This window comes from Pseudomonas syringae pv. tagetis (assembly GCF_022557255.1).
In the GTDB taxonomy this organism is placed as follows: Bacteria; Pseudomonadota; Gammaproteobacteria; order Pseudomonadales; family Pseudomonadaceae; genus Aquipseudomonas; species Aquipseudomonas caricapapayae.
Genome location: NZ_CP092923.1, coordinates 3,789,423 through 3,846,565, shown reverse-complemented (window position 1 = coordinate 3,846,565; position 57,143 = coordinate 3,789,423). Strand labels below are relative to the sequence as shown.

Below are 57,143 nucleotides of genomic sequence, written 5' to 3'. Positions count from 1 at the left end.
GCGGCTTGCTCTGACGCGCGTCAGTTGCCGGATTTGTCTTTCTGCGGGTCTGGTGAGGTTTCAGGTCTCGGCTGCTCGCCCTGTTGATTGAGCTGCTTGTTCTTCTCGCCCACTTTGCCGGCGTTTTCCGCTTTGTGATCGAGGTCTTCACGTTTGGATTCATCTGCCATGATCGTATTCCAGATTATTGGGTTATCTGATGGTTGGTCAGTGGCGGATTTGCAAGATTCGATTTGAATGACGTGCGGTAGGGTGCGATGTTTTCGGGCACCGAACCGCACACATGGGTCAGTTCAGCAGGGTAAGCACGTCCTTGGCCGCCTGGGCGGAACTGGCCGGGTTCTGCCCCGTCACCAGCTTGCCATCGGTCAGCACATAGACGCTCCAGTCATCCCCCTTGGAGTAATCCCCGCCCAGCGCCTTGAGCTCGTCCTCTACCAGAAAGGGAACGACGTCGGTCAGGCCAACGGCTTCCTCTTCACTGTTGGTGAAACCGGTGACACGGCGACCCTTGACCAGCGGCTGACCGTCTGGCGCTTTTACGTGGCGCAGCACGCCAGGCGCATGGCACACCAGACCGTGCGGTTTGTCGGCCTTGGCAAAGGCTTCGATCAGCTTGATCGACAGCGGGTCTTCGGCCAGATCCCACAGCGGACCGTGACCGCCAGGGTAGAACACCGCATCGAAATCGGCAGCGTTGATATCGGCCAGGCGGCCGGTAGTGGCCAGCACTTTCTGGGCATCGGTATCTTTGGCGAAACGCTCGGTTTCCGGGGTTTGGGCGTCGGGCTCGTCGCTTTTCGGGTCAAGTGGCGGCTGACCGCCAGCAGGCGATACCAGCGTAACCTCGGCACCGGCATCCTTGAATACGTAGTAAGGCGCTGCAAACTCTTCGAGCCAGAAACCGGTTTTCTTGCCGGTGTCGCCCAGTTGGTCATGGGAGGTCAAAACCATCAGGATTTTCATATTCGTGCTCTTCGTTGAAGGGTTGAGAGTGTGTAGACACGCGAAACCTTCAGGTGTTGTCAGAATATTTTACGACCGTCACGTTTCAAGGCCGGATTTCAGCGCAGTGGCCTGCGTCGAAACCCGGCGTTGCTCAGACGAGGATCACTGCTCCTTTGTCAGGTCTACCAGCGGCTCTTTACGCACTTCGGTTTCGCGTCCGTCCTGAATGCTCTTGACCTGGCCAAGCGCTTTGTCGACAGCCCCCTTGTCAGCCAGCAGGCTGTAGCTGATCTGGAACTGACGTTGCTCTTTGGGCGCAATGGTCGGCACCAGATTCAGCGGGCGCTGAAAGCGACGGTTGTAGGAGAAGCTGGTCCCCGGTTCCAGTCCGGTCACGTAGCCCTGACCTTTGGTGTCCGTGTTTTTCCACAGTGAGAACACCGGCAGCTGTCTGGTATTGAAACCAACGGACACACCCAGGCTGCCAGCCTTGTTGTGCAGTACAGTGAGCGTGTCGCCCTTGGCGTCGCCATAGGGGACGACGTTGTAGACCGTCTCGTCATAATCCGGCGTCGGTGCTTGGTAGGTCTGCCAGTCACCCAGATCACCCTTGGCTTTCTCGTTGAACGGAGAGACCTGCTTGACCGGTGCCTCAAAGCGCGCCCCTTGCTCCAGGAACGGCGTGCTGAAATTGCTGTGGTACAGCGCTTGGTATTCCTTCGGGTAATCGCCATTGTTGGTCAGCGTATCGTTGAGCGAGAAGCTCGTGCTGCCGGGCTCGGTGACCAGTTCGGTATGTACCGAGAAGTCCACTTTCTTGAATGCCTGCTCCTTCAGTTCGCCCTTGAGGCGTATTGCATAAGGCGGCTTTTCGTCGATCTGCAGTGTCACCTTGCTGGCCGGAATGTTCGCAGCACGGCCGTGCAGCGTCAGCAGCTCGCCGTTGTCCATGCCCGGATGGCCCACCCATTCGTATCCGCAGCGGGTCACCAGTTCGTTGAACCCTTCCAGCCAGCCCAGTCCGCCGCGGCCATTGAGTTCGATGAATGCCGGGTTGACCACGTCCTTGACAGGCGAATCCCAGCCCATACGCACATCGCCCACCGATGCCTGCAGCACGTTCATGCCACGGGTCGGGACGACTGAAAGCTTCATTGTGCCGTTGTCGATATCGATGATGCTCACGCCTTCCTGACGACCGCCGTGCAGGGTGCGCATCGTGATCGTGAAGGGCTTGTCGGTCTTGACGCCCAGTTGCTGACTGGTGATCTGTTGATTCTGCGCAGCCTTGTCGGTGTCCAGGAGCACGTAATCCCAGGCAAACGCACTGGAAGCGGCAGCAAGGGCGCCGAGGCCCACGAGCAGAGGAAAGGATTTCATGGCGATGGTCCTTCTGTAATTATTGGAATTATAGTTTTGCCTATTGTCTGAACGCCTGTTTAACGCTCAGTTAAACGATTCAGCAATCGATTGAGTCTAGCCAAATCGGAAGCTACTGTGGAGCTGTATTTCAGTAAGGTGCTCAGCGGCGACGCTGAGGTCTTCGTGAGGTGGCTCACGTACGCAGGTGCCGGGCACATGTCGCGCCTGTGAGCGGGGCGGCGATTCGCCTGGATCGCGCTATCGTACTGACAGATCACCAAGAGAACAGACAACCGCACTGTCCTCTTGGTGAGCGAGCCTATTCCTGCGGTGCGGGATAGTCACTGTGCATCTGGCTGGCTTCTGCCTCACCCAGCAAACGCTCGATCTGCGCATGCTCCCAGCCACTGAGCAGGCTGACCGGATCGGTGCGCAACCAGCTTTCGAATGAGCCTTCCCGTCCTTGCGGGCAGCGGCACGCACGACAGCGGGTCGGGCTGCCTTCGGTTATTTCCAGGGTCAGCAACCAGTTGTCGATTTCGACGTGCTGCAGCCCTGAGGCAGTGGGGGTGCCGATACGCTTGAGTATCCGGGTGCCCATCGCAGCATCTCGCAGTTGCTGGTATACCTCACGAGTCGTCAGCGCTTTCATAGGCTTTCCGCAGTTCCATTTTGCCGAGTAAAGCACAATTCCGAATCGTGCCATGTGAGATAACCGCTCACGCCTACTGTGGTTCAGGGCTTCAGTGCCGCACCGAACAGGCTTTCGATCTCGGGCCGGGTCTGGTTGATCGCGCCCAGTTGACGGATAAGCTCTGCCTGTCTGCTGCCGCGTATGCCTGCGGTAGTCATGATTGCGTCACGCACGTAGGTATAGACCCCGCTGACACCAAACGGAGTGATATAACGAACGTGCCTGCTGATGCCTTGAGTGAGGGCCTTGAACTGTTCGCTGGCGTAATAGGTCCGACGGGCCCAGGCCGATTCGAATACCAGCTCCATCATGACAATGTTCAGGCGTGATTCCTCGACCGCGTGATTGACATCGGGCGCGGGTGGGGCGGGCTGGGCGTTGTCGTAGGGCTGTGCGAGGTGCAGACGCAGTTTGAGCACGGCACCGGCACCGGCCATTTCTCGGGCAAGCTTTTCAATGGCTGTGCGGGCGGCTGGCAGGTCATCGCCGGCGAGGTGAAAATGCAGGTGCAGTTTGTCCAGTGTGGCGGTTTCGTTGGGTATCGGATCTGGCAGACGATCCACCAGTGTGCTGGAGCCATCCGGCACGTCATAGGCGATGGTTTCTTCGAACATGTTCTGTTCATCGGAGAACAGCAAGGCGCTGGCCTCCTTGAATTGCCGCTGATCCTCGGCAGACAGAAAACCGATCTCCACGCCGCCATCCAGCACGTAGTCAGGCAATGGCTTGATGTCTTCGATCACCGGCCACAAATGACCGTCCTTTTCACGCGTCAGGTGATGCTGAACATACCAGCCCAGGCCTTGAAGCCTTGCACACAGCGGGCCGTGAACATCACGCCAGTAGGTGGCGAACACGTCGTGGGGAACTCCCGTCCTGCGCAGGACTGTGGTGTAGGAATTAATGACGATGTTCTCATCGCGAGCGCCGTAGTTACCGGAAAACCCTGAGGTGTGCATGAGTGCTCTCTGTTCTGAAGATGTCTATCTCAGGCGCTTCGTCCCCGGCGTAAGTTCAAGGAAATTTACCGGCGGATACATTTGGCCGAAGCGATACAGGGCGAGACGAACAGATGCCCGCGGTAGGCACCTGCCAGCGTACGTGTCGACACCATCAACCATATCAGCGTCAGCAGCGCGACGAGTCCTGCGCCGAAGGCATCGAAAAAGCCCAGGTGCAGTGCAGCGCCGAGTTTAAGCGTTGCCAGTGCATAAACGCCGAGCGGAAAGGTAAATGCCCACCAGCCCAGATTGAACTCGATGCCCTGCTTGAAGTAGCGCGCCGTGATCAATACGGCCAGCGCCATCCACCACAAACCCAGACCCCAGAACAACGTGCCGACCACCACGCCGATGCCCGCCGCCACCGTGCCGACCGACGCCAGACCGTGAGCGGCAAAGATGGCCGGGGCTTCGCTGCCCATCACCAGCATGCCCAGTGCACCGGTGCCGATGGGGCCGAGCGCAAGCCAGCTCGACGCCGCCATGCTTTCATGAGGCAGTTTGTGCAATGCCAGGCGCAGCAACAGAATCACCAGAATGCTCAATGCCACCGGCACCGAGTAGGCCCACAACACGTAGCTGGTGACCAGCACAGCGAACTGCGAGTCTGCGGCGGCAAGATGCGGCGTGAGCAACCCGCCGCAGGCTGCTGCAACTTCTGCCGCGACCACGGGCAACAGCCAGACAGCGGTCATCTTTTCGATGCTGTGGTCCTGACGGGTGAACATCATGAACGGGATCAGCACGCCACACACCATTGCCATCGCCACGTCCAGCCACCACAACGCTTCTGCGAGTGGAACGATGGCAGTGCCCCAGCGCGCAGGTCCGTACACCAGCAGGCCGCTGATGATCGTCGCCAGTCCCATGGGAATGGTGCCGAAGAACATCGATACGGTGGAATGGCCGAACACCTGGCGCGCCTCGTCGAAAAACAGCAGCCAGCGGCAGGCGTACATTACGCTGAAAAGCATGAACAGACCGATGTTCAGGAACCACAACCCTTCACCCGCTTCGCGCACTGCTGCCATGTCCCCTGGCAGTTGCGCCAGCGCCAGCGACAGAACGCCGGTGCCCATGGTCACTGCGAACCAGTTGGGGGTGAATTGCCGGATCGCCTCACGCGGGCTTGCCAGCGCTGTAAGGGGCGTGTGGTCCTGGATGAGAACGACAAACCTGTTCATGACCGGTCTCCTGTTGATGGTTGCGGAACAGGCCATCAGTCTACGAAGCCACGGTAAATCTTCTAAACGGGTAATCTATCTTCTTGTTACCTGATTTTCAGGTAGATATTTCCGGCAACGGAGTTCGCCCTTGAGACTTAACCTGCGTCAATTACAGATTTTTTGCGCAATTGCCCGTTGTGGCAGCACGACCAGCGCTGGCCATGCGTTGTCGTTGTCCCAGTCAGCCGCCAGTGCAGCATTGAACGAGCTGGAAGGCGCGCTGGGCACACGGCTTTTTGATCGGGTGGGCAAGCGGCTGGTCCTCAACGATAACGGTCAGACCCTGATGCCCCGTGCCATGAAGCTGCTGGAAAGCGCCCAGCAAATCGAAGACAGCTTTCTATTGCCCGGTGCGGCCTTGAATGCTCGTCTGCGCATCGGCAGTAGCAGCACCATCGGCAATTACGCAGTGCCGCAGATCGTCGGCGCTTTGCGCAGGTCGACGCCTCTGCTGCGGGTCGATGTGGACATCGGCAACAGCGCGTTGATCGCCCGAAAGGTTGCGCAGTTTGAAATCGATATGGGCCTGATCGAGGCTCCGTGTCATCTGCCCGAGCTGATTGCCGAGCCGTGGCTGATCGACGAAATGGTCATCGTTGCCGGCTGTGATCATCCGCTGGCCCGGCAGAAACACGTTTCGCTGGAAGAACTGCAGAGCGCGGAATGGCTGTTGCGTGAACCGGGCTCGGGTACTCGGGAGGAGGTCGAACACCTTTTGCTCAGGCATTTGCACGATCTGCAGGACATGCGCCAGGTCGGCAGCTCGGAAGCGATAAAGCGCACCCTTGCTCAAGGCATCGGCATCAGTTGCCTGTCCCGTCGGGTCGTCGCCGACCTGCTGGCAAGCGGGCAACTGCGCACACTCGCCAGTCCGCTGCCTGCGCTGAATCGCCGGTTTTTCATGATCAGGCACCGCGACAAGTTCATTTCACCGAGCCTGGAGCGCTTCAGGGAGGCCTGCCGAGAAGCTGCCGATCAAGCGTTCACGCTGCGCCACGGTTTGAGCCACAACGCCAGTCCGACCAGCAGTGACGCGCCGTAAAGACAGCTCAGGCCCAGTTGCAGCCAGATGTCATGCAGTGGATGCAGCAACAGGGCGGCGAAGATCAGCAGCAGGCTGGCCAGCAGCCAATGACTGCGCCACGGCAGAACGCCCAGCAACGACTGGCGACGCATCAGCAGCAGGCCTGTAACCAGTGCGCCACCCAGCGCGGCGATGGCGATCCCGGTGAGGCCCAAGACAAAGGGCAACGCCGCCAGCAGCAGCGCGTTGCACAGGCTGCCGATCAACTCGCAGTTGAGCGGCAGGCGTGTGTCGCCAGCCGCGTAGGCATAGCGCGCCAGCAGGGCATTCCAGGCACCGAACATCAGCGGTACGGTAAACCAGGCCAGCAGCCCCGGCAACGGACCCTCATGGCTCTGGCTGGGCAGTAACAGTGTCACCAGCGCGCCAGCTGCACCGATCAACCCGGCCACCGCTGGCAGGGTCAGCAAGGTGGCGCTGCCCAGCCCGCGTCGGAGCAGCGACAGGCGCTGATCGCCGGCGCTGCCGCTCATCAGTCCGAGCAGTACCTGGTTCAGGCTCATTAGCGCAATCAGCGGCAGGTTGATCAGTTTGCGCGCCAGGTTGACCCAGGTCACCGCGCCTTCACCCAGCAACGAAGCCACCATTCGCTCAAGCAGGGCAAGCCCTTGGCTGGCCAGGTTGCTGCTCAGCAGCGGGCCGATGCGTTGCAGCAGTTCACCCATTGCGCCAGCTTCCGACCGCCACTGCCAGGGTCGCCAGCCCGAGCGATACAGCGCAGGCACCAGTACGCCCGGCATCAGCACGCTGCCCAGCACACAGGCACCGGCCAGCCCGTCTGACGTCGAGGTGTGGCTGAAGGTGGCGAGGTAGATGACCGGCGGCAGATTGAAAAGCAGCGAGCCAAGCCCGGCCAGCACGAAGCGCGACCGGGCCTGCAACGGTATGCAAAACAGCGCATGCAGCATGAAGCCCGGCGCGCACCATGCCAGCCAGCGCAGGCCGCCGGCCGCCTGCGCATAACCGCCGGCGTCCAGCCCCGGACCGATAAGGCGCACCAGCCCCCCGGCACCGATCGCCAGCACTGCGCTCAATACCACGCCGGTCAATAACAGGCGCGGTGCCATACCGCCCAGCCAGCGTTGTTGCCGGTCTGCGGGGCGCTGTTGATAAAGAGGCAATGCGGCAGCGCTGAGCAAGCCTGCGGCGAGCGACATGCGCAACGCCTCGGGCAAGAACATCGAGACCAGAAATGCATCGCTCTGCCCCCCGGCTCCCCACGCTGCCACCAGTAGCCATTCACGGGCGAAACCGGCTGCCAGGCCGGTGAGGGTGGCCAGTGTCAGCCAGAGCGTCGAACCCAGCATCGCGTGCGGCGCTGATCAGTGAAACAAGGTGAACAGGCCTTTGCCGCCCACCTTGTAGTTGAGGTTTCGAGCGCGCTCGCCTTTGATTTCGGCATTCGGCCCACTGACGATGGCGTATGGAGGAACCGGTTTGGAGACCACACTATTGCCGCCCACTACCGCACCTTCGCCGATGTCTGCACCGAACGAGAGCAGCGCACGGCTGCAGATCCATGCGTAGTCGGCGATGAATACCGGTCCGCCCACTGCCCAGAACTCCGGCTCGTTGAGGTCATGTCCACCCGCGATGATCAGCACATGTGAAGCGATGGTGACGTGATCGCCAATCACCAGCCCGCCCCGTGCATCAAGCTGACAATGCCATCCCACGGTGGTGTCGTTGCCGATGCGCAGACTGTCGACACCGAGCACCTCGGTATTGCGCCAGACGGTCGAGCCCTTGCCGATCTTTGCTCCGCCGATGCGCAACCACAACAGGCGCAGGGTATGGCTGGGAATCTTGCAGATCAGAATGTTGTAAGCATGCTCCCAGGTTCGCAGCATGCGATCGCGCAGGGTTGGCCAGTTGATTCCGTACAGTGGAATGAGGGCACCCTTGGTCTCACTGGCCAGCAGCTTATAGAAGCGTCGTGCCAGCGGGTGCTCGATGCGAGGCTCGATGTCGAGGTAGCAAATGAACGACAGGGTGCGTTCCTTGATTCGCGTTTCGAAGCACACTTCGTTGTCCAGCATCCACTGGTAGGCGGCTTCCAGCTCTTCGAGCGGTACCGCCATCTTGCGCGCATAGTCGGGCAGTGCCTCTCTGAGATTATGAGAATGCATCATGCGGTGTTTCATGAGGAGGCTCCCGGCTCGGGTGAGGCGTCAAGGTGTTTAAGAGGGGTTGCGGTTTTGCCGCGCAGGCGTGTGGCTTCATGCAGGCTGATGCCGACAAATAGCCAGAACAAGGCAACCAGCACGCTGGTGAAACTGAAGTAGTGGTCAAACAGGCCGCTGAACAACGCAGCCAGCACGCCCGTGGTGCAGCCAAGCGCAATCGCGTTCTCCGGAGTCAGTACGACCCGGTCGCTGCCTGGGCGAACTTCCTTCCACCAGCTGACGGTAATGGCTATGAACAGCAGCATGCCCGGCAGGCCGATCTTGTAGATGAAATTCAGCCACAGATTGGAAATGCCGAATTTTGTATAACCCAGTACCGGCGGGTCGGTCTTGAAGCCGATGCCGAAAGGGAAGGTGGCCACCGCGTCGGGAAAATTGCTGTATTCGAGGAAACGGATCGCGGTACTGACGTCGTCACTGGTAAACAGCCCCATCAGCCGGTCCTGCAGCGGCGGGTAGAACATCAGCAGGAAAATGCCGGCCACCATCCCGCCCATCAGCAGCCGTCCCAGATGTGGAATGCGTCGCCGGGCCATCAGCAGCATCACGGCGATCAGACTCAATAGTGCTCCGCGTGAGCCGGTCAGCAACAGGCCGATGGCGCCCAGTACCGCTACCGCCAGGCCCAGCCTGCGAGCCGAACCTGTGCGCGTCATGCCGAAGCAGAACGCCAGCGGCAGCAGCATCGCCAGTGCACCGCCTGCCACGTTGGGGTGCATCCACGGCGAGCCCATGCGGCTGGCGAGCGACAGCAGGCTCTCGCTCAGGATGTCCGCGCCGCTGTAGCCCAGACTGCCGAGAATCGGAATGATGGCAGTTGCCGAGCCTTTGGTTATATAGACCGTGATCGACAACAGCAACAGCAGCAGAGTCCCGCCAAGCAGCGCCATGACTGCGCTTTCCAGAGTCTTGGGGTCCCTCAGCAGGCGCGGTACCAGAAACAGGACCGACAGGTTGAACAGCCAGCGGACCCAGTTGATCGGGCCGTTGCCCTCTGCGACGACGGTCAACTGACCGACCAGAAACGGGAACGCACTGAACAGCATCAATGCCACCAGCAGTTTTTCGGTGCGCAGCATTTTGGGCACGGTGTTGCGTTCCTGAAAGACTGCGTGCAGCAGGTAGCTGGCCCAGGTCAACATGATCAACGCTTCGGAAACCGTGGTACGAACGCCGATCTGAATCGTAGAGTAGGGCAGGAAGGTCCCGATCAGGCAAAACAGCAGAAGCCCGCGTATGGGACGACGAATGATCGTCGCAGCCGCCGCCAGACCGATTTCTGCCGCTACAACGAGCGGTGCAGGCAGCATGCAGATCATCACGCCGAATATCAGGCTGAACATCAGCCCCAGGGGCAAGGCCAGTGGCATCAGCGTAATTCCTCCAGCGTCGCGTGCACGCGTTCGCAAAAGGCTTTCAACTGGTAGCGCTCGGTCCATTGTCTGGCAATTGCAGGGTCGTCTTCAGGCGCATGCGACAAAGTACCCATCAGTCTGATGAGGTTGCCGCTGTCGACAGGCGAAAAGCGCGGGCTGTCGGGCGGGGCGATTTCGTCCAGCGAAGAGCCTGTGGCCACAGCAACCGGTGTGCCGGTACTCAAGGCTTCGATGACCGGCAGCCCGAAACCTTCGCTTCTGGACGGCTGCCAGAGTCGATCGGCACTTTTGTATACCGCGTGCAGTTCTGCATCGCTCAGACCGCTCAGGACGTGCAACCCCGGTAACTGACGCTGCGCTTCGGTCAGCGGGTCATCGCCGCCGACCAGCACCAGCTCCGGGGTATCGACGAACTGCATGCGTGCGGTTTGCCAGGCATCGACGAACCACTTGATGTTCTTGCGCGGTTCGCGCGTGCCCACGCACAGCCAGTAACGCAGGGGCAGCCGCAGCGCACTGATATCGGCGGGCTCACCCTTGAAGCCTTCTATCAGCAGCGGCACTACGCGCAGCTTGCCCTTGGCTTTGGGGAACAGGCGCGCGACTTCGTTGGCGGTGAATTGCGAAGGCACCCAGACCTGGTCGGCCACTCTCAGTGACCAGGCAATCGACAGGTAATCGGTCAGCCGGTAGATCCTGGCCTTCAGCCGCGAACCGTGGCTGTTGTGCTGAGTGATCTGAAACAGATCGTGCAACTGTAATACATAGCGCATGTCAGCCGGCTTGCGCCCCAGTGGCAGGCCCATGTTGATATTGGCGAAGTAGATCTGCACACCTGCATCGCGCAGCGCCTCGGGCAGGAACGAGCCTTCGAAGCGCAAACGGTCCGGCAGGCGATGTACCGAGTCCAGCGGTGTCGCCCAGCGCGGGGTGTGCATCAAGCGGCGTACCGGATGATCGTAGGGGGCCACACCGAACAGCTGCAGTTGCACATCCGGATGTTCACGAAACGCCTGTTCCAGGGCGAGGTTCTGGCGACCGATGCCGCTGGTGGGATAACCGGCTGCCGCGCGGTAGTCGAGTCCTATACGCATGAGCGCGATCCTTGCTTGAGGTGCGAAAAACGGGTGTAGATCACTTCCAGTTGGGCGGCCGAAACGGACCAGTCGTGGCGGGAGCGAACATAAACGCGGCCGGCCTCGCCGATCTGGTCGAGCCGTAGCGGTTTGTCGGTGTATTCGACAATCAGTGTTGCCAGCCCTGACGCCTCTTCGCTGCCCAGATAATGTTCGCCATTGGTGACCGCCAGCCCGGAGACGCCTTGCCCGGTAGTGACCACCGGCAGGCCGGCGGCCATGGCTTCCAGGGTCTTGAGCTTGGAACCCCCGCCCTGACGCAGTGGCGCAAAGAACATAGAGGCACTGGCCTGCAACACGCGCAGGTCGGGTACGAAACCCAGCCATTCGATACGCGGGTCAGGCCAACGCTCACGCCAGGCCTCAGGCAGACCGAAGCCACCAATGGCGAAGCGCACATGGGGGGCCTGAGCCCATACCAGTGGCATGATCTCGTCCAGCGCCCACTCGACGGCATCGATATTGGGGCCGTATTCGTAGTTGCCGATGAACAGCAGCCGATGGCTGTTACGGTCTGCATGAACGCTGGCGTAGTGCGCGCAGTCGACACTGTTGACGACATAGGAAGTGGCCCTGCCACTCAGGCGCGAAAGTACCTTGGCGTCGTCTTCGGTGACCGCGATCAATTCGCCGGTCTGGCGGAACACGCGGGTTTCCCAGCGGCGGTAGCGCCAGCGGTCGTAGACGGCGAAAGCATTGGCCCAGCGTGGCAAGCGGTCGTAACTGGCGGCACCCAGATCCGATTCGACATTGTGCTCGGTCAGCACGAACGGTTTGCCCGAGCGTTTGAGTGCTCGTTCGAACGGCTGAAAGAAGTAGGTGTGCTGCAACTGAATGATGTCCCAGTCCTGTTCAAGCAACTGTTCAAAGACCTTCTCCAGCTTTGGTGCGTAACCGTTGACGCTGGCCAGCATCGGTGCTGGCGCAAAAGCCACGGCCAGCAGTGTGCGCGGGCTGAGCAACGGGCGGCGATCGATCACGATCAAGCGTTCCAGCCAGGGCTCCAATGCTGCACGGGCGCTGTCGTCCAGCGCGATCTTGGACTGCACCAGCAAGGTGATGCGATGGCCGCGCGCTGCCAGGTTGCGCAGCAAATGGTATTCCCGGGTTTTGCCGCCGCTAGTGGTTGGCCAGGGCAAGTAAGGGAGCGTCCATAAAATTCGCATGGCTCAGGGCTTCCATTCCAGAATTTGCAGAGTCGGCTTCAGCAGCAGGGTGACGCCCTGGCTGCCCGACAGCGGAGTCCGGCTGCCGGTCAATGGGTCATGCACGACCGCTTCGGTGATGTTCGGGAAATTCAGCGAGGTGCCGGTCGCGCTCCAGAACATCAGCAGATGAGCGCCATCCTCACGGGTCCACGGCACTGCGTACAGATCGTCCGGTACACGACTCACTGCGGGCGGTTCGGCGGGTTGCAGGCGCGGCCCGGTGACGTTCAGAAAATTCTTCAGCGCGGTATAGACCGGTTTCGGGCTGGCTTGCAGGTCAAGCAGGCCGTAGCCCTGATCGCGAGCCGAGGCGCGCTCATCCAGATCACTGAGGTTGAACAGGAAGATGCGCTGGAAATCCATCGCACTCATCAGCGCCAGCCGTCGCAGGGTGTAATCGGACTGGCCGGAAGTGCCGATCAGCCGTTGCATTTCCACGGGGCCATCATAACTTGACCAGCCCCATTCGGTGGCCCACACCTGCTTGACGCCATTGCTGTGCAGTAACTGATTCATGGCACCGGCGCGCACCAGAAAATCTCGGTCCGGTACCGAGTCGCCTTCCGGGTATTCGGAATACGGATGATATGCCGCAACAATATTCTGCTGCCCCAGGCCATTATCGAGCAGGCTCTGCAACATGTAGCCAGAGGTGCTGTGCATCTGACTGTAATAGGCCATGCCGGCGGTGACGATGGTCTTGTCCGGCAGGGCTGCGCGAATTGCGTCGGCCGTGGTGGTCAGCAGGCGCCCGTAGGCGGCCGGGTCCTCCTTGGGCAGCCAGACAATGTTCGGTTCGTTCCAGACCTGCCAGTTGTTCACCTGTGGATAGCGCTGGGCGAGGGCGGTCATGCGTGCCGCAAACACGTTGAAATCCTTCGGCGGATACTGATCACGGCTCTTGGCATCGGCTGGCGCGCTGCTGGCGAAGGGCGCCGAGCCCACCAGATACGCGACCGTGTTGTAGTTGTGTGCCTTGATCGCTGCCATCGCGGCATCCAGTTCGGTCAGCGCGTAACGATCCTTTTGCGGCTCGATCACTGGCCAGTGAATGGTCAGGCGCACCCAGTTCAGACCGAGTTCGTCCAGGCGGCTCATCTGTTGCTGGTAGATGTCAGGCGCAAAATATTGAAACTGCACGTTGACGCCCAGAAAATCCGCCCAGACCACCTCGCGAGGTGCCTTGAGGACCGTTGCCGCCTGGGTGGTGCCACTTATTGCCGCGCTGAGCAGTACAGTGGCGACGAGTTGCCGGAATCTGGACGGACGTTGCATATCACTTCTCCTCGCAGGCCTGGCGAAATACATCCCGAAAATGTTCTGCGGTGTGGCTCCAGACTCTGGCCTTGCCCATCTGCGAGGCGTTTTCGGCCCATTGCGTGACCAGGTCCGGGTTTGCGCAGACACGTGCCAGCGCCCTGGCCAGTCCTTCCACGTCGCCTTGCGGGTAGATCATGCCGTTGCCATGCGAGACTTCCTCGGCAAACGAGCGCGCATCCGAGGTAATCACGCCTCTGCCACACGCCACTGCCCACGACAGCGCCCCGCTGGTGCCACGCAGCTTGCCGAGGATCTTCAGTTTGCTCGATTCGCGATAGGGCAGGATCATCACGTGATGGGCCTGAATCACCTGCGGTATCTGCTCTGCTGGCAGGTCCAGTTGCCAGTCGATCAGATCGACCAGGCCCAGCTGGCGGATACGCAGTCGCAGCTGTTCCAGGTAGCTGCCGGACGGTCCAAAAGCCATTTCCGGCTCGCTGCCACCTGCCAGGGTCAGGCGCATGGTTGACCTCAGCGCAGGCTGTGCGGTGAATACACTGGCCAGCGCATCAAGCAGGTCCTCGATGCCCTTGCCGCGATAAATAAAGCCGAAATACAACAGACGCAAGGGTTGCAAGGGTGGCAGGGGAACCGGGGCGATGGCGACGTTGCCGTGGCTGATCACTGCCATCTGTGCACTTTTCAGCCCCATGCGCTGACGCAGGCTCTGGCTGCCTGCCTGGGTCAGCGTTACCAGTCGGGTCATATGTCGCGCCAGTTGCCGTTCTTCATGCAGGCACAGCGGGTCGGCCAGTACCGTGGCCATTTCCGGCAGGGGCGAACGCATGCTAGCGACTATCGACAAGGGCCAGGGCAGCTTCTCGCGCCGCCAGACCAGCCGCTCGGGATCGTGCACCGTCGCGGTCAATGGCAACGTCGGGAAACGTCGACGCAGGGCGCGCAGGGCCTGGAACTCTGCGAGCCTCCCGCCGCCCAGCTCCGCGTGGACCAGATCGATTTTGCTCCAGTCCGTTTCGGCCACGCGCAGCTCTGCGGCGCGTGGATCGTTGCCGACACCCTGCAACGGTGTGCTGACTTGCAGGCCCAGTTCTTCGAGCGCGTGCCGCAGGTGCCCGGCGTAATCGGCGATGCCGTTTTGCTCGGGTGGCAGCGGCGCAAGCAGTGCGATGTGCATCAGCCTCGGCTCCCGATCCGCTTGAGGAAGCTCAGCACCTGCTCGGGTACCTCGAAGCGCCGGCGGTTGATAATGATCCCGTCGACTTTCTTGAACGCGGTATTCAGGTTGTTCAGCGTGTCTTCAAGCATCGGTACGGTAGTGTCTTCGGCGCGTACCACCAGCACGATCAGGTCAGCCTTGCGCAGTAGCACAAAGGCATCCTGATTGGCGGAAAGCGCCGAGGCGTTGATCAACACGATTTCACCGGGACTGGCCGGGCCGCGGCCTTCGGTGCGGACCCGATGGCCCTGTTCGGTCAGCAGCATGCTCAGCCGCTCGATCACGAACGATACGCCTGCGCCGGATTTGACCGAGGTGAAGCCGATGGTCAGGCCGCGTTCGTCCACCTGATCGAGCGGCAGAATGCCGTACACCCGGTGCAGATTGGAGGTGAAGGCACCGCTGCGTTCCTGAGCACGTTCCAGATCGGGCAGACTGGTCCAGACCGGGACGCGGAAGCTGCTCTCGATTTTGTCGCCATCATGAATACGCTGGTCGAGCAGGTAGAAGAAGTACAGGGCCACGGCACCTACCACCAGGCTCAGCGGAAAGGCCAGGAGCAGCATCAGCAGGCTTTTCGGAAATACCCGGCTGGGGTTGAAGGTCGCGTCCTCGATGGTAGCGATATTGCTGATCTGACTATTGTCCAGTTCACGGTCGATACGCGATTTTTCCAGGCTGTCCTTGTACAGGGCATAGCTTTTCTCGGCCGCATCCAGCTCGTTCTGCAGCCGTGAAAGCTCCGGCTCCAGATTCAATGCCTGCTGACGGTCGCTTTCCAGCTGGGCTATCTGCGCGTTCTGCTGAACAAGCTGGGTCTGCAAGCGCGCATAGCTGGTCTGCTGGTCGGCATACACGTTCTGCATGCGGTTGTAGATAGGGTTGGGCGTGATGCTTTCGGAACGCTGTACGGTAGCTTCCTGTTCCTTGAGCAGCTTCTTGAGGTTATTGACTTCCTCGTTGATCGCGCGAATCGGTGGAGCCTCTTCCTTGAACGAGCGGAGCATTTCCTGACGCTCCACTTCTTTGCCGTTGATACGGTTCTGCAAATCCTGGCGATTGGGGTTGAGGGCCAGTTCGCGACCTGCCGAGACGGTCTTGGGCTGCTCTGCCAGTTGTTTCTTCAGCAGGTCCAGACCTGCCTTGGTAGACGCAATGGAGCGGGTTGTATTGTTGCGCTCGGTACGCAGGTCGTTCAGCCCCTGCGAGGTATCCGCCAGACGCTGGGCAATACTCACTGCGCTCAACTGGTTCAGGTAATTCTGGATCTGCTTCTTGTACTCGATGATGTTCGCGCCGGTCGTCTTCACTTCCCCTTCGTAGAACGCGTACAGGCTGACCCGGCCCAGCGTCTTGGTGCGTTGCGCCTGGTACTCGGTGATCCAGGTCTTGAGCACGGTCTGAGCGACTTCCGGGTCGTTCCAGGTAAATCTAAGCTCCATCACCGACGAGCCGGGTTCATGGCTGACCTTGAAGTTTTTCTCCAGAGCCTCGGCAAGACGTTCTGCCTGCGAGCGGTGCTCCACCAGGCCGATAAACTGCAGCACGTTGCGCACGCCGTTGACCACTGCCCCCACGACTGCCTTGAGGCCGTTTTTCACCGACGCCAGAACGCCGGTTTCAGGCGGCACCATGGACAGTTCGGCCAGGTATTTCTCGGACACTGCACGCATGATCGGTCGCCCGCTGAGCATGCGCTCCTCGTCGAGAAGCGGGTCACGCAGGCCGCTCGGTATCACGATAGCCTGACGGTCGGACAGCTCGATAGGCACAGTGCTGCTGTCGCGACCGGGTTTGACCAGCAGCAGCGCAGTGGACTCATAGCGGTTGGGGAGTAGAAACGCGCCGAGAAGAATGATGACGAAGGTCGCCAGCACGGTGATCCTGACTTCGCGCTTGAAAATGAACAGCAGGCGCAGCAGGTCGCGGAATGAGCGGATGTTGATCATGTCTGTTTCCCTGACAATTAATTGTTGTTGCGCAGCTCGTAGTTCAGGCCCAGGCCGATCGACTTCGCGAAGGGGATCAGCTGGTTGAAGTACAGGGACACGCCGTCAACCTTGTTGCCGACCGATGATTTGGGAACGAACACGATATCGCCGCGTTTCAGCAGCACCGGCGCTGTAGGGCCACCTGCACCGCCTGCCCAGAGAAACTTGCTGTAGTCGAAGAAGTAGGTTTTGTAGAGCCCGTTTTCCTCCTGACGCAGAAGCGCGACCAGGCCGGCGTCCGCATCGAGCGCCACGCCGCCCGCGCCGACAATCGCCTGGTCAAGATTGGTGGCAACATTCACCGGCAGGGTGACCGAGTTGCGCACGGCACCGCCGACAAACACGGTATTGCCCGGTGACTGAGAAATGTTGATGGTCAGTGCAGTTTCGCGGTAGACATTCTGCAGCTTGTTTTCCAGCAGGTCATTCAACTGCTGGAGTGTCAGCCCGGCGGCCTTGACGGTGCCGATGTAAGGGTAGGAAAAGGTGCCGTCATTGAGCACCTGAAACAGGGTCAGCTCGTAGATCGAGTTGGCCGTAAACGCCGAAATCGAGGGTGCCTCGCCACTGTTGCGAACGATTCGAAGGGTATCGCCAGGGCGGATTCTTTCCGGCGGCAGCGGTTTGCCCGCCAGTGCGCGGCCCGCCGCCTGACCGGCCTCAATCTGCGCACGGTCATCCGGCAAGCCGACCCTGGAAGGGGTATTGCATGCACTCAACAGCAATAAGCTTGCGATCAGCATCATGCTTTTCATTGGTCCTGAACTCCTGTCGTGCACAAATACGGCTCCCTGACGGGTAATAAATTCATGTTGGCGGGTACTGCCTGTTCCGGTTGCTATCGATGAAAGGTCGGTGGATCAAACGGCGCGTGCTGCCGCTTGCTGATCAGCTCTTCACAGCCTTGTCGGGCACACGGCCATAAATATCGGTAAAGCGCACGATATCGTCTTCGCCCAGGTACTCGCCGCTTTGCACTTCGATCATCACCAGATCGATCACCCCTGGGTTGACCAGTCGGTGGGTGAAGCCCGGCTTGATGAACGTGGATTCGTTGGTATCAAGCATGAACTCACGCTCGCCGTTGGTAACTGTGGCCATACCACTGACGACGATCCAGTGTTCGCTGCGGTGATGGTGCATCTGCAGCGACAGTGAAGCCTGCGGACGAACCACGATGCGCTTGATCTTGAAGCGCTTGCCTTCTTCGAGCACGGTGTAGGTGCCCCATGGGCGAGTGACGGTGCGGTGCAGCCGGTAGGCATCATGCCCCTGGCGTTTGAGCTCCTGAGCGATAATCTTGACGTCTTGGCTGCGGCGTCCGTCTGCGATCAGCAACGCGTCAGGGGTGTCGATGATGATCAGATTGTCGAGGCCGATGGCACCCACCAGACGTTTGGGCGAGTCGATGTAGCAATTGCTGACGTCATGCAGCACAGCTTCGCCATTGCAGTAGTTGCCTTGGGCGTCGACGGGAGACAGTTCCCGGACTGCCTGCCAGGAGCCGATATCACTCCAGCCAAACTGGCAGGGCACCACGGCGACCTTTTCGGAGCGTTCCATCAGCGCGTAATCGATGGAAATGTCAGGTGCCAGGGCAAACGACTCACTGTCCAGTTCGATCTGCAGTTCACGATTGCCTTCCTTGCGCGTGCTCGCCCCCAGGCAAGTGCTGACTGCGTTGAGCACATCAGGGGCGTGAGTGCGCAACTCTTGCAGCACGGCATCGGCACGCATGCAGAACATCCCGGCATTCCAGAAATGCAGACCACCGTCCACATAGCCTTGGGCAGTAACGGCGTCGGGTTTTTCGACAAAACGCGCGACCTGGCAGGCGTCGGCATTGAGCGCAGGGCCTTTTTCGATATAGCCAAAACCGGTTTCCGGTGCGGTTGGCACAACTCCGAATGTCACCATCCAGCCCTCTGCGGCGAGCTTCTGTGAAGCGGCCACTGCTCTGGCAAACTCCGCGACATCGGTGATCAGGTGATCGGCAGGCAGTACCAGCAACTGCGCCTCATCACCGTACAACTGGCTGACATGCAGCGCAGCGGCGGCAATCGCGGCGGCGGTATTGCGCCCGAAGGGCTCGAGGATGAAATCCAGGCGCGCATTGCCTTTATTCAACTGGCGGTAGTCGTCCACCGTGCGGAAATACACTTCCCGGTTGGTCACGGTCAGCAGGCGATCAACGCCAGGCAGACCGACCGCACGCAGGAACGTTTTCTGCAACAGGCTCTGGCCGTCGGGAAGGCGCATGAATGGCTTGGGCATGGCTTCACGCGAGACTGGCCACAGGCGAGTGCCGGAGCCGCCGGCGATGATGCAGGGAATGAGAGTGCTCATCAGTAAGCCTCACGAGTGAATAGCACTGCAGGCACAGTGCGCATAAGAATGTAGAGGTCAAACCAGACAGACCAGTTTTCTATGTACTCAAGATCGAACTCGACGCGTTTTTCGATTTTTTCCACGGTGTCGGTTTCACCACGATAGCCGTTTATCTGCGCAAGCCCGGTGATCCCCGGTTTAACGCGATGCCGCGAGGTGTATTCCTTGACCGCTTGCTCGAACAGGATTCCTGCAGCCTTGGTGGCTGTCGCGTGAGGGCGCGGCCCGACCATCGACATACTGCCTGCCGCAACGTTGAACAACTGTGGCAGTTCATCCAGGCTGGTTTTGCGAATGAAGCGCCCGACCCGTGTGATTCTGGCATCGCCCCGGGTAGTCTGCCGCTCGGCCGTTGCATCGGCCTGGTGTTGATGCATCGAGCGGAATTTGAATACTTCGATCAGGCGATTGTTGTAGCCATAGCGTTTCTGGCGGAAAAACACCGGGCCCGGGGAGTCGAGCTTGATCGCCAGCGCAACCAGCAGCATCATGGGCGACAACGCCAGTAATGCGAGTGATGACAGAACGATATCTTCGGCGCGTTTGATGAACGGCGACCAGCCACTGAGCGGCAGATCCGACGCATTGAACATCGGCAGCCTGGCCACTTCGGTAATACGGTTATGGGTATGCCGGAAGGCAATCATGTCCGGCACCAGCAGTACGTTGACCGGTAACCTGCGCAATTCGCGGATGATGTAATCCATGCGGTTTTCCGCGGTCCAGGGCAAGGCGACCAGCACCTGAGTCACTTTTTCTTCACGAATCAGCCGCTCCAGGTCGCTGGTATTGCCCAGCAAGGGAAGATTGGCCACGGTTTTGGGCATGCGACCGATACGGTCATCGATAAAGCCGGTCACCCCCGAACGGATGTCCTGATGCTCAAGCAGGTACTCGGCCAGGCGCAGGCCATTTTCAGTAGCGCCGAGAATCACGGCATGTTGCAGAAACACACCTTTGCGCATCTGGTGTTTGAACAACATCAACAGCAGCAAACGGATGATGCCGAACAACGCAAGACTGGTCAGATACCAGATCAGTAATTCTTCCGCAGAGAGGTAGCCGAACAGCCCCATTGCCTGCTGCATGAATAACAGGAGCCCAAACGCAGCGGTCCAGGCGAGTGCCATGGCACCCATGCGCAGGTCGTTGCTGAACAACGCTTCGGAATAGACCCCCATGGCCTGAAATACCAGCACGCCGACAAAGCCGAAAAACAGCAGCATGGTCAGGTAGCCCTGCTGTGTTTCCGGGCCGCCGTCCTTGATCAGCAACATGATCACCAGGCCCGGCAGGATGCAGGCAATACCATGGGCCAGACGGATGCCGAAAAGAAAGTATTCGACCAGGCTGGTGCGGGTCAGCGAAAGACTGTCGACGGGCTGCAACCTCATAAAGCTCCTTTACTCCCTGTGTGCGTCTGAATCCTGCTGATCCTGAACGTTTGTCGATGACATGTTTGCAGAGTCAAAGAGATATCTCTTCGCCAGTATTGTCCAAGCGTAGCCAGTTACGTGCTGCGGTCATGACCAATCCGGACTGTCTTTTGTGAATATCACTTTATATATGTCGTCCCGTTCCGGATCTTATTTAAGGCTTTTCAATCATTTGTAGATGAAACTTCCTTCAAACGAGGGTACTGCTGTCAGTAAAGCTCATGAAACAAATAGCGACAGTGCAAAAGTGTTCCAACCCTGACGCAAACCTTGAGCCAGAGAGTTTCATCTCAGGTTTGGCCCAGTATTGGCAGGGGTTTGACCGGTACTCGACGATGTGAAAAAAAATTCCGCAGACAAGTGGGCTTTTTTGATGTGTGCGGGGTCACAGTCATGCGTCGTGCGAAATGTATGCGGGCGCTGATAACAGAAAGAGCCTCGCTCGCAGGCTTCAATTCGTAGGGTTCGGCAGAGGAGGTGTCATGACACAACGCAGGGCAATGCTCATTCTTCATGGTAAACAGGCACTCAATGAGGACGTGCGTGATGCCGTTGCCGACAAACGCAAGCAGGGCTGGGAGCTCGACGTGAGGCTGACCTGGGAAGCCGGCGATGCCCAGCGACTGGTCAGCGAAGCACTTGCGGCCGGGCACCGGCACATCGTGGCAGGCGGCGGTGACGGTACGTTGCGCGACATCGCCGAAGCCTTGGCGCTGGCTGAAACGAAGGCCAGTCTGACTATTTTGCCGCTGGGCACTGCCAATGACTTTGCCCGTGCTGCCGGGGTGCCTCTTGATGTATCCCGAGCCCTGCAACTCATGGATGTACCACCACGTGCCGTCGATCTTGGGGAGGTAGGTGGCAAGCTGTTCCTCAATATGGCCACCGGTGGCTTTGGCAGTCAGGTGACGGCCAACACCTCCGAAGACCTGAAAAAGGTACTGGGCGGCGCGGCCTATCTGTTTACAGGTCTGACAAGGTTCAGCGAGCTGCACGCCGCCCACGGCGAACTTACAGGCCCGGATTTCCACTGGCGTGGCGATCTCCTGGCGCTGGGTATTGGCAACGGCCGACAGGCTGGCGGTGGCCACGAGTTGTGTCCGACCGCACTGGCCGATGATGGCCTGCTGGACATCAGCATCCTGCCAGCGCCTCAGGAAGTGGTCGGCACGCTCAGAAGCCTGCTGGAGGGTGGGCTGGGGATCGACAACATGTTCATCCGTGCACGTCTGCCCTGGGTAGAGCTCAAGTCGGCGCAAGGGCTGGATATCAATCTGGATGGTGAACCGTTGTCGGGTGAAGACCTTCGGTTCGAGGCACGACCGGGAGCGCTTCAGGTGCATTTGCCGGCGGACTCACCTGTGCTGGGCCGTGCGCCGATGCTCAATCATCCAGGCTGATAATTCGTTCGCGGACGCAAAACAGTACCAGCCCGGCGACGTCGAAAATCTGCAGCCGCTTCATGATCTGGGAGCGGTGCGTTTCGACGGTCTTGATACTGAGCCCCAGCCCGTCGGCGATTTCACGCGTGGATTTGCCGCGTACGATCAGGCGCAGGATTTCCAGCTGGCGAGCCGTCAGGTTATAACGCTCCTTCGCTGCCCGGGCTCTGTCTGAGCGGGTGCCGCGCAGGGCGCGCTCGATTACCGTATGGGCGATGGCCGGGCTCAGGTAGCGTTCGTTATTGCGCAGCGCTTCCAGTGCCTGTTCCAGCTCGGTAGCGGTGGTGTCCTTGAGCAGATAGCCGCGGGCTCCGATGTCCAGCGCACGCATGATCATGTCCGGATCGGTGTGCATGGACAGGATCAAGACCTTGCAATGGGGTTGCACGGTCAACAGGTGCTCGAGCGCCTCAAGCCCATCGACGCTCTTCATCCAGATGTCGAGCAGAATGATGTCAGGTTTGAGCCTCTGCGCCAGACTCGACAACTGCGCACCGTCAGCCGCTTCGCCAAGAATCGCGTAGCCTGGCATGTCTGCAACCAGCGCTCGCACACCGGCTCTGATCAGGGAGTGGTCGTCGACCAGTAACAGATTGCAGGTCATTGTGGCTTCTTGTGTAAATGGGACCGCTTATGCGTGCAATCCCGGTTCAAACTTTAAAACGGTTTTGAAAGCAATGAAGACAATGTACGGAAAACACTGACGTGACAACACCACCTCAGTAAACCTGCAATGCTACATCCAGTGATTGCCAGTCATTGAACGTTATCGCTGGGTTGCATCCTTGGCCACGCATGATTGCGACGAAACGCTGGCCAGTTTTTCCAGCAGTTCCAGCTGTTCGTTATTGTCCATCGTCAACTCACCCGTTTGCGGGTCAAGAAGCTCCACCTGCCAGGACATCAGCATCAGGCAGTGTTTGACTGTCAGCAGGGTTTCCCGGGAGAGTTCGCTGGCCTGACTGCCGGTCTTCAGCAGTTGACACAGCTGGCGTGAAAAATCGGCAATGCAGGGCACAGGCGCCGCTTCCGCTTCCTGTGCCAGCGTGCGCAGGGTCGTCAGAAGGCAGCCGGTGGCGTCCTCGTCGTTGGGGATCAACTCAAGGTGCGAAAGACATTCTTCCGACTTGTGCAGAAGTGCCTGAGAGGTGCTCAGGAACTCGTCATGCTTATGCTGCCAATCATTGTTGCTCAGCATCCTTTGTCTCCACTGATCATGGATAGCGAACTTCCGCCCGCGGCGAATGGCTGACAGTTAATGTCGATTTCAAACGAAAGTATGTAGGGCGTTTCTGAATGTTGCCAGCGCCGCTCGATTGCAAGGATTGGAAAGCGAGCAAGAACCGGACCCCATTCTTGTATTGAGAATGGCGTCACAATAGTGGCAATTAGATGTTGATCATATCAGGTTATCCCCGATTGACTTTTAGCAGGTTTTTTGAAGGCTGCTTCAAAAAGGCACTGTGCCTGCGCGCTTCCATGACCAAGCCTTCGTCGTATTTGTCTGACTGGAAAGCGACACCAGTAGAGCATGATGGTAAAGTGACATCAATGATTGGGAATGGCCTTTCATCGCCATTAAGGTCCGGCTGGTTTCAGCCGATACAGGCTCAACAGACTCATCGCGACCATTGCTTCAGGAGCTCATAATGGCAGGCATTCTCGACACAGTAGATCAGCGCACACAACTGGTGGGCGAGAATCGCCTGGAAATCCTCATGTTTCGCCTTGCCGGTCGGCAATTGTTCGCGATCAACGTGTTCAAGGTTCAGGAAGTATTGCAGCTACCCAAGCTCACCCTCATGCCGCAACGTCACTCGTTCGTCTGTGGCGTAGTCAATCTGCGTGGCCAGACCCTTCCGGTAATCGATCTTTCCCAGGCTATCGGCATGCGGCCGCTGGTCCCGGGGCCCGGCAGTACCATCATTGTCACCGAGTACAATCGCTCGGTTCAGGCCTTCCTGGTCGGCGGTGTGGACCGCATCGTCAACATGAACTGGGATGCAATCATGCCGCCGCCGGCCAGCGCCGGCCGCCAGCATTATCTGACCGCCATCAGCAAGGTCGATGACCAACTGGTAGAAATCATCGACGTTGAAAAAGTGCTCGCCGAGATCGTGCCGTACAACGCCAAGGTGTCCCGTGAGAAGCTCGAGGACCCGGTGCTGGAAAATGCCCGCGGTCGCGAAGTGTTGCTTGTCGACGACTCCAAGGTGGCACTGGCACAGTTGCGCGACACGCTGTCGCAATTGGGTCTCAAGCTGCATGTGGCGAGCGATGGTCTCAAGGCGCTGAACATGCTCAAGGCCTGGGCGGACGCAGGCGAGAACGTTCATGAAAAGCTGCTGATGGTATTCACCGATGCCGAAATGCCGGAAATGGACGGTTACCGCCTGACCACTGAAATCCGCAACGACCCGCGTCTGCGCAGTCTTTACATCGTTCTGCACACCTCGTTGTCCGGCAGCTTCAACGAATCGATGGTCAAGAAGGTCGGTTGCGACAACTTTCTCTCCAAATTCCAGCCCGACAAGCTGGTTGAAGTGGTACGTGAACGTCTTTTGATGATTGGCTGATATTTCACGCGGTCGCTGATCGCGGATGCCTGCCGCTCTGGCTTCGGATAAGCTTTGATGTCTGCATCAACGCTTATCCAGCCATCAAAGGAACCGGCTCTCATGTTACGTCTCAGCTCGCTCTATCGTTACCCTCTCAAGTCCTGTAAGCCTGAGACCATGCAGCGTGCGTCGTTTGACCGGTTGGGGCTGGAGGGGGATCGACGCTGGATGCTGGTCGATGAAAGCAATGGCCGGTTCTTTACCCAGCGAGCCCTGCCGCACATGTCCCGGTTATCCGTGTTGTGGAATGCCGGTGGCGGCGTGACCCTGTCGGCTCCCGGTTTCGAGTCTCTGGATGTGGCGATTCCCCTGGATGTCGACTCGAACCTGCGGGGTGTGACTGTCTGGCGAGACTCGTTGCAGGTGCCGGACGCCGGCGATGTGGCTGCTCGATGGGTAAGCCGTTTTATCGGCAAGCCCACGCGCATGGTGTATATGCCTATCGAGCGGGCACGCCGGATGCCTGGCGGTCACGGCCACGATGAAGGTCACGTGAATTTCGCCGACGGTTTTCCGTTGCTGTTGATCGGGCAGGGCTCGCTCGACGATCTGTCAGCCCGTCTGGGCAGGCCATTGGAGATGCTGCGCTTCAGGCCCAATCTGGTGATCGAAGGGGCTGAGGCCTTTGCCGAGGATGGCTGGAAGCGCATTCGCATTGGCAACATCGAGTTCCAGCTGCTCAAGCCTTGCGCGCGCTGCATCCTGACCACTGTCGACCCGGCCACCGGCGAGCGCAGTCCGGATCGCGAGCCTTTCGCTGCACTCAAGACCTATCGGGAAGTGGAGGGCAATGTTCTGTTTGGTCAGAACGTGGTCAACCTTGGGTTGGGTGAGCTTGAAACGGGTATGGCGGTCGAAGTGCTGGAATAGAAGGCGTCTGGTGCCGGGAGTGCTTTGCGGAGCACTCCTGGCGACGGATCACAGGTCGTCGAAGAACCGCTCGTGCCAATCCACAAGCGGTTGAGGTGAGTTGAGTTTCTGGCCGTAGATCACCGAATATGACAGCACGTTCTGTACGTACTGACGGGTTTCATCGAACGGAATGCTCTCGACCCAGACATCGAAGGCCAGGTGGTTGGCGCCTCTGAGCCATTGCCGTACGCGTCCTGGCCCTGCGTTGTAGGCCGCCGAGGCAAGCACACGATTGCCGTTGAACTGGGCGTGCACCGAACTCAGATAGGCGGCACCCAGCTGGATGTTGGTATCCGGGTCCAGCACCTGCTGCGGCGAAGCCAGCGGGATGCTGAACTTGCGGGCAGTTTCCTTGGCGGTGGCAGGCATCAGTTGCATCAGGCCGCTGGCGCCGACGCCCGAGCGCGCGTCATCCATAAAGGCGCTTTCCTGACGTGTGATGGCGAACACCCAGCTCGAGTGCAGGCCGCGTACCTTGGCTTCGCGAACCAGTGTGTCGCGATGCGCCATCGGGAAACGTATGTCCAGATCATCCCAGTATTGGGCCTGGCTGATCGTGCGAATGGCCGGGAAGTACCATTTCAGGTCATAGGCCAGTTTGGCTTGGGCAACCATCTCGTCACGATTGAACAAGCGGCTCACGTGATACCACTCACGACGCCCGTCGACAATCTCCCCGCGATCATGAAACTCCAGTGCACGACGTACGCCGGGGGTATTACGCACTTTGTTGATCAGCGCCTGACTGAGTACCAGCGGCTTGTTATTGAGTTGATAAGGGCTCTGTGTGCGGTCGGCGGCCAGAAATCCGTAGAAATCGCGCTCTTTGGCAACATCCTTGTACAGGGCGGCAATCAACGGGCTGTTCGGTTGAGCCAGTTCCAGCGAGCGGGCTTCCCAGTAACGCCAGCGATTGGTTGCAGCAAGGTCCTTGGGCAGTCGACGCGCCAGTTCGTAGGCGTCCTCCCAGCGGCCCAGACGCAGCAGCAGGCGCATGCGCCACTCGGTAACGGTGTTGTCGCGCAGTTCGGGGTCATACCGGGTCATGACCTCCAGCGCGCGGTCATCGTAGCGGCGCGCCAGGGTCAGGCCGATCTCCTTGGCAATTTCCACCTGCTCCTCGCGGGAGAAGTGCATCGTTGCCGCGTAGCCGTCGAGCATCGACAGGGCTTTTTGCGGATCCTCCTTAGCCAGTCTGCGCAAGCCAAGGCCGACTACATCGGACATGGCTTCATCCACCGGTGCGAACTGCCCGGGGTTGTTGACCATTTCAGGCTTCTGGGCGACAGCCAGCAACAGGCGTCCCTGCGGTGCCAGCGAGTTGAGACTGTTGACCAGCGTGCTGGCCAGGCTGTAGTTGCGCGCCTGAGCGGCGAGCTTGGCCCGCTGCCAGCGCTTCTGCTCGGTCAACTGGCCGACGGCTGCCCATTGTGCGAAAAACCCGTCACAGGCGGCTGGCAGCGTCTTGCCGGTCATCCATAGTTTTTCCGCGCTGGCGTAGCCCTCGGCGCGCTTGTTGTTGTTCAACTGGTACTGGCCGTACAGGCAGTCCAGTTCAACGAAATTCATCTTCGGGTCGTAGTACTTGACGAACGGTTGCCAGTCACCGCGCTCTGCCAGCCAGCGCAACCAACGCAGCTTCATCCAGTTGGCCTGGGGCAGATCACCATGCTCGGCAAGAAACTTCTCGATTTCTGCATTGCTCGCGGTCTTCAGGCGAGCTGTCAGCTCGTCGTATTCGAGGTAAGGCTCCAGCGGGTAATCAGCCAGCGCCGTGCTGTACATCTGATACGGGCCCGAGTCGCCCTTGGCCAGCGCGCGCTTTGCTTCGTCGTAATACTTGCGTTGTTGGTTGAGGTCTGCCGCATGAGCAGTCTGAACGGCGGTGGTGGAGAGGAGCAGGCACGATAAAAAGCTGAACAAACGACTGCGCATGAGACTTCCGAGCAGATGAGTCGTGAAAAGTATCGCTAGCTTAGCCTTTTGCCAGCTCATGGTGAAAGCATTGCCGACGAGCTTGTCTCATATGGAAATAATTGTCGGTTGTGAAGGCTGTGTGGAAGTTGTTACGGGTGCCACGATTCCCGACATCCGCGTGTTATCTCAGGTAGAATGCGCGCCCGGTTTTTGGAGAAGCTCATGACCCTGCTCAAATTCAGCGATGTGTCCCTTGCTTTCGGCGCGATGCCGTTATTGGACAAGGTGTCCTGGCAGATCGCCCGTGGTGAGCGGGTGTGCATCATCGGCCGTAACGGTACAGGCAAGTCCAGCATGTTGAAGCTGGTCAAAGGCGTTCAGAAGCCTGATGACGGGGCTGTCTGGCGTGCACCCGGCCTCAAGATCGGCGAGTTGCCCCAGGAATTGCCGGTAGCCGACGGACGGACCGTATTCGACGTGGTAGCCGAAGGCCTGGACGGCGTCGGTGCCTTGCTGGCTGAGTACCACCACCTGGCGCAGAATTGCGTCACCGAGGAAGATCTGAACAAGCTGATGCATGTTCAGCAAGACCTCGAAGCCCGAGATGGCTGGCGCTTGCAGCAACTGGTCGAAAGTACGCTAAGCCGGTTGCAGTTGCCTGCCGACAAGACCCTTGCCGAGCTGTCCGGTGGCTGGCGTCGCCGTGTCCTGCTAGCCCAGGCGCTGGTTTCAGAGCCAGACCTGCTGCTGCTGGACGAGCCGACCAACCACCTGGACATCGGTGCCATTGCCTGGCTCGAAGAAGCCCTCAAGGATTTTCAGGGTGCAGTGCTGTTCATTACGCACGACCGGGCATTCCTGCAAAACCTTGCGACCCGCATTCTCGAGCTGGACCGTGGTGGCCTGATCGACTGGGACGGCGATTACGCCAGTTTCCTCGTCCACAAGGAAGCCGCACTGGCCGCCGAAGAGACCGCCAACGCACTTTTCGACAAGCGCCTGGCTCAGGAAGAAGTCTGGATCCGTCAGGGCATCAAGGCGCGTCGTACCCGCAACGAAGGCCGCGTGCGTGCCCTCAAGGAGCTGCGTGTAGAGCGCAGCGAGCGCCGCGAGCGCACCGGCAAGGCCAATATCCAGCTCGATACTGCCGAGAAATCCGGCAAGCAGGTCATGGTCCTCGATAACGTCAGCTTTGCCCATCCGGGCGGGCCGACCCTGATCAAGGATTTTTCCATGGTCCTGCAGCGCGAAGACCGTATCGGCCTGCTGGGTGCCAACGGCACTGGCAAGACCACGCTGCTCAAGCTGATGCTCGACAACCTGCAACCGACCAGCGGCAAGGTTGAAGTCGGCACGCGTCTGGATGTCGCCTATTTCGACCAGTTGCGTCACCAGCTCGATCTGGAAAAGACCGTGATCGACAACGTTGCCGAGGGGCGTGATTTCATCGACATCGATGGCCAGAGCCGTCATGTTCTGAGCTACCTTGGCGACTTCCTGTTCAGTCCGCAGCGTGCCCGCACCCCGGTCAAGGCGCTGTCGGGTGGTGAGCGTGCCCGTTTGTTGCTGGCCAAGCTGTTCAGCAAGCCAGCCAACCTGCTGGTGCTCGACGAACCGACCAACGACCTGGACGTGGAAACCCTGGAACTGCTTGAAGAGGTGCTGCTGACGTTCAAGGGCACCGTGCTGATGGTCAGTCACGACCGGGCATTCCTCGACAACGTCGTCACCAGTACCCTGGTATTCGAGGGTGAAGGCAAGGTTCGCGAATACGTGGGCGGTTATCAGGACTGGTTGCGTCAGGGCGGTTCGCCGCGTCTGCTGGGCGTTGCCGACACCAAGTCCGGCAAGGCCGAGCTAGCCAGCGCTGTTGTGCAGGCTGCACAGGTTGCCGCTCAGGACATGCCGGTCGCGAAGAAGAAGCTCAGCTACAAGCTTCAGCGCGAGCTGGAGGCGTTGCCAGGTCAGATCGATGAGGTCGAAGGCAAGATGGCTGCCCTGAACGCGGAAATGGCCGAGCCGGGCTTTTATCAGCGTTCAGCCGAGCAGACCGCAGCAGTGCTGGCACAGTTGGAAAACCTGCAGGCCGAGCTGGACAAGCTGCTGGAGCGTTGGGCTGAACTGGACGAGTAATCGCCCTGAGAGTACGTGTCATGCAGAAAAGCCCGGGTGACCGGGCTTTTCGTTTTACCCGGTCGGATTACTCGGGTTTTTTCAGGCTCACCGCCAGCACATCGCACGGCGCACCATGCAGAACGTCGTTAGCGGTCGAACCGAGCAGCAGGGCTAGCCCGTGACGGCCGTGACTGCCGACAACGATCAGGTCGCAAGCCTCGCTCTTCGCCAGCTTGTGGATTTCTTGGCGTGGCTGGCCGAAAACCATGTGGTTTTCGCTGTTTTCCAGCTGAGGATACTTGAGCTTCAGCTTCCCGAGCTTTTCTCTGGCCTGATCGATCTGTTGCTGCTGCAGCTGCGAAAGGTCCATGGGGACGTCGCCACCGAACGCCATTGCGATCGGTTCGACGATGTGCACGAGCGACAATTTTGCTTCGCTGGCCGTTGCCAGCAAGCTGGCGCGACGGATGACCGGGTCACACTCATCGGTGAGGTCAACGGCAACCAGAATGTGTTCGTATGGCATGAGGGTGTCCTCCGGGAGAATTGCGATGGTGGGAGTATGGCTCTTTCGTTTGCATCTGGGCAGACCCTTGTACAAGCCATTGTTTTCAAAAATGTTGTGAGACGCCTGAGATAGGGTGGGGGCAGAAATATGACGGTCTGGATAGTCCTGTCAATCATTGGTGTAATGCTGAGCCCGTTGGTGTGGTTGCGCCCGTCGCGCCATCAGAGCGGCAGAATGGCGCTGCGTATGGAGGCGCGACGTCTGGGCATGGGCATGCAGCTGGCCCCACAGGAGTGGCCGCACTGGCTGACGAAGGAGCCGCCCAGCCCTTGTGCCCAGTACCACCGGCCGCGTCTGGGTTCGCATGCGGATGCCTGGGTGTACTGGCAAAGCGAGCCGGGTGTCTGGCGCAATCGCTGGCGCGAGGTCTGTGAAGATACGAAACTGTTGCCATATCTGGGGATGTTGCCCGCAGATGCCTACAAGGTCGAGGCTGACGGACAGATGATTGCCGTGTACTGGGCGGAGCGGGGCAAGGCGGAAGTGTTGCAGCGTATTGATACGGTGCTCAAGGCGCTGGCCTGAAACTGACCGGCAGAACTTGAATCGCAGGCATTAAAAAGCCCGATAACAACATCGGGCTGGGGTTGGCCAGGCAGGCCGATAATTCGTCGCGTGCCGACAGGCTTTCGCCGCCATGTCGGCTTTCGCTGTTGCGCACCCGCAAATCAGCTGCATTGCGAGCCTCTTGTGGCGCAGTGCTGCGACTCTAGCCCTTTTGCTCCTTTTTGTCGCGATTCCTGCAAATATTTTTTGCGCGTGCCCTCAGGCGGTGCGTCCAAGCCTGATTTTTCCAGAGCACGACGCAGTGCCTTATTTTTCCAGGAGTGGGCTGCCGCCATGCGTAACGTCATTATCATTCCTGCGAATGATGGCGGATCTCGGTCAGTCGTGGGCATTATGAAGCGCCTGCATATTCGTGCGAAAACGAAGATTTCTGAGTGTTTTGTCGAATTGACAATCTCACGGTTATGTCCGAAGGTGTGCGTACCCAAATCAAACGGGCGTATGAAATGATCGTTTGGTCGTCAGAAAGCTCTGACAGAATCCTGACTACCACGTCGCGGCGGGTAAACGTGTGATTTGGCGTGTTCATCGACGGCGACGTCGTAGCCCCGTCTGACATCAATGTCCGGCGGGTATTGTTCAGCTTCCATATTTTGGAGATCAGTTGATGATTTACGAAGGTAAAGCCATCACGGTTAAGGCTCTTGAAAGTGGCATCGTCGAATTGAATTTCGACCTCAAGGGTGAGTCCGTCAACAAGTTCAACCGTCTCACCCTCAATGAACTGCGTCAGGCCGTCGATGCACTCAAGGCCGACGCTTCAGTCAAGGGCGTTATTGTCACCAGTGGCAAGGACGGATTCATCGTCGGAGCCGACATCACCGAGTTCGTCGACAACTTCAAGTTGCCGGAAGCTGAGCTGGTCGCGGGCAATCTCGAAGCCAACAGGATTTTCAGTGATTTTGAAGACCTGGGCATGCCGACTGTCGTGGCGATCAATGGTATTGCGCTAGGTGGTGGTCTGGAAATGTGTCTGGCCGCAGACTACCGGGTCATCGCCAGCAGCGCTCGTATCGGTCTGCCCGAAGTCAAACTGGGCTTGTACCCGGGGTTCGGCGGCACTGTACGCCTGCCGCGTATCATCGGTGCCGACAACGCAATCGAGTGGATCGCGTCAGGTAAGGAAAACTCCGCAGAAGACGCACTGAAGGTCGGTGTCGTCGATGCGGTAGTTGCGCCCGAAAAGCTCCAGGCAGCCGCGCTTGACCTGATCCAGCGTGCAGTTTCCGGCGAGTTCGACTACAAGGCCAAGCGCCAGCCCAAGCTGGACAAGCTCAAGCTCAATGCCATCGAGCAGATGATGGCTTTTGAAACCGCCAAGGGGTTCGTCGCCGGTCAGGCCGGCCCCAACTATCCGGCACCGGTCGAAGCCATCAAGACCATCCAGAAGGCGGCCAACTTTGGTCGCGACAAGGCGCTGGAAATCGAAGCTGCCGGTTTCGTGAAGATGGCCAAGACCTCTGCTGCGCAGAGCCTTATCGGCCTTTTCCTGAACGATCAGGAACTGAAAAAGAAAGCCAAGGGCTACGATCAGGTTGCCAGGGACGTGAAGCAGGCCGCTGTGCTGGGTGCCGGTATCATGGGCGGCGGTATAGCTTATCAGTCGGCGGTCAAGGGCACGCCGATCCTGATGAAGGATATCCGCGAAGAAGCCATTCAACTGGGTCTGAACGAGGCCTCCAAACTGCTGGGTGGCCGTCTGGAAAAAGGTCGCCTGACTGCGGCGAAGATGGCCGAGGCGCTTAACGCGATTCGTCCTACGCTGTCCTACGGCGATTTCGGCAATGTCGACCTGGTGGTCGAAGCGGTTGTCGAGAATCCGAAGGTCAAGCAGGCGGTACTGGCCGAAGTCGAAGCCAACGTAGGTGAAAACACTATTCTGGCCTCCAACACGTCGACCATTTCGATCAGTCTGTTGGCTCAGGCCCTCAAGCGCCCTGAAAACTTCGTCGGCATGCACTTCTTCAACCCGGTGCACATGATGCCGCTGGTGGAAGTGATCCGTGGCGAGAAGTCCAGCGAAGAAGCGGTCGCTACGACCGTTGCCTACGCCAAGAAGATGGGCAAGAACCCGATTGTAGTCAACGACTGCCCAGGCTTCCTGGTCAATCGCGTGCTGTTCCCATATTTCGGTGGTTTCGCCAGACTGGTCAGCGCCGGCGTGGATTTCGTGCGCATCGACAAGGTCATGGAGAAATTCGGCTGGCCGATGGGACCTGCCTACCTGATGGACGTTGTCGGTATCGACACAGGCCACCACGGCCGTGATGTCATGGCCGAAGGTTTTCCTGACCGCATGAAAGACGACCGTCGCTCCGCGATCGACGCGCTGTACGAGGCTAATCGCCTGGGGCAGAAGAACGGCAAGGGTTTCTATGCCTACGAGACAGACAAGAAGGGCAAGCCCAAAAAGGTCAATGACCCGGCTGTGCTGGATGTGCTCAAGCCGATTGTCTACGAGCAGCGTGAAGTGACCGATGAGGACATCATCAACTGGATGATGATTCCATTGTGCCTTGAAACGGTTCGCTGCCTGGAAGACGGCATTGTCGAAACCGCTGCCGAAGCCGACATGGGCCTGATCTACGGTATTGGTTTCCCTCCATTCCGTGGCGGTGCGCTGCGCTATATCGATTCCATCGGTGTTGCCGAATTCGTTGCCCTGGCTGACCGCTACGCCGAGCTGGGTGCCCTGTATCAACCGACCGCGAAGCTGCGTGAGATGGCCTCAAATGGCCAGAGCTTCTTCGGTCAAGCGTCTTCCGAGGAATGAACGAATGAGCCTTAATCCAAGAGACGTCGTGATTGTCGACTTCGGTCGTACTCCGATGGGCCGCTCCAAGGGCGGCATGCACCGCAACACCCGCGCCGAGGACATGTCCGCGCATTTGATCAGCAAGCTGCTCGAACGCAACAACAAGATTGACCCGGCCGAAGTCGAGGATGTGATCTGGGGCTGTGTCAACCAGACCCTGGAGCAGGGCTGGAACATCGCGCGCATGGCGTCGTTGCTGACCCAGATCCCGCACACCTCCGCCGCCCAGACGGTGAGCCGTCTCTGTGGTTCGTCCATGAGCGCGCTGCACACCGCTGCGCAGGCAATCATGACCAACAACGGTGATGTATTCGTCATCGGTGGCGTGGAACACATGGGCCATGTGAGCATGATGCATGGCGTGGACCCGAACCCGCACATGTCCCTGCATGCCGCCAAGGCGTCCGGAATGATGGGCCTGACCGCTGAAATGCTTGGCAAGATGCATGGCATCACTCGCGAACAGCAGGATGCCTTCGGCTTGCGCTCCCACCAGTTGGCCCACAAGGCAACGCTGGAAGGCAAGTTCAAGGACGAGATCATCCCGATGCAGGGCTATGACGAAAACGGTTTCCTCAAGGTCTTCGACTACGATGAGACCATTCGTCCGGACACCACCCTGGAAAGTCTTGCGGCTCTCAAGCCGGCGTTCAATCCAAAGGGCGGCACCGTGACTGCAGGTACTTCTTCGCAGATCACCGATGGCGCGTCGTGCATGATCGTCATGTCGGCCCAGCGTGCCCAAGACCTTGGCATCCAGCCTCTGGCGGTGATCCGCTCGATGGCGGTGGCTGGTGTCGACCCTGCGATCATGGGCTATGGCCCGGTCCCGGCGACCCAGAAGGCGCTTAAACGCGCCGGTCTGACGATTGCCGATATCGACTTCTTCGAGCTTAACGAAGCCTTCGCTGCACAGGCCTTGCCGGTGCTGAAAGATTTGAAAGTGCTCGACAAGATGAACGAGAAGGTTAACCTGCACGGCGGCGCCATCGCTCTGGGTCATCCGTTCGGGTGTTCCGGTGCGCGCATCTCCGGCACTTTGCTCAATGTCATGAAGCAAAACGGCGGCACCTTCGGCGTGGCCACCATGTGTATTGGTCTGGGGCAGGGCATCGCGACCGTTTTCGAACGCGTCTGATTCCTGTGTGTGATGCGAGCCGGGGCTTGGTGCCCCGGCTTTTGTTTTTTGAAAAAATGGTTTTTCAGCGAATTTTTTTGAACGTGTTACAAGAGGACCGCAGCATGCATCTGCAACCAGGGCTCTATCGCCATTACAAAGGCCCGCAGTATCGGGTTTTCAGTGTTGCCAGGCATTCCGAAACCGAAGAGGAAGTCGTGTTCTATCAGGCTCTCTACGGCGATTTCGGGATGTGGGTGCGCCCCTTGAGCATGTTTCTGGAGACTGTCGAGGTTGACGGCGAGCACGTCCCGCGCTTTGCTCTGGTTGAGGCTGAAGCCAGCCTGTTTTCACGAACGTGAGGGGGAATTGCACAACAGGCTGTGCTTGACCTCACCTTGTAGCCACTATATATAGCGTGGCCTTTACAAGCTCCTCACTGTCTTTCATCTAGTTATTCAGGAATCTTCTGATCCATGGGCAAATCGCTGGTCATCGTGGAATCCCCGGCTAAGGCCAAGACCATCAACAAGTATTTGGGTAACCAGTACGTGGTGAAGTCGAGTATCGGCCATATCCGAGACCTGCCCACCAGCGGTTCGGCGAGTGCCGCAAAAGATCCTGCCGTCAAGCGGGGCAAGGCTGCTGCGGGCGAAGGCCCGGTACTGACGCCGAAAGAAAAGGCGCAGCGCCAGCTGGTCTCGCGCATGGGAGTCGACCCGGAACACGGCTGGAAAGCCAAGTACGAGATCCTTCCGGGCAAGGAAAAGGTCATCGAAGAGCTGCGCAAGCTCGCCAAGGATGCCGACACCATCTATCTCGCGACGGACTTGGACCGCGAAGGGGAGGCCATCGCCTGGCACCTGCGCGAAGCCATCGGTGGGGATGACAGTCGATACAAGCGCGTGGTGTTCAACGAAATCACCAAGAAAGCTATCCAGGAAGCGTTTTCCAAGCCTGGCGAGCTGGACATTGCACGAGTCAACGCTCAGCAGGCGCGTCGGTTTCTTGACCGCGTTGTGGGCTACATGGTCTCGCCGCTGCTCTGGCAGAAAGTTGCCCGTGGCCTTTCAGCCGGGCGGGTGCAGTCGGTTGCGGTAAAGCTGGTGGTGGAGCGCGAGCGTGAAATACGCGCGTTCAACCCTGAAGAGTACTGGGAAATCCACGCCGACCTGGGCACTGCCAAGGGTGCCAACGTGCGTTTCGAAGTGGCTCGTGAAAGCGGTGAAGCGTTCAAGCCGTTGAACGAAACCCAGGCTATGGCGGCCCTTGCAAAACTCAAGGCGTCCAGCTACAGCATCGTCAAGCGTGAAGACAAGCCGACCAGCAGCAAGCCTTCGGCACCGTTCATTACCTCGACTCTGCAGCAGGCGGCGAGCAATCGTCTGGGCTTCGGCGTAAAGAAGACCATGATGATGGCTCAGCGCTTGTATGAGGCAGGCTACATCACCTATATGCGTACCGACTCGACCAACCTGTCGGCGGACGCGGTGAGCATGGCGCGTGACTATATCGAAACCGAGTTCGGCAAGAAGTACCTGCCAGAGGCACCTAACGTCTACAGCAGCAAGGAGGGCGCACAAGAGGCTCACGAAGCGATTCGACCCTCCGACGTCAACACCCACCCGACCAAGCTGGCAGGGATGGAGCGTGACGCCGAGCGGCTTTACGAGTTGATCTGGCGTCAGTTTGTCGCCTGCCAGATGCTGCCGGCCCAATACCTGTCGACCACCGTTACGGTCGCCGCGAGCGATTTCGAACTGCGTGCCAAGGGCCGTATTCTCAAGTTCGATGGTTACACCCGTGCCTTGCCGCAGATGGCCAAGCCGGGCGACGATGACGTTCTGCCGGACATGGCGCAGGGCGAATCCTTGAAGCTGAACAAGCTCGACCCGAGCCAGCACTTCACCAAGCCGCCTGCGCGTTACTCGGAAGCGAGCCTGGTCAAGGAGATGGAAAAACGTGGCATTGGCCGCCCGTCGACTTATGCGGCGATCATTTCGACCATCCAGGACCGTGGCTACGTGGCGTTGCACAACCGCCGCTTCTACTCGGAAAAGATGGGCGACATTGTCACCGGACGTCTGTCCGAAAGCTTTTCCAACCTGATGGACTACGGCTTCACCGCCGGGATGGAAGAAAACCTCGATGACGTTGCTCAGGGTGAGCGCGACTGGAAGAACGTCCTGGACGAGTTCTACGGCGATTTCCGCAAAAAGCTCGACGTGGCCGAGGCCGCTGATGGCGGCATGCGTGCCAACCAGCCAGTGATGACCGATATCCCTTGCAAGGTGTGCGGTCGGCCGATGCAGATCCGCACTGCCTCTACGGGTGTGTTTCTGGGTTGTTCCGGCTACAGTCTGCCACCCAAGGAGCGTTGCAAGGCGACTGTCAATCTGACTCCCGGCGATGAGATTGCCGACGACGATGAAGGCGAGTCTGAGTCGCGGGTGCTGCGCGGCAAACATCGCTGCCCGATCTGCAGTACGGCAATGGACGCGTATCTGCTCGACGAAAAGCACAAGCTGCACATTTGCGGCAACAACCCGGACTGCACGGGGTATGAGATCGAGGAAGGCACTTACCGGATCAAGGGCTACGAAGGCCCGAGCCTGGAGTGTGACAAGTGCGGCAGCGAGATGCAGCTCAAGACCGGTCGTTTCGGCAAGTTCTTTGGCTGCACCAATCCCGAGTGCAAGAATACCCGCAAGTTGCTGAAAAGCGGCGACGCGGCACCGCCTAAAATGGACCCGGTGAAGATGCCGGAGCTCAAGTGCGACAAGGTCGACGATACCTACATACTGCGTGACGGCGCTTCGGGTCTGTTCCTGGCTGCCAGCCAGTTCCCGAAGAACCGTGAGACCCGCGCACCGCTGGTCATCGAGATCGCGCCGCACAAGGACGAAATCGATCCCAAGTATCATTTTCTTTGTGAAGCGCCTAAGAAGGACCCGGATGGTCGTCCGGCAGTGATCCGCTACAGTCGCAAGACCAAAGAGCAGTATGTCCAGACCGAAGTAGAGGGCAAACCTACAGGCTGGCGCGCGTTCTACGACGGCAGCGCCTGGAAGGTCGAAGACAAGCGCTGATCGCAAGCGCCCGAGCCGAACAGCCCGGGCGCTGTTTTCGACAGGCGCGAGCCTGTGTCGCCAGACTGTCGTGACGCTACAGGCTATGCTGTTCACTATCCCATCGTTGTGGAGCGACTCGCCATGGCTCATGAACTCTATACCCGTACCAACCAGAAGATCTATTTCGCAGGGCTCGCGCTCGAAGCGCTGGGAAAGGCGGAGAAGGGGCAGGCGGTCAACGCTCCTGCGTTGCTGCAGGCCGAGCGTGAGTCAGCGCTGTTTCACCTGTATGGCGCGCTGCTGGGCTTGTGTCACGAGATAGCGGGGTTCTACCGCTTGCCGCAAGCCGGCACGCGTCGTGCGGAAGAATTACTGACTCAGGAAGTGCTTGACGCCATTGCCATTCCCGAGATGGCCGAGCTGGTGGAACTGGCGCAGAATCGCCAGACATGGCTAGCGCAGTTGCTCGCGACCTATAACGCATTGTACGAGCCGCCTCGTGCGCCGAAAAAGCTCAAGGGTGATGTCACGCAGCCGATGATACAGGCTGTGAACCTGGACGCTGAGCCGGAGTCTGAACTGACACGTGAAGAGCTTGAAAACTGGCGTCAGCAACTCAAAGGGTTGGCCATCCGTTTTCGTGAAGGCCTGAGCGAGTGCTGAAAACCAATGAAGTGCAGGCTGGCAGGCTGTTACAATGCCCGCCTCTTGCGGAGTAACTGTAATGCCTACCTCTTTCCTGGAAATTGTCGAACTACCTGACGGGCGCATCGAACTGCGTCGTGCCGATGACGAGGGCTCTCTGGTAACGCTTGATTTTTCTGCCGATGCCAAAGCGTTCATGCAAGGTCAGCATGTTGAAGTCGCCAAAGCCATGTTGAGCGTGGGTGTGCAGATGGCTGGTCGTCTGGCAGAAGGCGAGATCGAAAAGGATGACGTACCCCACGTTCTGCACTGATCGACGTTTGGGCCTTTGTTAGCCCAGCCGGATGTTCAGGCTCTGCGCTTCCCCGATTTTTGCAGCACTGATCAATTGCTGGCGCGCCACGCTGCCAAGCGGGCTGATCCAGCTCACCACCGTATGGCTACGGCCCAGTCGAAGTGCTTCACGAGTCAGTTCCAGCACGCTTTGTGTGCCACGCGGCTGCAACAGCAGAATCCGCTCCCTGTTGAGCCCTGCATCGCGCAACCAGGTCTGAGTCAGGCTTGACGGTGGGGCGATCAGCGTTAGCCAGCGTGCATCGATTTCCTCGCTCAGTTCCCTAAGAATTGGAGCCAGAAGGTTAAGGCAGTTCCCGGCAGCGCCGCGCAGAGACAGTTCACTGAAGGGTTCCGGGTCGTCTCCCCAGGGTGCTTCGACTGCATCTGCAAGCAGCGGAGCAATGGGCTGCGCCAGAAACGCCTCGAACAGTGGCAATTGTGAATGCGGTGCTTGATGGAACTGCATAACGTCTCCTTAGCGGCGAATGACGCCGACGCTCAAACCTTCGATCACCAGTTCCTGATCCTTGAGATCGACCTCGATGGGGGCGAAATCAGGGTTCTCGGCTAACAGCCAGACCTTGCTGCCTTCACGCTTGAAACGTTTGACGGTGACTTCATCGCCAATCCGGGCCACTATAATCTGGCCGTTGCGGGCTTCGCGTGTGGTATGCACCGCCAGCAGGTCGCCGTCCAGAATGCCGACGTCCTTCATGCTCATGCCGTGAACGCGCAACAGGTAATTGGCGCTGGGGTGGAAGAAGGAAGGATTGATGTTGCAGGACTCTTCGATATGTTGCTGGGCCAGAATCGGTGCGCCAGCGGCAACACGGCCAATGACCGGCAGGCTGCTGTCGTCCGGCCGCGCTTCGAAGCCGGGTATGCGGATGCCGCGTGAGGCTCCCGGGGTCATTTCGATGGCGCCTTTGCGAGCCAATGCCTTCAGGTGTTCTTCCGCTGCGTTGGGCGATTTGAAACCCAGCTCCTGAGCGATTTCCGCACGTGTCGGCGGAAAGCCGTTGTCTTCCAGGCAGCGTTTGATGAAGCCCAGGATTTCAGCCTGGCGTGGCGTCAGTTTGATCATGAGAGGCGCTCTGGCTTTTTATACAGTGACTGGGATTATATACAGTGAAGGCGCGTTGGCAATCATCCTTTTCACTTTCGCTGCCAGACGGTGCTCGGGGTAAATGACACGCCTTTTGTCCAAAAGCGCTGCATGGGCTGCTTTCTGTCATTTAACATCCATTTTCGTGACTGTTCGGCCACAAAATGAACGGGTCTGCTTGACAAGCGGGACGCCTGATACGTATGTTTCAAACGTTCGTTTGTTAGGCAGAGAGCCATGGCACAGTCGGAAACCGTTGAACGCATTCTTGATGCTGCCGAGCAGTTGTTCGCAGAAAAGGGATTCGCTGAAACCTCCTTGCGTCTTATCACCAGCAAGGCGTCGGTCAATCTGGCTGCGGTGAACTATCACTTCGGTTCGAAGAAGGCGCTGATCCAGGCGGTGTTCTCGCGCTTTCTCGGGCCGTTCTGCATAAGCCTCGACCGCGAGCTGGAGCGGCGTCAGGCAAAACCCGAACACAAACCAAGCCTGGAAGAGCTGCTGGAGATACTCGTCGAGCAGGCACTTGTCGTTCAGCCGCGAAGCGGTAATGACCTGTCGATCTTCATGCGCTTGCTGGGACTTGCTTTCAGTCAGAGCCAGGGCCACCTGCGCCGCTACCTCGAAGACATGTACGGCAAGGTGTTCCGTCGCTACATGACGCTGGTCAACGAAGCCGCCCCGCGTATTCCGCCTATCGAACTGTTCTGGCGCGTGCATTTCATGCTTGGTGCTGCCGCGTTCAGCATGTCCGGTATCAAGGCCTTGCGCGCGATTGCCGAGACCGATTTCGGCGTCAATACCTCCATCGAGCAGGTCATGCGCCTGATGGTGCCGTTTCTGGCCGCAGGCATGCGTGCCGACACCGGCGTCAGTGACCCGACAATGATTGCCGCCCAGCTCAGGCCGCGCAGCAAAAGCAGCAGCGGTGCGCCTGCGACCGCAAAGGCCTGACGCTTCAGGCCTTAATCCTGACGCTTTAAACCTGAGTAATGCAGCGGCGCATCGCATTGCGTCGGGCTTCAGGATCAAGCACCATGCCGGATTGGAAACAGGCACTGGTATGTAAGGGTTTTTCTATGAGTTCTGGCCTGCAAGGCTCCCTGATGGTCGATGTCGCCGGCACCTGGCTGACCAGCGAAGACCGTCAGTTTCTGCGTCAGCCCGAAGTGGGCGGTTTGATCATCTTCGCCCGAAACATCGAGCATCCACGTCAGGTTCGTGAGCTGAGTGCGGCTATTCGCGCCATTCGCCCCGACCTGCTGCTGGCTGTGGATCAGGAGGGTGGCAGGGTCCAGCGTCTGCGTCAGGGTTTTGTGCGTCTGCCGCCAATGCGTGCCATTGCCGACAAACCCGATGCTGTGCTGCTGGCCGAGCAATGTGGCTGGCTGATGGCGACCGAAGTGCTGGCTGTCGGGCTGGACCTGAGCTTTGCCCCCGTGCTGGACCTGGATCATGAGCGCAGCGCTGTCGTCGGGTCGCGTTCTTTCGAAGGCGACCCAGAGCGTGCGGCGTTGCTGGCAGGGGCGTTCATTCGTGGCATGAACGCGGCTGGCATGGCGGCTACCGGCAAGCATTTCCCCGGTCACGGCTGGGCTGAAGCCGACTCTCACGTGGCTATCCCGAATGACGAGCGCAGCCTTGAACAGATTCGTGCTGCCGATCTGGTGCCGTTTGCACGCCTGAGTCAACAACTCGCTGCAGTCATGCCCGCCCATGTGATCTACCCGAAGGTCGATTCACAGCCAGCCGGTTTTTCAAAGCGCTGGTTGCAGGGCATCCTGCGTGACGAACTGAAATTCGACGGTGTTATTTTCAGTGACGATCTGTCGATGGCCGGAGCCCATGTGGTCGGTGATGCCGCCAGTCGTATCGAGGCGGCGCTGACGGCGGGTTGCGACATGGGACTGGTGTGCAACGACCGTGCTGCGGCAGAACTGGCACTCAGTGCGGCACAGCGTCTGAAGGTCAAGCCTTCGTCGCGCATCGCCCGCATGCGTGGTCAGGCATCGGCCAGCACCGACTATCGGCAACACCCGCGCTGGCAGGCCGCGCTTCAGGCGCTGCGCGCTGCCCAACTGATCGATTAAGGATTTGCGATGACTGTATACGCGATTATTGGCGGTACCGGCCTGACTCAACTCGAAGGCCTGAACATTCGGCAATCCTTGCCGATGAACACGCCTTACGGCGTACCTTCCGGCGAAATACAGATCGGCGATTATGCCGGTCGCGAAGTGATGTTTCTGGCGCGCCACGGTCACCCGCACCGATTGCCGCCACACCAGGTCAACTACCGGGCCAACATCTGGGCCTTGAAACAGGCTGGTGCGCAAGCGATTCTGGCGGTCAATGCAGTGGGTGGTATCCACCCGGCAATGGGTACCGGACATTTTTGCGTGCCGCATGATCTGGTCGACTACACCAGCGGTCGCCAGCACACCTTCTTCGCCGATGACCTGGAGGAAGTCACGCATATCGACTTCAGCTACCCCTACAGCGAAGCGCTGCGGGCGCGGCTGATTGCGGCGCTGGCCGCTGAAGGGTGCGCGTTTTCCGATCGTGGCGTCTATGCCTGTACTCAGGGGCCGCGCCTGGAGACGGTCGCCGAAATCGTCCGCCTTGAGCGCGACGGTTGCGACATTGTCGGCATGACCGGTATGCCCGAAGCCGCTCTGGCTCGTGAGCTGGAGCTTGAATATGCCTGTCTGGCGCTGGTCGTGAACCCGGCGGCCGGCAAATCGACCACCGTCATTACCATGGCGGAAATCGAACAGGCCCTGCGCGACGGAATGGGCAAGGTCAAGGCCACCCTTGCCCGGGTTCTGTCAGCCTCCTGACTTACAGCATGCGCTTCAGGGTATTGTCCTTGCGCACAAGGTGATGCCAGAGCGCTGCGACTATATGCAGGCCGATGACGTAGTAAAAGATGGAGCCCAGTAGCTTGTGCACATCCTCGAACGTCTCGGCCGTGCGGTCGGAGGTAGGCAGTGGCCAGGGTATCTGCAGGTCGGTGAGGGGAACAGGTAACGCGCCTTTTTCAATCATTACCGTCAGCAGGCCCAGTAAAGGCTGGGCAAACAGAAACGCATACAGCGCGTAATGGGTCAGCGTTGCAGCCAGCCGCAACGCGCCTTCAAGCGGCGGCGTGATGCCGGGCGGATGATGTCTTCTACGCTCGGCGACGCGAAAAAACGCCATTACCAGAATCACGATCCCGACCCAGAAATGGCTCTGCACTACCAGCGTGCGGTATTCCGAACCCTTGCCAAACTGGGTACGGCTCAGAATCAGGGCATAGGCCAGCACAATCATGATGGCCATGATCCAGTGCAGCCATCTGGCTCTTGCGGTGTAGCGTTGAGAAGTCAGTGCATCCACGTTTGGATTCCTTGTCGCTTTTTTTCAGGCCTGGTAAGCAGTTTAGGCCGTTGACCGGAGCCCTGCGTTTCATTCGCCCCTGATTTTTTTTAACGGTAGGGCGGTGCCAGTAGAGGCGTGCCATTGAGTATGGCAAATACGCAGCAAGGGCGACACGCGACGGAACCTGTGCGCATGGGTGGCTTCATATGACGTGAATATTCACCCGGGAGCAAGTCTTGACCAGTGCCAATCCGCCTGTCGGCCCGACAACGCCAGTGTCCGCCAGTGTTTCATTGAATGTACTGACCATGAACATGCACATGGGCTTTGGCATTTTCAATCGCCGCTTCATTCTGCCGGAGTTGCGTGAGGCCGTGCGTACTGTATCGGCCGATATCGTGTTTCTTCAGGAAGTGCATGGCGAACACCAGAGTCATGCGCGCAGCGTCAAGGACTGGCCAACGATTTCCCAGTACGAATTTCTTGCCGACAGCATGTGGAGCGACTTTGCCTATGGTCGCAACGCGGTGTATCCGGATGGCGATCACGGTAACGCGCTGCTGTCCAAATACCCCATCACCCGGCACGAAAATCTCGACATTTCCATTCATGGCACCGAGCAGCGAGGTTTGTTGCACTGCATTCTGGAGGTGCCGCACGCTGGCCCGGTGCATGCCGTGTGTGTGCACCTGGGACTACGTGAAAGCCACCGGCGTCAGCAGCTCAAATTGCTTACTGAACTGATGGCGCGTCTTCCCGAAGGCGAACCGGTGATCGTGGCCGGGGATTTCAACGATTGGCGCCAGCGCGCCGATGCGTTGTTAAAGGACACCGGGTTGCACGAGGTGTTTGTCGAGCGATTCGGCGCACCCGCCAAGAGCTTTCCGGCCCGTTGGCCTTTGCTCAGGCTGGACCGGATCTATGTTCGCGATGCGGCTTCCCATCGGCCGAAGGTGTTGTCCAGCCGACCGTGGTCTCACCTTTCCGATCATGCACCGCTTGCGGTGGAGTTGACCTTATGAGCGATACGGCAGGGCAGTGGTGTGATGGCAACTCGGTGGAGTTGCTGATCAATGGCGAAGACTTCTATGCACGGGTATTCGAGTGCATACGTGCTGCGCGTAAAGAGGTGCTGATCGAGACCTTCATCATCTTTGAAGACCGCATCGGCGAGGGTTTGCAGCAGGCATTGCTCGAAGCGGCAGCCAATGGTGCAAACGTCGTGGTCACGGTGGATGACTACGGGACTTCGGACCTGAGTTCGACATTCGTCAAAACCATGATCGATGCCGGTATCCAGATTCAATTGTTCGATCCACGCCCGCGGTTCATGGGCATGCGCACCAACCTGTTCCGTCGTCTGCATCGCAAGGTGGTGGTGATCGACGGCGAGCTGGGCTTTATCGGCGGCATCAACTACAGCGTCGATCATATGACCGACACCGGTCTTACTGCCAAACAGGACTACGCCGTTCTGGTACGCGGCCCGATTGTGGGCGATATCCATCAGAGCGCGCTGAATATGCTCAGCACGGCAGTTCGGGCGAAGTTGCCACCGATACCGCTCAAGCTGGACCGTGCCGGCGACGCTCGCATGTTGCTTGCCGAGCGCGACAACGGCGAACACAGCACCGATATCGAAGAGCAGTATCTCAAGGCCATTCGCGCTGCGACTCAACGCATCACGCTGGCCAATGCGTATTTCTTCCCCAGCTATCGCTTTCTGCGTGAGCTGCGCAATGCATCACGACGGGGCGTCAAGGTCACGCTGATTCTGCAAGGCCAGCCAGACATGCCGTTTGTACGGGTCTGCTCACGGTTGACCTATACCTACCTGCTGCGCGACGGCGTCGTCATTCACGAGTACAAACAACGCGCGTTGCACGGCAAGGTTGCACTAATCGATCAGGAATGGTCCACGGTGGGCTCCAGTAACCTTGACCCGCTGAGCCTGGCGCTGAATCTGGAAGCCAACCTGTTCATTCGCGACCGGGCACTCAACGATCATTTGCAGAGCCACCTGATGGAGCTTGCTGCTGCGCACAGCACTCAGATGAGCCTTAAAGGCGCGGCGCGCGGCCAGTGGTGGCGTGCGCCGATGATCGTGTTGAGCTTCTTTTTCCTGCGGCGTTTTCCGGCGATTGCCGGTTTGTTCCCGGTTCACGGCGTACGCCTCAAGCCCATACGCGCCGGTGACGTGGTGCCAGAAGCGAAAGTGATCGAGCAGCAGCAGAATAACCACGAGATGGACCAGGAGAAAACCTCATGACCCAGGCCGCAAGTGCAGCGCCGCAAAGTGCGCAGGGAGCCAAATGGAAATGGGCAAAGCGGGTGTTCAATCTGTTTTTCTTCATTGCCGTCCCGGTTCTGTTGTTTCTGCTGGTCAAGAACCTTGACTGGCAGGAGGTGAAGCAGGCGCTGGCGTCTTACAAGGCCAGCACGCTGGCCATCGCAGCCGTTGTGGCGTTTGCCAGTTATGCTACTTATTGCGGCTTCGATGTGCTGGCGCGCTATTACACCCGTCACAGATTGTCGATCAAACAGATCGTGCCCGTGACGTTTGTCTGCTATGCGTTCAACCTCAACCTCAGTTCATGGGTGGGCGGCATCGCCTTGCGTTATCGGCTGTATTCCCGGCTCGGACTGGATGTTTCGACCATCACCCGGATTCTCAGCCTTAGCCTTATTACCAACTGGCTGGGCTATATGTTGCTGGCCGGTTTTGTGTTTTCAATGCGTTTTCTGGAATTGCCTGAAGAATGGTCGATCGGCACCACGACCCTGCAACTGATCGGTTTCGGACTGTTGGCCGTGTGTTTTGCCTACTTGTTGGCCTGCCGGTTTTCCAAAAAACGCTCCTGGACCGTCCGTGATCAGGAATTCAATCTGCCGTCGATGAAGCAGGCCTTGATGCAGGCCAGTCTGGGTGCCCTGAACTGGTCGTTGATGGCCGCCGTGATTTACACGCTGCTGCCCGACAAGGCCTTTTATCCGGCGATTCTCGGGGTGCTGCTGATCAGCAGTATTGCGGGTGTCATCACCCACATTCCGGCGGGGCTCGGCGTGCTTGAAACAGTCTTCATTACCTTGTTGGCGCACCAGTTCTCCAAGGGCAGCCTGCTGGCCGCTCTGATCGGTTACCGCGCTATCTATTTTCTGCTGCCGCTGCTCATTGCATTGGTGGTGTACCTGGTGCTGGAGAAGCGCGCGAAGAAAATGGGCGAGAAGAACCAGCAGCGAATGGGTGAGCAGGCGAAATCCTGAGCGACGTGAATCAACGCTTTGTCTGCTCGTGCAGAGCGGTGTATCGAGTCTGGCACCCGCTCTCAATCATCGAACCCGACCTGTTCATGTATCTCGTCGACTTTCAGCTCCAGTCGGTACGCCACTGCGATAAACAGTGCCTGGCACAGGCACAGGGTGGCGCTCAGCGAGCGGAAGGCGAATGAACTGCCTTCATTGACCAGCAATACCGAATTGGCGCGCTTGGCCAGGGGCGACAGGTTGCTGTCGGTGATGATCAGCGTCTTGGCCTGATGATGCTGGGCGATGCGCAGGCAGTGCTGGGTTTCCTTGCCGTAAGGCGTGAAGCTGATCGCAATCACCAGATCATTGGCGCGCACGCTGCGCATCTGCTCGCGATAGCTGCCCCCCAGGCCGGAAATCAAATGAATACGCTTGTTGGTGTGTTGCAGGTTGTAAACCAGATAATCCGCCACCGCGAATGAGCGGCGCACGCCCACGACATAGATGTTGTCGGCGTTGACCACCAGGTCCACGGCTTTTTCGAATTCATCATCGTCCAGTTCTGCACTCAGACGTTCCAGCCCGGAGAGCGTAGCGCTCACGCATTCGCGTGCCAGATCGCCGGCGTTGGCCTTCTGCGATTTGTTGGCGATCATGCTGCGGATACGCTGCTGGTAATTCTGTACCGGCGTGGTCTTGTGCGTGTACGCCTCGCGAAACAGCGCCTGCATTTCGCTGAAGCCGCTGAACCCGAAGCGCTGGGAGAACCGCACAATCGCCGAGGGGTGGACTTCGCACTCGCGGGCGATATCACTGATCCGGTCAACCATGATCCGGTCGCTCTGCTGGCTCATATAACTGGCGATCCGCTTGAGCTGACGCGGCAACCCGTCGTACTCGTCAGTGATCAGCCGCAGCAAGCCTTCGGCACTGTTCGGCGGCATGTCGAGGCTCGTCTCGGGCAGTGTGGGCTGATCGGCGCTGGTCATATTCAAATCCTTTCTGCTTGTCAGGGCGATTTTTCGGGTGACGCCTTTATGAGCCTGACGGTGAAGGCTGCCTGTGGCAGGGGCGATGACTATATCTTACCCGTCTACGCATTGTGCCAGCACTTGAATAGCGGTATGGAAAAAATATTCCACTGAAAATAATTATAGAATAAATATTGATTGATCAGGCTCGACGTTTTACGCTGCATTCACAAAGCAGCGCGTACACAGGTTGCAAGCGCTGCAGGCTGATAAAAATAACAGGAGCCACCATGGGCCAGACACGCTTTGCCACTGGGCGTCAGTTGGATCTGATCTGCCTTGGACGCCTGGGCGTCGATCTTTATGCGCAACAAGTAGGCGCACGCCTGGAAGACGTTTCCAGCTTCGCCAAGTACCTGGGCGGCTCATCGGCCAATATTGCCTTTGGCACTGCCAGGCTGGGGCTCAGGTCGGCCATGCTGAGCAGGGTCGGTGACGACCATATGGGCCGCTTTCTGGTCGAATCGCTGGCGCGTGAAGGCTGTGATGTCAGCGCCATCAAGCGCGATCCCGAACGCTTGACCGCCATGGTGCTGCTGGGGCTGAAGGACCGTGAAACGTTTCCCCTCGTGTTCTACCGCGAAAACTGCGCTGACATGGCCTTGCGCGCCGAGGATATCGACGAGCAGCAGATCGCGTCGAGCAAGGCCCTGCTGATCACAGGCACGCATTTTTCCACTGACCAGGTATTCAAGGCCAGCAGTCAGGCGCTCGACTATGCCGAGAAGCACGGCGTCAAACGCGTGCTGGATATCGATTACCGCCCGGTCCTCTGGGGGCTGGCGGGCAAGGCAGATGGCGAAACGCGGTTTGTCGCCGATCAGAAGGTCAGCCAGCATGTGCAGCGCATCCTGCCGCGTTTCGACCTGATCGTCGGCACTGAAGAAGAATTCCAGATTGCCGGTGGCTCCACCGATTTGCTCACCGCCCTGCGTACGGTGCGTGAACTGAGCGCCGCAACGCTGGTCGTCAAGCTCGGTCCGCAAGGTTGCACGGTGATTCACGGTGCCATTCCTGCGCGCCTTGAAGATGGCGCAATCTACCCAGGCGTGCGCGTTGAAGTGCTCAACGTTCTGGGGGCAGGTGATGCATTCATGTCCGGGTTCCTCAGCGGCTGGCTCAAGGATGCCAGCGACGAACGTTGCTGCCAGTTGGCCAATGCCTGTGGCGGGCTGGTGGTCTCGCGCCACGCCTGTGCACCCGCGATGCCCACCCCGGCAGAACTCGATTATCTGTTCAACAGCCCGGAACCCATTACCCGCCCGGATCAGGATGTCGTTTTGCAACGACTGCATCAGGTTAGCGTGCCGCGCAAGCAGTGGCGGCAGTTGTTCATCTTTGCCTTCGATCATCGCGGCCAGCTGGTCGAACTGGCTCAACAGGCCGGGCGCGACACGGGCAGTATCAGCCATCTCAAACAACTGTTCGTGCAAGCGGTCGAGCGTGTCGAAGCCGGCCTGCGCCAACGTGGTATCGAAGCCGATGTCGGGCTGCTTGCCGATCAACGCTTCGGACAGGATTCACTCAATGCAGCGACCGGCCGCGGCTGGTGGGTAGCGCGTCCGGTAGAAGTGCAGGGTTCCAGGCCCCTGGCGTTCGAACATGGTCGCTCCATTGGCAGCAATCTGCTCGCCTGGCCGCAGGAGCAGATCATCAAGTGTCTGGTGCAATATCACCCCGATGACGAGCCAATGCTGCGCCTGGAACAGGAGGCGCAGATCAAGGCGCTCTATGACGCGTCGAAAGTCAGTGGTCACGAACTGTTGCTGGAAATCATCCCGCCCAAGGATCACCCGTCGCCCCATCCAGATGTGATGGTCCGGTCGCTGAAGCGTTTGTACAACCTGGGCATCTATCCCGCCTGGTGGAAGATCGAAGCGCAGAGCGCGCAGGTCTGGCAGCAGCTGGACGAGTTGATCCAGCAGCGTGATCCCTACTGCCGTGGCGTGGTACTGCTTGGGCTCAACGCACCGGTCGAAGACCTCGCCGCCGGTTTTGCCGAAGCCCGACACAGCCGCGTCTGCCAGGGGTTTGCCGTCGGCCGGACAATATTTCGCGAGCCAAGCCGGGCCTGGATGGCCGGAGAAATAGACGATGCAGCGTTGGTCAGTCGGGTGCAGAGCACCTTTAACTGGTTGATCGAGTCCTGGCGCGAAAGCCGCGCCTGATTCTTTCTTGATCTGACGTCGCGATAACAACAAAAAAGGTGCAGCCATGCCCGTTTCCACTTCAACACCCAGGATCCGCATCGGCATCAATCCGATCTCCTGGAGCAACGATGATCTGCCCGCTCTCGGTGGAGAAACGCCGTTGAGCACTGCCTTGAGCGAAGGCAAAGCCATCGGTTACGAGGGGTTTGAACTCAACGGCAAGTTTCCGAAAGATGCCAAAGGGGTCGGCGATGTGTTGCGGCCTTATGATCTGGCGCTGGTTTCCGGCTGGTATTCGAGCCGTCTGGCGCGACGCTCGGTGGCGGAAGAAATTGCAGCCATTACCCCGCACGTTCAGTTGCTTGCCGAGAACGGCGCTTCGATATTGGTGTATGGCGAAGTAGCCGACTCGATTCAGGGGCAACGCATCCCGCTGGTCGAACGACCGCGCTTTCATACCGATGCGGCATGGCGCGAATACGCCGAAAAGCTCACCGAACTGGCGCGTTTCACGTTATCCAGGGGCGTGCGCCTGGCGTATCACCATCACATGGGCGCTTACGTCGAGTCGCCACAGGATATCGACCGGCTGATGGCGCTGACCGGCGAGGAAGTCGGGCTGCTGTTCGATTCCGGGCATTGCTACATGGGCGGGGGCGAACCTCTGCTGGTCTTGAGCAAACACATCGGGCGTGTCTGTCATGTGCATTTCAAGGACGTACGCAAGCCCGTGGTGCAATTGGCACGCAATAATCTCTGGAGTTTTCCGGACTGCATCATCAATGGCACGTTCACCGTCCCGGGTGACGGCGATATCGATTTTTCAGCACTGCTGAAGGTGTTGCTGCAAGCCGATTACAGCGGCTGGCTGGTGGTCGAGGCCGAACAGGACCCGGCAGTAGCGCCGAGCTATGTGTACGCCAAAAAGGGTTACGACACGTTGCGCCAATTGCTGGCCGATGCGCAATAAGGAGGACTGAACCGTGAATCTGCTGACCAAGAGCAAACCCCAGGGCCGTGACATCGTGGCGCTGGCACCCGGCTCGCTCGACTATGTGAGCTTTGCCGCCTACCGCCTGGAGAGCGGGGAGCGTCTGCCTCTCAGCGCAGAGCACAACGAACTGTGCGTGGTCTTGCTGGCCGGGCACGCCAGCGTGACCGGCGAAGCACCGGGGCAGGGCGCTTTCGGCTGGGACAACATCGGCGACAGGCAATCGGTGTTCGAAGAGAAATCACCGTTCGCGGTCTACCTGCCGCCCGGGAGTCAGGCCGAGTTTGTCGCACGCGGGCCGGTGCATCTGGCCGTATGCACTGCGCCAGGCGATGCAGGCAAACACCTTCCGGCCCGGCTGATCATGCCCGACAGCATGAAGCGCAGTGTGCGCGGCAAGGGTGCCAACACCCGCTATGTGTGCGACATCCTGCCGGACAGTGAACCGGCGCACTCCCTGCTGGTGGTCGAGGTGCGAACCCCTTCGGGGCACTCCTCCAGCTACCCGCCACACAAGCACGACCGGGACAACCTGCCCCACGAGAGCTTTCTCGAAGAAACCTACTACCACCAGGTCAACCCGCCGCAGGGTTTTGTCTTTCAGCGGGTCTACACCGACGACCGCAGCATCGATCAGGCCATGGCCGTGGAAAACAATGATCTGGTGACGGTGCCCAAAGGCTATCACCCGGTGTCCGTGCCCTACGGTTACGAATCTTATTACCTGAACGTGATGGCCGGTCCGACGCGCGCCTGGCAGTTTCACAACGATCCACAGCACAGCTGGCTGCTGGATCTCTGATTTCCCCTTTTTTTCTGGAGGCATGAGATGAACGAGTCACCGGTGATCGGTCACTACATCAACGGACAGCTTGAAGACGGCGATGGTGAGCGCTACAGCGATGTCTTCAACCCGGCCATTGGCACTGTTCAGGCGCGTGTTGCGCTGGCCAGCGCGAAGACTGTGGATGAAGCGGTCGCATCGGCCAGAGCGGCGTTTCCGGCCTGGGCCGACCAATCCTCGCTACGTCGGGCGCGGGTGATGTTCAAGTTCAAGGAGTTGCTGGACCGGCATCACGACGAGCTGGCGCAGATCATCTGCCGCGAACACGGCAAGGTGTTGTCCGATGCGCGCGGTGAGGTCGTACGCGGTATCGAGATTGTCGAATTTGCCTGCGGCGCGCCGAACCTGCTGAAAAGCGATTTCAGCGACAACATCGGCGGCGGTATTGATAACTGGAATTTGCGTCAGCCGTTGGGGGTCTGCGCCGGGGTCACGCCGTTCAACTTTCCGGTCATGGTGCCGTTGTGGATGATCCCCATGGCACTGGTGACCGGCAACTGCTTCATTCTCAAGCCTTCCGAGCGCGACCCCTCGGCCAGTCTGCTGATGGCGCGCCTGCTCAAGGAGGCCGGTCTGCCCGATGGCGTATTCAACGTGGTGCAGGGCGACAAGGTGGCGGTTGATGCCCTGTTGCAGCACCCCGACATCGAGGCCATTTCCTTCGTGGGTTCGACTCCGATTGCCGAGTACATCCATCAACAGGGCACTGCCCATGGCAAGCGCGTGCAGGCGCTGGGCGGGGCCAAGAATCACATGATCGTGATGCCTGATGCAGACCTCGATCAGGCTGCCGACGCCCTGATCGGGGCAGCCTATGGTTCAGCGGGTGAGCGCTGCATGGCGATTTCCATTGCCGTGGTGGTGGGCGATGTCGGCCAACAGTTGATCGACAAGCTGCTGCCACGCATCGATCAGCTCAAGGTGGGCAACGGCATGCAGCCCGACTCGGACATGGGGCCGCTGGTCACCGCAGTGCACAAGGCCAAGGTCGAGGGCTTTATTGAGCAGGGCGTAAAAGAGGGCGCGAAGCTGATCGTCGACGGCCGCGGCTTCAAGGTTCCGGGGGCCGAGCAGGGCTTTTTCGTCGGGGCAACGCTGTTCGATAACGTCACGCCGCAGATGCAGATCTACAAAGAGGAAATCTTCGGTCCAGTGCTGGGCATCGTGCACGTCGCGGATTTCGCTAGCGCCGTCGAGCTGATCAACGCACACGAATTCGGTAACGGTGTGTCGTGCTTCACCAGCGATGGCGGCGTGGCCCGTGCCTTTGCTCGCAACATCAAGGTCGGCATGGTCGGTATCAACGTACCGATTCCGGTGCCCATGGCCTGGCATTCGTTCGGCGGCTGGAAGCGTTCGCTGTTTGGTGATCACCATGCTTATGGCGAAGAGGGCCTGCGTTTTTACAGCCGCTACAAGAGCGTCATGCAGCGCTGGCCGGACAGCATCGCCAAAGGTCCCGAGTTCAGCATGCCGACTGCCAGGTAACCTTTATCAATGGAATGTTGCGGAGAACAAGAACAATGAGCCAACCCCTGCGTTTCGCGCTGAATCGGATGGTCGCGCCGCGCCTGTCTCTGGAGGCTTTCGTGGATCTGGCTGTGAAGCTGGGTGCCGATGCCATCGAGATTCGCAACGACCTCAAGGGCATCGAGATCGAAAATGGTACTGCGCCTGAGGTCGTTCGTGACCTGTGTGCTGCCAAGGACATCCAGGTGCTGTCGATCAATGCGCTGTACCCGTTCGACGTCTGGAATGAAGAGCGCGCCGCCCAGGCGACGAAGCTTGCGCGGTATGCACGCGACTGTGGTGCGCGCGGTCTGGTGCTGTGCCCGCTGAATGACCGCGCCGATTCGCGTAACGGCGCGCAGCGCGCTTCGGGGTTGCGCACCGCGCTGACTGCGTTGGCACCGATTCTTCGTCAGCACGGGATCCTCGGCTTCGTCGAACCGCTCGGCTTCGAGGAATGTTCTTTGCGCCTCAAGCGTCAGGCGGTGGACGCGATCAGGGCAGTGGGCGGGCTGGATGTCTACCGGCTGGTTCATGACACCTTTCATCACCATCTGGCCGGCGAGGTCGAGCTGTTCCCGGAACTGACCGGACTGGTGCATATCTCCGGTGTCGAGGATGCGCAGGCACCGCTCAGCAGTATTCGCGATGGCCATCGCGTGCTGGTTGGTGAAGCGGACATACTGGGCAATGCATCGCAGATCGAGCGTTTGCTGGACAGTGGCTATCAGGGCCATCTGTCGTTCGAGCCATTTGCCGAAAGCGTTCATGCACTGGACGACATTCCCCTGGCGATAGCGGCCAGCATGACGCATTTGTCACGAGCCGTTTCGCAGCGTCACTGATCAGGCAGCGTCATGTGACAGCAGCGCCCGATACGGAGTAAAGGCCGTAAGGACGAGCCACCTCAAACAAGAACAAGGTGCGAACATGAGTACAACCCGACTGACCATGGCTCAGGCTCTGGTGAAGTTCCTTGATAACCAGTACGTCGAAGTCGACGGCGTGCAGAGCAAATTCGTCGCTGGCATCTTCACTATTTTCGGCCACGGTAATGTGCTGGGGCTTGGGCAGGCCCTGGAGCAGGATTGTGGCGATCTGGTCGTTCATCAAGGCCGTAACGAGCAGGGCATGTGTCACGCCGCCATCGGTTTTGCCAAGCAGCACCAGCGTCGCAAGATTTACGCTTGCAGCTCTTCGGTGGGCCCGGGTGCGGCGAATATGATCACCGCCGCTGCAACGGCTTCGGCCAATCGCATTCCGCTGTTGCTGTTACCGGGTGACGTCTATGCCAGCCGTCAGCCCGACCCGGTGCTGCAACAGATAGAGCAGTTTCACGACCTGAGTATCAGCACCAACGATGCGTTCAAGGCGGTGAGCAAATACTGGGACCGCATCAACCGCCCCGAGCAGTTGATGAGTGCAGCGCTCAATGCCATGCGGGTGCTGACCGATCCAGCCGACACGGGTGCCGTCACACTGGCGCTGCCTCAGGATGTGCAGGCCGAGGCCTACGATTACCCGGACAGCTTCCTGCAAAAACGCGTACACCGTATCGACCGTCGTCCGCCGAGCAAAGCCATGCTCGACGACGCATTGAGGCTGTTCGGCAGCAAGCGCAAGCCATTGCTGATCTGCGGTGGCGGCGTGCGTTATTCCGGTGCGGCAGATGCTGTGCAAGCCTTTGCCGAACGTTTCGGTATCCCGTTCGCTGAAACCCAGGCAGGCAAGAGTGCAATCGTTTCGGCGCACCCGTTGAACATGGGCGGTATTGGCGAAACGGGCACGCTGGCGGCCAATCAGCTGGCGAAAGAGGCGGACCTGATTATCGGCGTCGGCACTCGTTACAGCGATTTCACCACAGCCTCGAAATGGCTGTTCCAGAACCCGGATGTGCAGTTTCTCAACCTGAATGTCGGTGCCTTCGATGTGCAGAAACTGGACGGCGTGCAGGTGCTGGCCGATGCACAGGTGGCATTGCAGGCATTGACCGAAAGCCTGCAAGCCAGCGGCTACTGTGCTGACTGGGGCGATGCGCCGCAGACAGCCCGTGCGCAACTGGATGCCGAGGTTGAACGCCTGTATGCGGTCGAGTATCAGGGCGAGGATTTCGTCCCGGAGATCAACGATCACCTGGACCCGGCCGTGTTGCGCGAATTTATCGAACTGACCGGTTCGTGTCTGACCCAGAGCGGCGTACTGGGCATCCTCAACCAGAGCCTGCCTGCCGACGCGGTGATCGTTGCGGCGGCAGGCAGCCTGCCCGGTGATCTTCAGCGTGCCTGGCGCAGCACCGGGGTTGACACCTATCACGTCGAATACGGTTACTCATGCATGGGCTATGAGGTCAACGCTGCATTGGGCGTGAAGCTCGCGGCACCGCACCGGGAAGTATTTGCGCTGGTCGGCGATGGCTCTTACATGATGCTCCACTCGGAGCTGGCGACCTCGATTCAGGAGCGGCGCAAGGTCAACGTGGTGTTACTGGACAACATGACCTTCGGCTGCATCAACAACCTGCAAATGGAGCATGGCATGGACAGCTTTGGCACCGAGTTCCGTTTCCGCAATCCGGAAACGGGCAAGCTCGATGGTGCTTTTGTGCCGGTGGATTTTGCCATGAGTGCTGCCGCCTATGGTTGCAAGACCTACAAGGTCAGTACCGCCGAGCAACTGCGCCAGGCGCTCGCCGATGCACAACGTCAGACGGTATCGACGCTGATCGACATCAAAGTCCTGCCCAAGACCATGATCCACAAATACCTGTCGTGGTGGCGTGTCGGGGTGGCTGAAGTGTCAACGACCGGCACCACGGCTCAGGTTTACGAAAAACTCAATCGCGAGCTGGCCAAGGCGCGTCAGTACTGATCACTTTTATCGTTCGGCACCCGTGGCCCGTTCACGGAACATCCAATAAAAAAAGGAACATGGAAATGGCATTGAAACTCGGCGTAATCGGTACGGGCGCAATCGGTCAGGATCATATCCGGCGTTGCAGTAAAACACTGGTCGGCAGCCAGGTGGTAGCCGTCACCGACATCAATCTGGAGCAGGCGGCCAGGGTGGTGCGCGAGCTGGACATCAGCGCCGAGGTATATGCCGACGGCTACGCGCTGATTGCCGCGCCCGACGTCGAGGCGATTCTGGTCTGCTCATGGGGGCCGAGCCATGAAGCGTTTGTGCTGGCGGCCATTGCTGCAGGCAAACCGGTCTTCTGCGAAAAGCCGCTGGCGGTGACCGCCGAGGGGTGCCGACACATCGTCGAGGCCGAGATTGCCAGCGGCAGGCGTCTGGTCCAGGTCGGCTTCATGCGCCCGTATGACCAGGGTTATCGTGCCCTCAAAGCGGTTATCGACAGTGGCCGGATTGGTGAGCCGTTGATGCTGCACTGCGCACACCGCAACCCTCGGGTCGGCGAGAACTACAAGACCGACATGGCCATCACCGACACGCTGATTCATGAGCTCAATGTACTGCGCTGGCTGCTCAACGATGACTACGTGTCGGTTCAGGTGGTATTCCCGCGCAAGACCAGCAAGGCCCTTGCGCACATGAAAGACCCGCAGATCGTGATGCTGGAAACGGCCAGAGGTACGCGCATCGACGTCGAGGTCTTCGTCAATTGTCAGTACGGCTACGACATTCAGTGCGAAGTGGTGGGCGAGAGCGGTATCGCCAGACTGCCCGAACCCTCGCACGTGCAACTGCGCAGCGAAGCCAAACTGTCGACCGCGATCCTGATGGACTGGAAGGACCGTTTCATCGCCGCCTATGACGTTGAATTGCAGGACTTCATCGACGGCGTCAGCGCCGGCACCATTAACGGGCCGTCGGCCTGGGACGGCTATGCCGCAGCGGTGGCCGCCGACGCCTGCGTTCAGGCGCAGAACAGTGGAGCGGTTGTGCCGGTGACCCTGGAAATGCGTCCTGCGTTCTATGGCTGACAGAGTCTGTCGCCAGTCAGGCTATCTCTCGAACAACACGACAGGGAGGCATCATGCGTATCGCACTGGATCCTTACATGTATCGACACCTGTCGCTGGGTGCGATGGTCGATAAGGCGGCGGAACTGGGCTACGACTACATTGAACTGTCACCGCGCGAAGATTTCATGCCGTTCTATAAGTACCCGCGTGTGGATCGTGCGCGGATCAGGGAGTTTCGCAGAGCCCTGACGGACGCCGGGGTGAAACTCTCTTCTCTGCTGCCGTTGTACCACTGGGCTGCGCCGGATGAAAATCTGCGTAT

The 57,143-nt window shown here is 59.1% G+C and carries 52 protein-coding genes (2 of these 52 cut by a window edge); 27 read left to right on the top strand and 25 right to left on the bottom strand.

Annotation, left to right across the window (positions count from 1 at the left end; translation table 11 throughout):
- On the top strand, positions 1-14 hold the final stretch of the coding sequence (locus MME58_RS17005) for a LysR family transcriptional regulator (protein WP_055005393.1). It extends 922 nt beyond the left edge of the window; 14 of the gene's 936 nt are visible here — the last part of the coding sequence; the start codon falls outside the window, past its left edge; the stop codon is at positions 12-14.
- 6 nt (positions 15-20) lie between these two features.
- Here the strand turns inward: MME58_RS17005 and MME58_RS17000 are convergent, their stop codons facing one another.
- The 6 genes from MME58_RS17000 to MME58_RS16975 all read right to left on the bottom strand — a co-directional run bounded on the left by MME58_RS17000 (position 21) and on the right by MME58_RS16975 (position 5,189).
- Positions 21-170, bottom strand: coding sequence for a hypothetical protein (locus MME58_RS17000; RefSeq protein ID WP_061447420.1), 150 nt, complete (start codon positions 168-170; stop codon positions 21-23).
- 118 nt (positions 171-288) lie between these two features.
- Positions 289-966 carry a type 1 glutamine amidotransferase domain-containing protein gene (locus MME58_RS16995; protein WP_055005392.1) on the bottom strand — a complete coding sequence of 226 codons (678 nt, stop codon included), beginning with the start codon at positions 964-966 and terminating at the stop codon, positions 289-291.
- Positions 967-1,110: 144 nt separating this feature from the next.
- Entirely contained in the window at positions 1,111-2,328 is a 1,218-nt protein-coding gene (locus MME58_RS16990; RefSeq protein WP_054985287.1) for an aldose 1-epimerase family protein, read from the bottom strand.
- A 301-nt stretch (positions 2,329-2,629) separates the two neighbouring features.
- Positions 2,630-2,962, bottom strand: coding sequence for a DUF7693 family protein (locus MME58_RS16985; RefSeq protein ID WP_055005391.1), 333 nt, complete (start codon positions 2,960-2,962; stop codon positions 2,630-2,632).
- 83 nt (positions 2,963-3,045) lie between these two features.
- Positions 3,046-3,963 carry an EthD domain-containing protein gene (locus MME58_RS16980; protein WP_054985285.1) on the bottom strand — a complete coding sequence of 306 codons (918 nt, stop codon included), beginning with the start codon at positions 3,961-3,963 and terminating at the stop codon, positions 3,046-3,048.
- 65 nt (positions 3,964-4,028) lie between these two features.
- Positions 4,029-5,189, bottom strand: a complete 1,161-nt coding sequence (locus tag MME58_RS16975; RefSeq protein ID WP_055005390.1) for a TDT family transporter — start codon at positions 5,187-5,189, stop codon at positions 4,029-4,031.
- Positions 5,190-5,319: 130 nt separating this feature from the next.
- Here MME58_RS16975 and MME58_RS16970 point away from each other — a divergent pair, with 130 nt between their 5' ends.
- Positions 5,320-6,273, top strand: a complete 954-nt coding sequence (locus MME58_RS16970; RefSeq protein ID WP_054985283.1) for a LysR family transcriptional regulator — start codon at positions 5,320-5,322, stop codon at positions 6,271-6,273.
- Here the strand turns inward: MME58_RS16970 and MME58_RS16965 are convergent.
- The 11 genes from MME58_RS16965 to MME58_RS16915 all read right to left on the bottom strand — a co-directional run bounded on the left by MME58_RS16965 (position 6,207) and on the right by MME58_RS16915 (position 20,491).
- Positions 6,207-7,622, bottom strand: coding sequence for a lipid II flippase MurJ (locus tag MME58_RS16965; protein ID WP_055005389.1), 1,416 nt, complete (start codon positions 7,620-7,622; stop codon positions 6,207-6,209). The two genes, MME58_RS16970 and MME58_RS16965, sit on opposite strands and share 67 nt — an antisense overlap.
- Before the next feature lie 15 nt (positions 7,623-7,637).
- A complete protein-coding gene (locus tag MME58_RS16960) occupies positions 7,638-8,459 on the bottom strand; it encodes an acyltransferase (protein ID WP_054985281.1) in 822 nt (273 codons plus the stop codon).
- Positions 8,456-9,871 carry an O-antigen ligase family protein gene (locus tag MME58_RS16955; RefSeq protein WP_054985280.1) on the bottom strand — a complete coding sequence of 472 codons (1,416 nt, stop codon included), beginning with the start codon at positions 9,869-9,871 and terminating at the stop codon, positions 8,456-8,458. Before MME58_RS16955 ends, MME58_RS16960 begins: the two co-directional genes overlap by 4 nt.
- The gene (locus tag MME58_RS16950; RefSeq protein WP_054985279.1) at positions 9,871-10,971 is read right to left on the bottom strand and encodes a glycosyltransferase family 4 protein; all 1,101 of its coding nucleotides are present in this window, start codon (positions 10,969-10,971) and stop codon (positions 9,871-9,873) included. The genes MME58_RS16955 and MME58_RS16950 overlap by 1 nt, the downstream gene beginning before the upstream one ends.
- Entirely contained in the window at positions 10,962-12,179 is a 1,218-nt protein-coding gene (locus MME58_RS16945) for a glycosyltransferase family 4 protein (protein WP_055005388.1), read from the bottom strand. The genes MME58_RS16950 and MME58_RS16945 overlap by 10 nt, the downstream gene beginning before the upstream one ends.
- A gap of 3 nt (positions 12,180-12,182) precedes the next feature.
- Positions 12,183-13,496: a cellulase family glycosylhydrolase gene (locus tag MME58_RS16940; RefSeq protein WP_055005387.1), complete on the bottom strand. Its 1,314-nt coding sequence runs from the start codon at positions 13,494-13,496 to the stop codon at positions 12,183-12,185.
- 1 nt (position 13,497) lies between these two features.
- On the bottom strand, positions 13,498-14,676 hold the full coding sequence (locus tag MME58_RS16935) for a glycosyltransferase (protein WP_054985276.1): 1,179 nt from the start codon (positions 14,674-14,676) through the stop codon (positions 13,498-13,500).
- Complete coding sequence (locus MME58_RS16930; protein WP_055005386.1) at positions 14,676-16,667, bottom strand: GumC family protein; 1,992 nt, start codon at positions 16,665-16,667, stop codon at positions 14,676-14,678. Before MME58_RS16930 ends, MME58_RS16935 begins: the two co-directional genes overlap by 1 nt.
- A gap of 17 nt (positions 16,668-16,684) precedes the next feature.
- Complete coding sequence (locus tag MME58_RS16925; RefSeq protein ID WP_054985274.1) at positions 16,685-17,464, bottom strand: polysaccharide biosynthesis/export family protein; 780 nt, start codon at positions 17,462-17,464, stop codon at positions 16,685-16,687.
- Between the two features lie 133 nt (positions 17,465-17,597).
- Positions 17,598-19,055 (bottom strand): mannose-1-phosphate guanylyltransferase/mannose-6-phosphate isomerase, encoded by a 1,458-nt coding sequence (locus MME58_RS16920; protein WP_055005385.1) that lies wholly within the window; start codon positions 19,053-19,055, stop codon positions 17,598-17,600.
- Complete coding sequence (locus MME58_RS16915; protein WP_054985272.1) at positions 19,055-20,491, bottom strand: undecaprenyl-phosphate glucose phosphotransferase; 1,437 nt, start codon at positions 20,489-20,491, stop codon at positions 19,055-19,057. Before MME58_RS16915 ends, MME58_RS16920 begins: the two co-directional genes overlap by 1 nt.
- Before the next feature lie 524 nt (positions 20,492-21,015).
- On the opposite strand from MME58_RS16915, the gene yegS reads away from it, so the two are divergent.
- A complete protein-coding gene (yegS, locus tag MME58_RS16910; RefSeq protein ID WP_054985271.1) occupies positions 21,016-21,933 on the top strand; it encodes a lipid kinase YegS in 918 nt (305 codons plus the stop codon).
- Here the strand turns inward: yegS and MME58_RS16905 are convergent.
- Positions 21,917-22,579 carry a response regulator gene (locus tag MME58_RS16905; RefSeq protein ID WP_054985270.1) on the bottom strand — a complete coding sequence of 221 codons (663 nt, stop codon included), beginning with the start codon at positions 22,577-22,579 and terminating at the stop codon, positions 21,917-21,919. The genes yegS and MME58_RS16905 overlap by 17 nt on opposite strands.
- A 162-nt stretch (positions 22,580-22,741) precedes the next feature.
- Entirely contained in the window at positions 22,742-23,173 is a 432-nt protein-coding gene (locus MME58_RS16900) for a hypothetical protein (protein WP_054985269.1), read from the bottom strand.
- A gap of 451 nt (positions 23,174-23,624) precedes the next feature.
- Between MME58_RS16900 and MME58_RS16895 the strand changes: the two genes are divergently transcribed.
- Both MME58_RS16895 and MME58_RS16890 read left to right on the top strand, forming a co-directional pair.
- Positions 23,625-24,551 (top strand): chemotaxis protein CheV, encoded by a 927-nt coding sequence (locus tag MME58_RS16895; protein WP_054985268.1) that lies wholly within the window; start codon positions 23,625-23,627, stop codon positions 24,549-24,551.
- A 102-nt stretch (positions 24,552-24,653) separates the two neighbouring features.
- Entirely contained in the window at positions 24,654-25,463 is an 810-nt protein-coding gene (locus MME58_RS16890; RefSeq protein WP_055005384.1) for an MOSC domain-containing protein, read from the top strand.
- A 48-nt stretch (positions 25,464-25,511) separates the two neighbouring features.
- Here MME58_RS16890 and MME58_RS16885 read toward each other — a convergent pair whose 3' ends face one another.
- Positions 25,512-27,440, bottom strand: a complete 1,929-nt coding sequence (locus MME58_RS16885) for a transglycosylase SLT domain-containing protein (protein ID WP_055005383.1) — start codon at positions 27,438-27,440, stop codon at positions 25,512-25,514.
- Between the two features lie 204 nt (positions 27,441-27,644).
- Here MME58_RS16885 and MME58_RS16880 point away from each other — a divergent pair, with 204 nt between their 5' ends.
- Positions 27,645-29,555, top strand: a complete 1,911-nt coding sequence (locus MME58_RS16880) for an ATP-binding cassette domain-containing protein (protein WP_055005382.1) — start codon at positions 27,645-27,647, stop codon at positions 29,553-29,555.
- A 67-nt stretch (positions 29,556-29,622) separates the two neighbouring features.
- On the opposite strand, the gene MME58_RS16875 is transcribed toward MME58_RS16880, so the two are convergent.
- The gene (locus MME58_RS16875; RefSeq protein ID WP_055005381.1) at positions 29,623-30,063 is read right to left on the bottom strand and encodes a universal stress protein; all 441 of its coding nucleotides are present in this window, start codon (positions 30,061-30,063) and stop codon (positions 29,623-29,625) included.
- Positions 30,064-30,192: 129 nt separating this feature from the next.
- On the opposite strand from MME58_RS16875, the gene MME58_RS16870 reads away from it, so the two are divergent.
- The 7 genes from MME58_RS16870 (at position 30,193) to MME58_RS16840 (ending at position 38,633) form a co-directional block, all read left to right on the top strand.
- On the top strand, positions 30,193-30,630 hold the full coding sequence (locus tag MME58_RS16870) for a hypothetical protein (RefSeq protein WP_055005380.1): 438 nt from the start codon (positions 30,193-30,195) through the stop codon (positions 30,628-30,630).
- Positions 30,631-31,279: 649 nt separating this feature from the next.
- Positions 31,280-33,445, top strand: coding sequence for a fatty acid oxidation complex subunit alpha FadB (gene fadB / locus MME58_RS16865; RefSeq protein WP_055005379.1), 2,166 nt, complete (start codon positions 31,280-31,282; stop codon positions 33,443-33,445).
- Positions 33,446-33,449: 4 nt separating this feature from the next.
- On the top strand, positions 33,450-34,625 hold the full coding sequence (gene fadA, locus MME58_RS16860; RefSeq protein ID WP_054985261.1) for an acetyl-CoA C-acyltransferase FadA: 1,176 nt from the start codon (positions 33,450-33,452) through the stop codon (positions 34,623-34,625).
- A gap of 104 nt (positions 34,626-34,729) precedes the next feature.
- Positions 34,730-34,966, top strand: a complete 237-nt coding sequence (locus MME58_RS16855) for a DUF1653 domain-containing protein (RefSeq protein WP_054985260.1) — start codon at positions 34,730-34,732, stop codon at positions 34,964-34,966.
- 114 nt (positions 34,967-35,080) lie between these two features.
- A complete protein-coding gene (gene topA, locus MME58_RS16850) occupies positions 35,081-37,693 on the top strand; it encodes a type I DNA topoisomerase (RefSeq protein ID WP_054985259.1) in 2,613 nt (870 codons plus the stop codon).
- Between the two features lie 123 nt (positions 37,694-37,816).
- Positions 37,817-38,338, top strand: coding sequence for a DUF6586 family protein (locus tag MME58_RS16845; protein ID WP_055005378.1), 522 nt, complete (start codon positions 37,817-37,819; stop codon positions 38,336-38,338).
- Positions 38,339-38,399: 61 nt separating this feature from the next.
- Positions 38,400-38,633: a hypothetical protein gene (locus MME58_RS16840; RefSeq protein ID WP_003315798.1), complete on the top strand. Its 234-nt coding sequence runs from the start codon at positions 38,400-38,402 to the stop codon at positions 38,631-38,633.
- Positions 38,634-38,651: 18 nt separating this feature from the next.
- Here MME58_RS16840 and sulA read toward each other — a convergent pair whose 3' ends face one another.
- Both sulA and lexA read right to left on the bottom strand, forming a co-directional pair.
- Entirely contained in the window at positions 38,652-39,122 is a 471-nt protein-coding gene (sulA, locus tag MME58_RS16835; RefSeq protein WP_055005377.1) for an SOS-induced cell division inhibitor SulA, read from the bottom strand.
- A 9-nt stretch (positions 39,123-39,131) separates the two neighbouring features.
- Positions 39,132-39,740 carry a transcriptional repressor LexA gene (gene lexA / locus MME58_RS16830; RefSeq protein WP_055005376.1) on the bottom strand — a complete coding sequence of 203 codons (609 nt, stop codon included), beginning with the start codon at positions 39,738-39,740 and terminating at the stop codon, positions 39,132-39,134.
- A gap of 258 nt (positions 39,741-39,998) precedes the next feature.
- Here lexA and psrA point away from each other — a divergent pair, with 258 nt between their 5' ends.
- The 3 genes from psrA (at position 39,999) to MME58_RS16815 (ending at position 42,601) form a co-directional block, all read left to right on the top strand.
- Positions 39,999-40,715 carry a transcriptional regulator PsrA gene (gene psrA / locus MME58_RS16825; RefSeq protein WP_054985256.1) on the top strand — a complete coding sequence of 239 codons (717 nt, stop codon included), beginning with the start codon at positions 39,999-40,001 and terminating at the stop codon, positions 40,713-40,715.
- 137 nt (positions 40,716-40,852) lie between these two features.
- The gene (gene nagZ / locus MME58_RS16820; RefSeq protein WP_174518977.1) at positions 40,853-41,851 is read left to right on the top strand and encodes a beta-N-acetylhexosaminidase; all 999 of its coding nucleotides are present in this window, start codon (positions 40,853-40,855) and stop codon (positions 41,849-41,851) included.
- Positions 41,852-41,860: 9 nt separating this feature from the next.
- Positions 41,861-42,601 carry an S-methyl-5'-thioinosine phosphorylase gene (locus tag MME58_RS16815; RefSeq protein WP_054985254.1) on the top strand — a complete coding sequence of 247 codons (741 nt, stop codon included), beginning with the start codon at positions 41,861-41,863 and terminating at the stop codon, positions 42,599-42,601.
- Between the two features lies 1 nt (position 42,602).
- On the opposite strand, the gene MME58_RS16810 is transcribed toward MME58_RS16815, so the two are convergent.
- Positions 42,603-43,142, bottom strand: coding sequence for a cytochrome b (locus MME58_RS16810; RefSeq protein ID WP_055005375.1), 540 nt, complete (start codon positions 43,140-43,142; stop codon positions 42,603-42,605).
- A 218-nt stretch (positions 43,143-43,360) separates the two neighbouring features.
- On the opposite strand from MME58_RS16810, the gene MME58_RS16805 reads away from it, so the two are divergent.
- Genes MME58_RS16805 through MME58_RS16795 form a run of 3 tightly spaced genes read left to right on the top strand, consistent with a single transcriptional unit; the run spans position 43,361 to position 46,388 of the window.
- A complete protein-coding gene (locus MME58_RS16805) occupies positions 43,361-44,146 on the top strand; it encodes an endonuclease/exonuclease/phosphatase family protein (protein WP_055005374.1) in 786 nt (261 codons plus the stop codon).
- A complete protein-coding gene (clsB, locus tag MME58_RS16800) occupies positions 44,143-45,393 on the top strand; it encodes a cardiolipin synthase ClsB (RefSeq protein ID WP_055005373.1) in 1,251 nt (416 codons plus the stop codon). The genes MME58_RS16805 and clsB overlap by 4 nt, the downstream gene beginning before the upstream one ends.
- Positions 45,390-46,388, top strand: coding sequence for a lysylphosphatidylglycerol synthase domain-containing protein (locus MME58_RS16795; protein WP_055005372.1), 999 nt, complete (start codon positions 45,390-45,392; stop codon positions 46,386-46,388). Before clsB ends, MME58_RS16795 begins: the two co-directional genes overlap by 4 nt.
- Before the next feature lie 62 nt (positions 46,389-46,450).
- Here the strand turns inward: MME58_RS16795 and MME58_RS16790 are convergent, their stop codons facing one another.
- Positions 46,451-47,359 (bottom strand): MurR/RpiR family transcriptional regulator, encoded by a 909-nt coding sequence (locus tag MME58_RS16790; protein WP_054985249.1) that lies wholly within the window; start codon positions 47,357-47,359, stop codon positions 46,451-46,453.
- A 272-nt stretch (positions 47,360-47,631) separates the two neighbouring features.
- Here MME58_RS16790 and MME58_RS16785 point away from each other — a divergent pair, with 272 nt between their 5' ends.
- The 8 genes from MME58_RS16785 to MME58_RS16750 form a co-directional block, all read left to right on the top strand.
- Positions 47,632-49,569, top strand: coding sequence for a bifunctional 5-dehydro-2-deoxygluconokinase/5-dehydro-2-deoxyphosphogluconate aldolase (locus tag MME58_RS16785; RefSeq protein WP_055005371.1), 1,938 nt, complete (start codon positions 47,632-47,634; stop codon positions 49,567-49,569).
- 46 nt (positions 49,570-49,615) lie between these two features.
- The gene (gene iolE / locus MME58_RS16780; protein WP_054985247.1) at positions 49,616-50,521 is read left to right on the top strand and encodes a myo-inosose-2 dehydratase; all 906 of its coding nucleotides are present in this window, start codon (positions 49,616-49,618) and stop codon (positions 50,519-50,521) included.
- 13 nt (positions 50,522-50,534) lie between these two features.
- Positions 50,535-51,344, top strand: coding sequence for a 5-deoxy-glucuronate isomerase (iolB, locus tag MME58_RS16775; RefSeq protein ID WP_055005370.1), 810 nt, complete (start codon positions 50,535-50,537; stop codon positions 51,342-51,344).
- Between the two features lie 27 nt (positions 51,345-51,371).
- On the top strand, positions 51,372-52,874 hold the full coding sequence (locus MME58_RS16770) for a CoA-acylating methylmalonate-semialdehyde dehydrogenase (RefSeq protein ID WP_055005369.1): 1,503 nt from the start codon (positions 51,372-51,374) through the stop codon (positions 52,872-52,874).
- 35 nt (positions 52,875-52,909) lie between these two features.
- Positions 52,910-53,740 (top strand): TIM barrel protein, encoded by an 831-nt coding sequence (locus MME58_RS16765; RefSeq protein ID WP_054986459.1) that lies wholly within the window; start codon positions 52,910-52,912, stop codon positions 53,738-53,740.
- Between the two features lie 85 nt (positions 53,741-53,825).
- The gene (gene iolD / locus MME58_RS16760; protein ID WP_054986460.1) at positions 53,826-55,763 is read left to right on the top strand and encodes a 3D-(3,5/4)-trihydroxycyclohexane-1,2-dione acylhydrolase (decyclizing); all 1,938 of its coding nucleotides are present in this window, start codon (positions 53,826-53,828) and stop codon (positions 55,761-55,763) included.
- 65 nt (positions 55,764-55,828) lie between these two features.
- On the top strand, positions 55,829-56,839 hold the full coding sequence (gene iolG, locus MME58_RS16755; RefSeq protein ID WP_055005368.1) for a bifunctional inositol 2-dehydrogenase/D-chiro-inositol 1-dehydrogenase: 1,011 nt from the start codon (positions 55,829-55,831) through the stop codon (positions 56,837-56,839).
- 53 nt (positions 56,840-56,892) lie between these two features.
- A protein-coding gene (locus MME58_RS16750; protein ID WP_054986462.1) for a sugar phosphate isomerase/epimerase family protein crosses the window boundary here: on the top strand, positions 56,893-57,143 show its 5' end (the start). It continues 610 nt past the right edge of the window; 251 of the gene's 861 nt are visible here — the first part of the coding sequence; the start codon lies at positions 56,893-56,895; its stop codon lies beyond the right edge, outside the window.

What these genes read in the sequence shown, in the direction of transcription:
- MME58_RS17000 (WP_061447420.1), bottom strand. Translation starts at nt 170, where the DNA reads ATGGCAGATGAATCCAAACGTGAAGACCTCGATCACAAAGCGGAAAAC.
- MME58_RS16995 (WP_055005392.1), bottom strand. Translation starts at nt 966, where the DNA reads ATGAAAATCCTGATGGTTTTGACCTCCCATGACCAACTGGGCGACACC.
- MME58_RS16990 (WP_054985287.1), bottom strand. Translation starts at nt 2,328, where the DNA reads ATGAAATCCTTTCCTCTGCTCGTGGGCCTCGGCGCCCTTGCTGCCGCT.
- MME58_RS16985 (WP_055005391.1), bottom strand. Translation starts at nt 2,962, where the DNA reads ATGAAAGCGCTGACGACTCGTGAGGTATACCAGCAACTGCGAGATGCT.
- MME58_RS16980 (WP_054985285.1), bottom strand. Translation starts at nt 3,963, where the DNA reads ATGCACACCTCAGGGTTTTCCGGTAACTACGGCGCTCGCGATGAGAAC.
- MME58_RS16975 (WP_055005390.1), bottom strand. Translation starts at nt 5,189, where the DNA reads ATGAACAGGTTTGTCGTTCTCATCCAGGACCACACGCCCCTTACAGCG.
- MME58_RS16965 (WP_055005389.1), bottom strand. Translation starts at nt 7,622, where the DNA reads ATGCTGGGTTCGACGCTCTGGCTGACACTGGCCACCCTCACCGGCCTG.
- MME58_RS16960 (WP_054985281.1), bottom strand. Translation starts at nt 8,459, where the DNA reads ATGAAACACCGCATGATGCATTCTCATAATCTCAGAGAGGCACTGCCC.
- MME58_RS16955 (WP_054985280.1), bottom strand. Translation starts at nt 9,871, where the DNA reads ATGCCACTGGCCTTGCCCCTGGGGCTGATGTTCAGCCTGATATTCGGC.
- MME58_RS16950 (WP_054985279.1), bottom strand. Translation starts at nt 10,971, where the DNA reads ATGCGTATAGGACTCGACTACCGCGCGGCAGCCGGTTATCCCACCAGC.
- MME58_RS16945 (WP_055005388.1), bottom strand. Translation starts at nt 12,179, where the DNA reads ATGCGAATTTTATGGACGCTCCCTTACTTGCCCTGGCCAACCACTAGC.
- MME58_RS16940 (WP_055005387.1), bottom strand. Translation starts at nt 13,496, where the DNA reads ATGCAACGTCCGTCCAGATTCCGGCAACTCGTCGCCACTGTACTGCTC.
- MME58_RS16935 (WP_054985276.1), bottom strand. Translation starts at nt 14,676, where the DNA reads ATGCACATCGCACTGCTTGCGCCGCTGCCACCCGAGCAAAACGGCATC.
- MME58_RS16930 (WP_055005386.1), bottom strand. Translation starts at nt 16,667, where the DNA reads ATGATCAACATCCGCTCATTCCGCGACCTGCTGCGCCTGCTGTTCATT.
- MME58_RS16925 (WP_054985274.1), bottom strand. Translation starts at nt 17,464, where the DNA reads ATGAAAAGCATGATGCTGATCGCAAGCTTATTGCTGTTGAGTGCATGC.
- MME58_RS16920 (WP_055005385.1), bottom strand. Translation starts at nt 19,055, where the DNA reads ATGAGCACTCTCATTCCCTGCATCATCGCCGGCGGCTCCGGCACTCGC.
- MME58_RS16915 (WP_054985272.1), bottom strand. Translation starts at nt 20,491, where the DNA reads ATGAGGTTGCAGCCCGTCGACAGTCTTTCGCTGACCCGCACCAGCCTG.
- yegS (WP_054985271.1), top strand. Translation starts at nt 21,016, where the DNA reads ATGACACAACGCAGGGCAATGCTCATTCTTCATGGTAAACAGGCACTC.
- MME58_RS16905 (WP_054985270.1), bottom strand. Translation starts at nt 22,579, where the DNA reads ATGACCTGCAATCTGTTACTGGTCGACGACCACTCCCTGATCAGAGCC.
- MME58_RS16900 (WP_054985269.1), bottom strand. Translation starts at nt 23,173, where the DNA reads ATGCTGAGCAACAATGATTGGCAGCATAAGCATGACGAGTTCCTGAGC.
- MME58_RS16895 (WP_054985268.1), top strand. Translation starts at nt 23,625, where the DNA reads ATGGCAGGCATTCTCGACACAGTAGATCAGCGCACACAACTGGTGGGC.
- MME58_RS16890 (WP_055005384.1), top strand. Translation starts at nt 24,654, where the DNA reads ATGTTACGTCTCAGCTCGCTCTATCGTTACCCTCTCAAGTCCTGTAAG.
- MME58_RS16885 (WP_055005383.1), bottom strand. Translation starts at nt 27,440, where the DNA reads ATGCGCAGTCGTTTGTTCAGCTTTTTATCGTGCCTGCTCCTCTCCACC.
- MME58_RS16880 (WP_055005382.1), top strand. Translation starts at nt 27,645, where the DNA reads ATGACCCTGCTCAAATTCAGCGATGTGTCCCTTGCTTTCGGCGCGATG.
- MME58_RS16875 (WP_055005381.1), bottom strand. Translation starts at nt 30,063, where the DNA reads ATGCCATACGAACACATTCTGGTTGCCGTTGACCTCACCGATGAGTGT.
- MME58_RS16870 (WP_055005380.1), top strand. Translation starts at nt 30,193, where the DNA reads ATGACGGTCTGGATAGTCCTGTCAATCATTGGTGTAATGCTGAGCCCG.
- fadB (WP_055005379.1), top strand. Translation starts at nt 31,280, where the DNA reads ATGATTTACGAAGGTAAAGCCATCACGGTTAAGGCTCTTGAAAGTGGC.
- fadA (WP_054985261.1), top strand. Translation starts at nt 33,450, where the DNA reads ATGAGCCTTAATCCAAGAGACGTCGTGATTGTCGACTTCGGTCGTACT.
- MME58_RS16855 (WP_054985260.1), top strand. Translation starts at nt 34,730, where the DNA reads ATGCATCTGCAACCAGGGCTCTATCGCCATTACAAAGGCCCGCAGTAT.
- topA (WP_054985259.1), top strand. Translation starts at nt 35,081, where the DNA reads ATGGGCAAATCGCTGGTCATCGTGGAATCCCCGGCTAAGGCCAAGACC.
- MME58_RS16845 (WP_055005378.1), top strand. Translation starts at nt 37,817, where the DNA reads ATGGCTCATGAACTCTATACCCGTACCAACCAGAAGATCTATTTCGCA.
- MME58_RS16840 (WP_003315798.1), top strand. Translation starts at nt 38,400, where the DNA reads ATGCCTACCTCTTTCCTGGAAATTGTCGAACTACCTGACGGGCGCATC.
- sulA (WP_055005377.1), bottom strand. Translation starts at nt 39,122, where the DNA reads ATGCAGTTCCATCAAGCACCGCATTCACAATTGCCACTGTTCGAGGCG.
- lexA (WP_055005376.1), bottom strand. Translation starts at nt 39,740, where the DNA reads ATGATCAAACTGACGCCACGCCAGGCTGAAATCCTGGGCTTCATCAAA.
- psrA (WP_054985256.1), top strand. Translation starts at nt 39,999, where the DNA reads ATGGCACAGTCGGAAACCGTTGAACGCATTCTTGATGCTGCCGAGCAG.
- MME58_RS16815 (WP_054985254.1), top strand. Translation starts at nt 41,861, where the DNA reads ATGACTGTATACGCGATTATTGGCGGTACCGGCCTGACTCAACTCGAA.
- clsB (WP_055005373.1), top strand. Translation starts at nt 44,143, where the DNA reads ATGAGCGATACGGCAGGGCAGTGGTGTGATGGCAACTCGGTGGAGTTG.
- MME58_RS16795 (WP_055005372.1), top strand. Translation starts at nt 45,390, where the DNA reads ATGACCCAGGCCGCAAGTGCAGCGCCGCAAAGTGCGCAGGGAGCCAAA.
- MME58_RS16790 (WP_054985249.1), bottom strand. Translation starts at nt 47,359, where the DNA reads ATGACCAGCGCCGATCAGCCCACACTGCCCGAGACGAGCCTCGACATG.
- MME58_RS16785 (WP_055005371.1), top strand. Translation starts at nt 47,632, where the DNA reads ATGGGCCAGACACGCTTTGCCACTGGGCGTCAGTTGGATCTGATCTGC.
- iolE (WP_054985247.1), top strand. Translation starts at nt 49,616, where the DNA reads ATGCCCGTTTCCACTTCAACACCCAGGATCCGCATCGGCATCAATCCG.
- MME58_RS16770 (WP_055005369.1), top strand. Translation starts at nt 51,372, where the DNA reads ATGAACGAGTCACCGGTGATCGGTCACTACATCAACGGACAGCTTGAA.
- MME58_RS16765 (WP_054986459.1), top strand. Translation starts at nt 52,910, where the DNA reads ATGAGCCAACCCCTGCGTTTCGCGCTGAATCGGATGGTCGCGCCGCGC.
- iolD (WP_054986460.1), top strand. Translation starts at nt 53,826, where the DNA reads ATGAGTACAACCCGACTGACCATGGCTCAGGCTCTGGTGAAGTTCCTT.
- iolG (WP_055005368.1), top strand. Translation starts at nt 55,829, where the DNA reads ATGGCATTGAAACTCGGCGTAATCGGTACGGGCGCAATCGGTCAGGAT.